Source organism: Mesorhizobium shangrilense, assembly GCF_040537815.1.
GTDB lineage: Bacteria > Pseudomonadota > Alphaproteobacteria > Rhizobiales > Rhizobiaceae > Mesorhizobium > Mesorhizobium shangrilense.
The window spans coordinates 1-55,162 of sequence record NZ_JBEWSZ010000002.1; the positions used below are offsets into that span (position 1 = coordinate 1).

56 protein-coding genes and 1 pseudogene (1 of these 57 cut by a window edge) are annotated in these 55,162 nt (G+C 63.2%); 20 read left to right on the plus strand and 37 right to left on the minus strand.

Annotated features, from left to right (window positions below; all coding sequences use genetic code 11):
* Positions 1-305: 305 nt before the first annotated feature.
* From ABVQ20_RS24650 to ABVQ20_RS24675, 7 genes and pseudogenes are all read right to left on the minus strand, one after another.
* The gene (locus tag ABVQ20_RS24650; protein ID WP_354462272.1) at positions 306-1,103 is read right to left on the minus strand and encodes a hypothetical protein; all 798 of its coding nucleotides are present in this window, start codon (positions 1,101-1,103) and stop codon (positions 306-308) included.
* A gap of 105 nt (positions 1,104-1,208) precedes the next feature.
* Positions 1,209-1,985 carry an ATP-binding cassette domain-containing protein gene (locus ABVQ20_RS24655; RefSeq protein WP_354462273.1) on the minus strand — a complete coding sequence of 259 codons (777 nt, stop codon included), beginning with the start codon at positions 1,983-1,985 and terminating at the stop codon, positions 1,209-1,211.
* Positions 1,982-3,007, minus strand: coding sequence for an ABC transporter ATP-binding protein (locus tag ABVQ20_RS24660; RefSeq protein WP_354462274.1), 1,026 nt, complete (start codon positions 3,005-3,007; stop codon positions 1,982-1,984). The genes ABVQ20_RS24655 and ABVQ20_RS24660 overlap by 4 nt, the downstream gene beginning before the upstream one ends.
* Positions 3,004-3,834, minus strand: a complete 831-nt coding sequence (locus ABVQ20_RS24665; protein ID WP_354462275.1) for an ABC transporter permease — start codon at positions 3,832-3,834, stop codon at positions 3,004-3,006. The genes ABVQ20_RS24660 and ABVQ20_RS24665 overlap by 4 nt, the downstream gene beginning before the upstream one ends.
* Complete coding sequence (locus ABVQ20_RS24670; protein ID WP_354462276.1) at positions 3,831-4,817, minus strand: ABC transporter permease; 987 nt, start codon at positions 4,815-4,817, stop codon at positions 3,831-3,833. The genes ABVQ20_RS24665 and ABVQ20_RS24670 overlap by 4 nt, the downstream gene beginning before the upstream one ends.
* 52 nt (positions 4,818-4,869) lie before the next feature.
* Positions 4,870-5,057, minus strand: a pseudogene (locus ABVQ20_RS40520) (hypothetical protein); the annotation flags it as partial.
* A gap of 38 nt (positions 5,058-5,095) precedes the next feature.
* Positions 5,096-6,706: an ABC transporter substrate-binding protein gene (locus ABVQ20_RS24675; protein ID WP_354462277.1), complete on the minus strand. Its 1,611-nt coding sequence runs from the start codon at positions 6,704-6,706 to the stop codon at positions 5,096-5,098.
* A gap of 366 nt (positions 6,707-7,072) precedes the next feature.
* Here ABVQ20_RS24675 and ABVQ20_RS24680 point away from each other — a divergent pair, with 366 nt between their 5' ends.
* A complete protein-coding gene (locus ABVQ20_RS24680; protein WP_354462278.1) occupies positions 7,073-8,263 on the plus strand; it encodes a M24 family metallopeptidase in 1,191 nt (396 codons plus the stop codon).
* A 178-nt stretch (positions 8,264-8,441) separates the two neighbouring features.
* On the opposite strand, the gene ABVQ20_RS24685 is transcribed toward ABVQ20_RS24680, so the two are convergent.
* From ABVQ20_RS24685 to ABVQ20_RS24695, 3 genes are read right to left on the minus strand one after another with little or no spacing between them, the layout of a single operon-like run.
* On the minus strand, positions 8,442-8,861 hold the full coding sequence (locus ABVQ20_RS24685) for a cupin domain-containing protein (RefSeq protein WP_354462279.1): 420 nt from the start codon (positions 8,859-8,861) through the stop codon (positions 8,442-8,444).
* A gap of 6 nt (positions 8,862-8,867) precedes the next feature.
* Positions 8,868-9,734 (minus strand): phosphoenolpyruvate hydrolase family protein, encoded by an 867-nt coding sequence (locus ABVQ20_RS24690; RefSeq protein ID WP_354462280.1) that lies wholly within the window; start codon positions 9,732-9,734, stop codon positions 8,868-8,870.
* A gap of 10 nt (positions 9,735-9,744) precedes the next feature.
* A complete protein-coding gene (locus ABVQ20_RS24695; protein WP_354462281.1) occupies positions 9,745-10,941 on the minus strand; it encodes a Tm-1-like ATP-binding domain-containing protein in 1,197 nt (398 codons plus the stop codon).
* Positions 10,942-11,242: 301 nt separating this feature from the next.
* On the opposite strand from ABVQ20_RS24695, the gene ABVQ20_RS24700 reads away from it, so the two are divergent.
* Positions 11,243-11,914 carry a TetR/AcrR family transcriptional regulator gene (locus tag ABVQ20_RS24700; protein WP_354462282.1) on the plus strand — a complete coding sequence of 224 codons (672 nt, stop codon included), beginning with the start codon at positions 11,243-11,245 and terminating at the stop codon, positions 11,912-11,914.
* A gap of 3 nt (positions 11,915-11,917) precedes the next feature.
* On the opposite strand, the gene ABVQ20_RS24705 is transcribed toward ABVQ20_RS24700, so the two are convergent.
* Positions 11,918-12,208: a hypothetical protein gene (locus ABVQ20_RS24705; RefSeq protein WP_354462283.1), complete on the minus strand. Its 291-nt coding sequence runs from the start codon at positions 12,206-12,208 to the stop codon at positions 11,918-11,920.
* A 75-nt stretch (positions 12,209-12,283) separates the two neighbouring features.
* Here ABVQ20_RS24705 and ABVQ20_RS24710 point away from each other — a divergent pair, with 75 nt between their 5' ends.
* The 6 genes from ABVQ20_RS24710 to ABVQ20_RS24735 all read left to right on the plus strand — a co-directional run bounded on the left by ABVQ20_RS24710 (position 12,284) and on the right by ABVQ20_RS24735 (position 17,990).
* The gene (locus ABVQ20_RS24710) at positions 12,284-13,600 is read left to right on the plus strand and encodes an ABC transporter substrate-binding protein (protein ID WP_354462284.1); all 1,317 of its coding nucleotides are present in this window, start codon (positions 12,284-12,286) and stop codon (positions 13,598-13,600) included.
* 75 nt (positions 13,601-13,675) lie between these two features.
* Positions 13,676-14,581, plus strand: coding sequence for a carbohydrate ABC transporter permease (locus tag ABVQ20_RS24715; protein WP_354462285.1), 906 nt, complete (start codon positions 13,676-13,678; stop codon positions 14,579-14,581).
* 1 nt (position 14,582) lies between these two features.
* A complete protein-coding gene (locus ABVQ20_RS24720) occupies positions 14,583-15,539 on the plus strand; it encodes a carbohydrate ABC transporter permease (protein WP_354462286.1) in 957 nt (318 codons plus the stop codon).
* Complete coding sequence (locus tag ABVQ20_RS24725; protein WP_354462287.1) at positions 15,536-15,757, plus strand: hypothetical protein; 222 nt, start codon at positions 15,536-15,538, stop codon at positions 15,755-15,757. Before ABVQ20_RS24720 ends, ABVQ20_RS24725 begins: the two co-directional genes overlap by 4 nt.
* The gene (locus ABVQ20_RS24730) at positions 15,754-16,857 is read left to right on the plus strand and encodes an ABC transporter ATP-binding protein (RefSeq protein ID WP_354462288.1); all 1,104 of its coding nucleotides are present in this window, start codon (positions 15,754-15,756) and stop codon (positions 16,855-16,857) included. The genes ABVQ20_RS24725 and ABVQ20_RS24730 overlap by 4 nt, the downstream gene beginning before the upstream one ends.
* A 47-nt stretch (positions 16,858-16,904) precedes the next feature.
* Entirely contained in the window at positions 16,905-17,990 is a 1,086-nt protein-coding gene (locus ABVQ20_RS24735) for an ABC transporter ATP-binding protein (protein WP_354462289.1), read from the plus strand.
* Positions 17,991-18,078: 88 nt separating this feature from the next.
* Here ABVQ20_RS24735 and ABVQ20_RS24740 read toward each other — a convergent pair whose 3' ends face one another.
* Entirely contained in the window at positions 18,079-19,065 is a 987-nt protein-coding gene (locus ABVQ20_RS24740) for an AraC family transcriptional regulator (protein WP_354462290.1), read from the minus strand.
* A 185-nt stretch (positions 19,066-19,250) separates the two neighbouring features.
* On the opposite strand from ABVQ20_RS24740, the gene ABVQ20_RS24745 reads away from it, so the two are divergent.
* Positions 19,251-20,468 carry an MFS transporter gene (locus tag ABVQ20_RS24745; RefSeq protein WP_354462291.1) on the plus strand — a complete coding sequence of 406 codons (1,218 nt, stop codon included), beginning with the start codon at positions 19,251-19,253 and terminating at the stop codon, positions 20,466-20,468.
* 6 nt (positions 20,469-20,474) lie between these two features.
* Here the strand turns inward: ABVQ20_RS24745 and ABVQ20_RS24750 are convergent, their stop codons facing one another.
* The gene (locus tag ABVQ20_RS24750) at positions 20,475-20,822 is read right to left on the minus strand and encodes a GFA family protein (protein WP_354462292.1); all 348 of its coding nucleotides are present in this window, start codon (positions 20,820-20,822) and stop codon (positions 20,475-20,477) included.
* A gap of 152 nt (positions 20,823-20,974) precedes the next feature.
* Here ABVQ20_RS24750 and ABVQ20_RS24755 point away from each other — a divergent pair, with 152 nt between their 5' ends.
* Positions 20,975-22,270 carry an amidase gene (locus tag ABVQ20_RS24755; protein WP_354462293.1) on the plus strand — a complete coding sequence of 432 codons (1,296 nt, stop codon included), beginning with the start codon at positions 20,975-20,977 and terminating at the stop codon, positions 22,268-22,270.
* A 28-nt stretch (positions 22,271-22,298) separates the two neighbouring features.
* Here the strand turns inward: ABVQ20_RS24755 and ABVQ20_RS24760 are convergent, their stop codons facing one another.
* From ABVQ20_RS24760 to ABVQ20_RS24780, 5 genes are all read right to left on the minus strand, one after another.
* Positions 22,299-22,667: a hypothetical protein gene (locus ABVQ20_RS24760; protein WP_354462294.1), complete on the minus strand. Its 369-nt coding sequence runs from the start codon at positions 22,665-22,667 to the stop codon at positions 22,299-22,301.
* Positions 22,668-22,729: 62 nt separating this feature from the next.
* A complete protein-coding gene (locus ABVQ20_RS24765) occupies positions 22,730-23,722 on the minus strand; it encodes a hydroxyacid dehydrogenase (protein WP_354462295.1) in 993 nt (330 codons plus the stop codon).
* A 2-nt stretch (positions 23,723-23,724) separates the two neighbouring features.
* Positions 23,725-24,444, minus strand: a complete 720-nt coding sequence (locus ABVQ20_RS24770) for a FadR/GntR family transcriptional regulator (protein ID WP_354462296.1) — start codon at positions 24,442-24,444, stop codon at positions 23,725-23,727.
* A gap of 2 nt (positions 24,445-24,446) precedes the next feature.
* Positions 24,447-25,616 carry a mandelate racemase/muconate lactonizing enzyme family protein gene (locus tag ABVQ20_RS24775; protein ID WP_354462297.1) on the minus strand — a complete coding sequence of 390 codons (1,170 nt, stop codon included), beginning with the start codon at positions 25,614-25,616 and terminating at the stop codon, positions 24,447-24,449.
* 60 nt (positions 25,617-25,676) lie between these two features.
* On the minus strand, positions 25,677-26,564 hold the full coding sequence (locus ABVQ20_RS24780; RefSeq protein ID WP_352867701.1) for a sugar phosphate isomerase/epimerase family protein: 888 nt from the start codon (positions 26,562-26,564) through the stop codon (positions 25,677-25,679).
* A 391-nt stretch (positions 26,565-26,955) separates the two neighbouring features.
* Between ABVQ20_RS24780 and ABVQ20_RS24785 the strand changes: the two genes are divergently transcribed.
* The 3 genes from ABVQ20_RS24785 (at position 26,956) to ABVQ20_RS24795 (ending at position 30,279) form a co-directional block, all read left to right on the plus strand.
* Complete coding sequence (locus ABVQ20_RS24785) at positions 26,956-28,011, plus strand: sugar phosphate isomerase/epimerase family protein (protein WP_354462298.1); 1,056 nt, start codon at positions 26,956-26,958, stop codon at positions 28,009-28,011.
* Between the two features lie 11 nt (positions 28,012-28,022).
* Positions 28,023-29,210 carry a Gfo/Idh/MocA family protein gene (locus tag ABVQ20_RS24790; protein WP_354462299.1) on the plus strand — a complete coding sequence of 396 codons (1,188 nt, stop codon included), beginning with the start codon at positions 28,023-28,025 and terminating at the stop codon, positions 29,208-29,210.
* A 217-nt stretch (positions 29,211-29,427) separates the two neighbouring features.
* Positions 29,428-30,279 carry a sugar phosphate isomerase/epimerase family protein gene (locus ABVQ20_RS24795; protein WP_354462300.1) on the plus strand — a complete coding sequence of 284 codons (852 nt, stop codon included), beginning with the start codon at positions 29,428-29,430 and terminating at the stop codon, positions 30,277-30,279.
* 301 nt (positions 30,280-30,580) lie between these two features.
* On the opposite strand, the gene phnE (ABVQ20_RS24800) is transcribed toward ABVQ20_RS24795, so the two are convergent.
* The 13 genes from phnE (ABVQ20_RS24800) to phnG all read right to left on the minus strand — a co-directional run bounded on the left by phnE (ABVQ20_RS24800) (position 30,581) and on the right by phnG (position 41,389).
* Positions 30,581-31,948, minus strand: a complete 1,368-nt coding sequence (gene phnE, locus ABVQ20_RS24800; RefSeq protein ID WP_354462301.1) for a phosphonate ABC transporter, permease protein PhnE — start codon at positions 31,946-31,948, stop codon at positions 30,581-30,583.
* 2 nt (positions 31,949-31,950) lie between these two features.
* Positions 31,951-32,907, minus strand: a complete 957-nt coding sequence (gene phnE, locus ABVQ20_RS24805; protein WP_354462302.1) for a phosphonate ABC transporter, permease protein PhnE — start codon at positions 32,905-32,907, stop codon at positions 31,951-31,953.
* Between the two features lie 59 nt (positions 32,908-32,966).
* Complete coding sequence (phnD, locus tag ABVQ20_RS24810; RefSeq protein WP_354462303.1) at positions 32,967-33,875, minus strand: phosphonate ABC transporter substrate-binding protein; 909 nt, start codon at positions 33,873-33,875, stop codon at positions 32,967-32,969.
* A gap of 91 nt (positions 33,876-33,966) precedes the next feature.
* On the minus strand, positions 33,967-34,824 hold the full coding sequence (phnC, locus tag ABVQ20_RS24815; RefSeq protein ID WP_354462304.1) for a phosphonate ABC transporter ATP-binding protein: 858 nt from the start codon (positions 34,822-34,824) through the stop codon (positions 33,967-33,969).
* Positions 34,825-34,936: 112 nt separating this feature from the next.
* Entirely contained in the window at positions 34,937-35,650 is a 714-nt protein-coding gene (locus ABVQ20_RS24820) for a DUF1868 domain-containing protein (RefSeq protein ID WP_354462305.1), read from the minus strand.
* 80 nt (positions 35,651-35,730) lie between these two features.
* Positions 35,731-36,345, minus strand: a complete 615-nt coding sequence (locus ABVQ20_RS24825; protein ID WP_354462306.1) for a DapH/DapD/GlmU-related protein — start codon at positions 36,343-36,345, stop codon at positions 35,731-35,733.
* The gene (phnL, locus tag ABVQ20_RS24830) at positions 36,342-37,049 is read right to left on the minus strand and encodes a phosphonate C-P lyase system protein PhnL (protein WP_354462307.1); all 708 of its coding nucleotides are present in this window, start codon (positions 37,047-37,049) and stop codon (positions 36,342-36,344) included. The genes ABVQ20_RS24825 and phnL overlap by 4 nt, the downstream gene beginning before the upstream one ends.
* A 68-nt stretch (positions 37,050-37,117) precedes the next feature.
* A complete protein-coding gene (phnK, locus tag ABVQ20_RS24835) occupies positions 37,118-37,894 on the minus strand; it encodes a phosphonate C-P lyase system protein PhnK (RefSeq protein ID WP_354462308.1) in 777 nt (258 codons plus the stop codon).
* Positions 37,891-38,790 carry an alpha-D-ribose 1-methylphosphonate 5-phosphate C-P-lyase PhnJ gene (locus tag ABVQ20_RS24840; RefSeq protein WP_354462309.1) on the minus strand — a complete coding sequence of 300 codons (900 nt, stop codon included), beginning with the start codon at positions 38,788-38,790 and terminating at the stop codon, positions 37,891-37,893. The genes phnK and ABVQ20_RS24840 overlap by 4 nt, the downstream gene beginning before the upstream one ends.
* Complete coding sequence (gene fosX, locus ABVQ20_RS24845; protein ID WP_354462310.1) at positions 38,787-39,206, minus strand: FosX/FosE/FosI family fosfomycin resistance hydrolase; 420 nt, start codon at positions 39,204-39,206, stop codon at positions 38,787-38,789. Before fosX ends, ABVQ20_RS24840 begins: the two co-directional genes overlap by 4 nt.
* On the minus strand, positions 39,203-40,315 hold the full coding sequence (locus ABVQ20_RS24850) for a carbon-phosphorus lyase complex subunit (protein WP_354462311.1): 1,113 nt from the start codon (positions 40,313-40,315) through the stop codon (positions 39,203-39,205). The genes fosX and ABVQ20_RS24850 overlap by 4 nt, the downstream gene beginning before the upstream one ends.
* Before the next feature lies 1 nt (position 40,316).
* Positions 40,317-40,928 carry a phosphonate C-P lyase system protein PhnH gene (gene phnH, locus ABVQ20_RS24855; protein ID WP_354462312.1) on the minus strand — a complete coding sequence of 204 codons (612 nt, stop codon included), beginning with the start codon at positions 40,926-40,928 and terminating at the stop codon, positions 40,317-40,319.
* Complete coding sequence (phnG, locus tag ABVQ20_RS24860; protein WP_354462313.1) at positions 40,928-41,389, minus strand: phosphonate C-P lyase system protein PhnG; 462 nt, start codon at positions 41,387-41,389, stop codon at positions 40,928-40,930. The genes phnH and phnG overlap by 1 nt, the downstream gene beginning before the upstream one ends.
* 117 nt (positions 41,390-41,506) lie before the next feature.
* Here phnG and phnF point away from each other — a divergent pair, with 117 nt between their 5' ends.
* Complete coding sequence (phnF, locus tag ABVQ20_RS24865) at positions 41,507-42,256, plus strand: phosphonate metabolism transcriptional regulator PhnF (protein WP_354462314.1); 750 nt, start codon at positions 41,507-41,509, stop codon at positions 42,254-42,256.
* Between the two features lie 161 nt (positions 42,257-42,417).
* Here the strand turns inward: phnF and ABVQ20_RS24870 are convergent, their stop codons facing one another.
* From ABVQ20_RS24870 to ABVQ20_RS24895, 6 genes are all read right to left on the minus strand, one after another.
* On the minus strand, positions 42,418-43,437 hold the full coding sequence (locus ABVQ20_RS24870) for a zinc-binding alcohol dehydrogenase family protein (protein ID WP_354462315.1): 1,020 nt from the start codon (positions 43,435-43,437) through the stop codon (positions 42,418-42,420).
* A 73-nt stretch (positions 43,438-43,510) separates the two neighbouring features.
* The gene (locus tag ABVQ20_RS24875) at positions 43,511-44,479 is read right to left on the minus strand and encodes an ABC transporter permease (RefSeq protein WP_354462316.1); all 969 of its coding nucleotides are present in this window, start codon (positions 44,477-44,479) and stop codon (positions 43,511-43,513) included.
* A complete protein-coding gene (locus tag ABVQ20_RS24880; protein WP_354462317.1) occupies positions 44,476-46,029 on the minus strand; it encodes a sugar ABC transporter ATP-binding protein in 1,554 nt (517 codons plus the stop codon). Before ABVQ20_RS24880 ends, ABVQ20_RS24875 begins: the two co-directional genes overlap by 4 nt.
* A gap of 154 nt (positions 46,030-46,183) precedes the next feature.
* Positions 46,184-47,179, minus strand: a complete 996-nt coding sequence (locus ABVQ20_RS24885) for an ABC transporter substrate-binding protein (protein WP_354462318.1) — start codon at positions 47,177-47,179, stop codon at positions 46,184-46,186.
* 307 nt (positions 47,180-47,486) lie between these two features.
* Positions 47,487-48,485 (minus strand): aldo/keto reductase, encoded by a 999-nt coding sequence (locus tag ABVQ20_RS24890; RefSeq protein WP_354462319.1) that lies wholly within the window; start codon positions 48,483-48,485, stop codon positions 47,487-47,489.
* A 62-nt stretch (positions 48,486-48,547) separates the two neighbouring features.
* Positions 48,548-50,053: a UxaA family hydrolase gene (locus ABVQ20_RS24895; RefSeq protein WP_354462320.1), complete on the minus strand. Its 1,506-nt coding sequence runs from the start codon at positions 50,051-50,053 to the stop codon at positions 48,548-48,550.
* A 270-nt stretch (positions 50,054-50,323) separates the two neighbouring features.
* Here ABVQ20_RS24895 and ABVQ20_RS24900 point away from each other — a divergent pair, with 270 nt between their 5' ends.
* The 6 genes from ABVQ20_RS24900 to gnd form a co-directional block, all read left to right on the plus strand.
* Positions 50,324-51,226, plus strand: coding sequence for a GntR family transcriptional regulator (locus tag ABVQ20_RS24900; protein WP_354462321.1), 903 nt, complete (start codon positions 50,324-50,326; stop codon positions 51,224-51,226).
* 205 nt (positions 51,227-51,431) lie between these two features.
* Positions 51,432-51,788, plus strand: coding sequence for a hypothetical protein (locus tag ABVQ20_RS24905; protein ID WP_354462322.1), 357 nt, complete (start codon positions 51,432-51,434; stop codon positions 51,786-51,788).
* Positions 51,789-51,888: 100 nt separating this feature from the next.
* The gene (locus ABVQ20_RS24910; protein ID WP_354462323.1) at positions 51,889-52,440 is read left to right on the plus strand and encodes a copper chaperone PCu(A)C; all 552 of its coding nucleotides are present in this window, start codon (positions 51,889-51,891) and stop codon (positions 52,438-52,440) included.
* A gap of 54 nt (positions 52,441-52,494) precedes the next feature.
* Positions 52,495-53,016, plus strand: coding sequence for a YcnI family copper-binding membrane protein (locus tag ABVQ20_RS24915; RefSeq protein WP_354462324.1), 522 nt, complete (start codon positions 52,495-52,497; stop codon positions 53,014-53,016).
* Between the two features lie 55 nt (positions 53,017-53,071).
* Positions 53,072-54,709 (plus strand): copper resistance CopC/CopD family protein, encoded by a 1,638-nt coding sequence (locus ABVQ20_RS24920; protein ID WP_354462325.1) that lies wholly within the window; start codon positions 53,072-53,074, stop codon positions 54,707-54,709.
* Positions 54,710-54,837: 128 nt separating this feature from the next.
* Positions 54,838-55,162, plus strand: partial view of an NADP-dependent phosphogluconate dehydrogenase gene (gene gnd, locus ABVQ20_RS24925; RefSeq protein ID WP_354462326.1) — the 5' end (the start) only. Its footprint extends 1,103 nt past the window's final position; the window shows 325 of its 1,428 coding nt (coding positions 1-325); the start codon lies at positions 54,838-54,840; the stop codon falls past the right edge of the window.

Here is a 55,162-nt window from a genome sequence, read left to right on the forward strand (position 1 = left end):
GCTCGTCAGGCTCATAACCTGAAGGTCACAGGTTCAAATCCTGTCCCCGCAACCAAATTCAAAATAGCCCGGTTCAAGCCGGGCTATTTTTGTATCTAGCTTATGGTTGCTGTGTCGAAGCGATAGTGCCCCAAGCCCGCTCAGATCTGGTGCAACTGGCCGGGCGGATAGGACCTCCCCGACCTCATGGCCCAAATTCCTTTTGTCCCGGAATGTGATAATCTCAGCCCTTGAGGAAAGCCGCCGCCATCGTCCGGACAGCCAAAACTGAAGAGTTCGTCCTCGGTGGCGGCGAAGGTTCGAAATCAGGCCGCTTTCTCCTCCGTCAGGCCCGCGGAAGCCAGCCGCGCCAAGGCCTCCAACACGCTGACGCGCCTGTAGGATTCGGTGGCCAGCCCGTTCTCCCTGAGCGCCTCGCGGCGCGCTTCGACAAAGGCGCGCTCCTCCGGAGTGATGTCATGTTCGCGTTTGCGGAGCCAGTCCTGGTAGGACGAATCGAGTTCCTTGACCGGCTTGGCGGCCGTCGAAACCGAAGCCGGTCTGCTGTCGGCGTAGCGAGGCCGCAAGGCGCTGTTGGGATTGTATTCGGTTCGCCTGTCCTTGCCGGCGATGGTCAGGTCGGGATTGGCGACCCGGCCTGAGGGGCTGTAGACAAACGCTGACGCGATCCGGTCAAGCGCCGCATCCACTTCCTTCGGGCGATGCACGACGTCCCTCTGCGGCCGGTCGGGAACAGCCAGCCGGGTGATGCCGCGATCGTTGATGGCATCCAGCACTTCGCGGTGATCGAGCGAGGTGATGACCTCGCGGCGCGCCGGCCAGAAGTCATAGGGCGCATGCGCGCCATAGCCCTTGCCGATATGGAAGGCGTAGATCTCCGGATAGACAGTGAGCGCGGTGCGGCGGCTCGGCTTGATGTCGTAGAAGGCGGTCATGGCGATCTGCAGCAGATGCGTCGCGCCAATGCCACCAAGGGCGTCGTCGATGACAAGCCCAAACCTGTCATGCGCGTTCCAGTCCGGCAGCGCCTGCGCGATCGATGCGGGCTTTCCGTCAATCGTGACGTCGAACATGTCTGCTTTCAGCAACGTCATCACATGCATTTGGGGCATCTCCTTCAACGAGGCGCTCATATCGGATCACGATTCGCGGCGGGTCTATCAAAACAGGCGGCAACTGGCGTGTCACCAGAAGTGTGACAGGACTCGCTATCCGGCCTGCCGGCTCAGTCTTGGCGCCGCTGCCACCAGCGCCCTGCCAACAGTCGATTGCGGGGCGTCGATGACCGTACGGGCGTCGCCGCTTTCGACGATCCTGCCGGCATCGAGGATGACGACGCGATGGGCGACAGCGCGGATCACGCCGAGATCATGCGAAATGAACAGGTAGGCGATGCCTTCCTCGCGCTGCAGGTCGAGCAGCAATTGCAGGATCTGCCCGCGCACCGAAACGTCGAGGGCGGAAACCGCCTCGTCAAGCACGATCAAAGATGGCTTTGTCGCAATGGCGCGGGCAATGGCGACACGCTGGCGCTGGCCGCCGGAGATTTCGTGGATGGCGCGCGCTGCAAGATCGCTCGCCAATCCGACGCGCTCCAGCAGGGCGGCGATGCGGCGCGGGCGCTCGCTGCGCGATGTGATGCCATGGATGCGCAGCGGATCATCCAACACTCGGGCCACGGTGGCGCGCGGATTGAAGGCGGCGAGCGGATCCTGGAACACCATCTGCAGGTGCGCGCGCCGGGCGCGCAACGCGGCGCCGGTCAAGGCCAGGAAATCTCCGCCTTCGAACTCGATGCGGCCTGCATCGGCTTCCACCAGCCGCAGCACCAGCCGAGCGATCGTCGACTTGCCGCTGCCGGAAGGCCCGGCCAACGCCAGCGTCTCGCCGGGTTCGATGTGGAAGCTCACATCGTCCACGGCGGCTACGGTCTTGCCGCCGCGACGATACCGTTTGGCGAGATTGGAAACTGCCAGCAAACTCATGCAGGGGTCTCAAAAGCCCGACGGCCAAGCAGCGGCTCGGCATCGAGGCCGATATGCGCGTCGAGCAGCGCGCGCGTATAGGGCTGGCGTGGCACTTCGACGATCTGCACCGTCGCCCCGCACTCGACCAACTCGCCGTGCCGGAAGACGGCGATGCGTTCCGCAAGCTCCGACGCCAGCGCGATGTCATGGCTGACGAACAGCAGCGTCATGCCGTCCTCCGACACCAACTGTCGGATCAGCGCGACGATCTCGGCCTGAACGATCGTGTCGAGCGCGCTGGTCGCCTCGTCGGCGATGAGCAATTTCGGCCCGGCGGCGATGGCGGCGGCGATTGCCACGCGCTGTTTCTGGCCGCCAGAGAGTTGGTGTGGAAAGGCGCTCATAGCAGAGTCCGGGTCCGGCAGGCGGACGCGCTCGAGCAGGGTTCTGGCTTTCGCGTAGGCCTGCTGCCATGTGAGGCCAAGATGCGTGCGCGCGACTTCGGCGATCTGTTTGCCGACTGTCATCACCGGATTGAGGCTGCCGGACGGGTCCTGGAAGACGAAGCCTATGTCGCGGCCGGCGAGGGGGATGCGGCTCGATTTCGCCGTGGGTTCGAATCGTTCGCGTTCCTTCACGCCCCCCTCTGTCCTGCCGGGCATCTCCCCCACGAGGGGGGAGATTGCGCTGTCATTTCTGCCTTCGCCAATCGCCAGCGTTGTAGATGGAGAGCCGGCGGTCGAACTGCCGATCTCCCTCCTTGTGGGGGAGATGTCCGGCAGGACAGAGGGGGGCGCGAAGGAATGAGGCGATTGGAATTCTGGGCTATGCCAGTCAATCAAGCCTCCAATCCTGGAAGAGGCCGGCAACAGCCCGGCAATAGCCAGCGCCAGCGTGCTCTTGCCCGAGCCGCTTTCGCCGATAATGGCCAGCCGCTCACCCGCGGCAATGTCGAGATTGATGTTCTTCAGCGCCACCACTTCGCTACCGTCGCGGCGGTAGGTCACCGTCAGGTCACGAATTGAAAGGAGCGCGGTCACGATAGGCCTCTCCGGACCGCCGTCGTCTCGACGATGCCTTCACCGGCGAGGTAGACGCCGAGCACCGTCAAGACCAGCGCCACGCCTGGAATGATCGACAGGAACGGCGCTGTGCGCAGCACGGCGCGGCCTTCGGCGATCATGCCGCCCCAGGTTACCAGATTGGGATCGCCCAGGCCGAGAAACGACAGCGCCGCCTCGGTCAGGATCGCGGCGGCGACGATCACCGACGACAGCGCCAGCACCGGCGGCAGCGCATTGGGCAGCACCTCGCGAAAGGCGATCTCCAGCGGATGCATGCCGATGACGCGCGCGCCGGCGACGAAATCGCGCTCGCGAATGGAGAGGACTTCGGCGCGCGCCACGCGCGCCGGGCCGGTCCAGGCGCCCAGCGCGATCGCGGCGACGACAACGCCGAGCGACGGCCCGACGACGCTGACGAAGGCCAGCGCCAGCAGGAAGCTCGGCACGGTCTGGAAAGCGTCGGTGATGCGCATCAGCACCTCGTCGACGAGACCACCGGCAAAGCCGGCCAGCGTGCCGACCACCGCGCCGATGAACAGGGATGCGGCCGCCGCAGCCAGTCCGACCGCCAGCGAGGTGCGGGCGCCGTGGAAGAGTTCAGCCAGTACATTGCGGCCGAGCCGGTCTGTGCCGAACGGCAAGGACCAGTCCTGAAATGGCGGCAGCAGCGCTGGGCCGGCAATGGCTTGCGGATCGCCGGGAAAGACCAGCGACGCCGACAGCGCCATGGCGAAGAGCGCTGCCAGGATGATCGCCCCGGCGATAGCCTCGGGCGTGCGCAGGAAGCGTCGGATCGGGCTCATCCGCTGGCCTCGCTGGCGCCGACGCGCGGGTCGAGGAAGGCGTAGGCGATGTCGACGAGGAGGTTGATGATGACGACAAGGATGGCGCTGACGAGGATGATGCCGAGCAGCAATGGGGTATCTCGCGAGGCCACCGCTTCCTGCGCCAGCCGGCCGAGGCCGGGTACGGAAAAGACGCTTTCGATGACAACACTGCCGCCCAGCATCTGCGCAGACTGAAGCCCGAGCATGGTGACAAGCGGCAACAAGGCGTTGCGCGCGACGTGGGCGAGCACGATGCGGCGGCGCGACAAGCCCTTGGCGCGGGCGGCGAGGACAAAATCCAGCCGCCAGACCTCGGCCATGCCGGCGCGCATCATGCGTAGATAGAGCGCCAGATAGATGAAACCGAGTGCGGACACCGGAAGGACAAGGTGAATGGCGATGTCGGCGGCGCGCGCGAATCCGGTCTTGGACGATGCCAGGCTCTCGATACCGCCGATCGGCAACCAGCGCAGGTCAACGGCAAAGACGACGATCAGCACCAGTCCGAGCCAGAAGCCCGGCACGGCATAGAGTGCCAGAGAGCCGATGGACAGGATGCGGTCGCGGGCACTGCCGGGTTTGGCCCCCGCATAGATGCCGAGCGCCGAGCCGAGGCCAAAAGAGAGCGCGGTGGAACTGGCCATCAGCAGCAGCGTGTTGGGCAGGCGTTCGAGGATCACCTCGCGGATCGGCCGATTGAAGGTGACCGACTGGCCGAGATCGAGATGCAGCAGCGCCCAGAGATAGTTGGCAAGTCGTGTCAGTTCCGACTGGTCGAGACCCCAGCGATGCCGCAGCAATTCGATCATGCCGGCGTCGCCACCCGTCGAGACGATGTAGGCGTCAACAGCGTCGCCGGGCGCGGCTTCGAGCAGCAGGAAGGTGCCGATGACGACGATCAGCAACACGAAGATGCTGCCGACGAGACGGCGGCGCAGGAGGATGAGGGCGCGGTTCATGGCGAGGGGATATTGGCTGTTGTGCTGAACCTTAGGCGCAGCGCTCTACGTCGCCCCCCTCTGTCCTGCCGGACATCTCCCCCACACGGGGGGAGATTGGCAGTTTCGGCTTTCGCTGCAGTTCTGCAGCGCTGGAAATTGGCGACAGCGATCGTGACAGCTAATCTCCCCCCTCGTGGGGGAGATGTCCGGCAGGACAGAGGGGGGCGCGAAGGAACTCTCATCGCCGATGATGAGCATTCGCCCACGCGATGTGCAAGCATCCCGTGAGGATCTTGTTAGCCCGCCAGGTACGTGTCCGCCCAGTTCGACACTGCCCAGCGCGGATTGTTGGCAATGTTGCCCACCGTATCTCGGGCGACGCTGATGAAACTCCATTCGGCGACGTTGATCAGCGGCAGGTCGGCGGCAACCTCTTTCTGGAATTCCTTGTAGAGCTCCGTGCGGGCAGCCGTGTCGAGCGTCTCGGAGGCCTTGGCGATCAGCGCATCGAGCGCATCGTTCTTGTAGCCGCCCTGGTTGGAGAAGGGCACGCCATCGGGAATGCCGCTCTGCACCAGGATGGTGGTCGAGATCGCCGGATCGCCGCGAAACACCGGCGGCCCGACGGCGAGGTCGAAAGCGTGGTCGGTGTAGACAGCCTTGATGTGCGCGGCGGAGTCGTTGTTGACCAGCTGCGCGTCGATGCCGATGGCGGCAAGCGCCTGGCGCAGATAGTCGCCGAACTGCTTGGTTTCGTTGAAATAGGGCGCGGGCAAGAGCTTCAGCGAGAAGCGGTTGCCGTCCGGGCCTTTCTTGTAGCCGGCCTCGTCGAGCAAGGCGTTGGCCTTGGCAACGTCGAAGGCGTAGGTCGGGACATCCGCGGTGTAGAACTGCGGATCGTTCTTCGGCACCGGGCCGGTAGCCGTGGCGGCGTAACCGAGGAACACTGTCTTGACGACGAAATCCTTGTCGATGGTATGTGCAATCGCCTGGCGCACTTTCAGATCGGCCAGTTCCTTGCGCCGATGGTTGATCTCGACGACCAGCTGATAGGTCAGGCCTTCATAGCCCTTGGAGATCACCTTGAGGCCGGGCACCTTGGAGATGCGGTCGAGGTCGGCCAGCGGCACGGCGGAAAAGGCCGCGAGTTGGATCTCCTCGGCCTCGAGCGCGCTTGCCGCCGAGGTCCTGTCCGGCAACACCTGATAGATGATCTCGTTGAGATAGGGCTCGTCCTTGCCCCAATAATCCGTGTTCTTCGTCAGCCGGTAATACTGGCCGGCCTTGTATTCGGCGAATTTGAACGGCCCGGTGCCGATCGGAGCGTTGTTGGCCGGGTTGTCCTCGATCTTGCCGACTTCGTAGATGTGCTTCGGCACCACGCTGCTCAGCGCTGGCAAGGCGTTGCGAATGAGCTGGAACGGTGTCGGCTTGGCGAATTTGAAGACGGCTGTGAGATCATCCGGCGTGTCGACGGCGGCGAGATCCTTGAACACGGTGCGGCCGAGGTTCTGCAGCGGCTTCCAGATCTGCAGCGCCGAGAAGGCGACGTCGGCGGAGGTGAACGGCTTGCCATCATGCCATTTGACGCCTTCGCGCAGCTTGAAGGTGGCCGAGAGCCCATCGGCTGCGCCCTCCCAACTGATGGCGAGGCGCGGGTCGAGCCCGTCCTTGCCGGTGAAGGACGCTTCGGCAAGGGTCTCCACGATCTTGCTGGAAATGAAGAAGACGCCGTTGGAGGCGACGATCGCGGGGTTGAGGTTGCGCGGTTCGGAATCGGCGGCCAGCACGAGACGGCCGCCCTTCTTCGGCGTCTGCGTCCAGCCGAAGGTTGGCATGGCGGTGGAGGCCAGCAGCATGGCTGAACCGCCAAGCACCGTGCGGCGCGAAATCTTGAACTCCGACATTCTCATTCCCCCTCAACCGGCCGCCCTAGGCGACATACCACTCACGAATGATCCCCTTGGGGCCATCCATGTCAAACCGATTATGAACCTTGCTGAGGCTTTCGCCAGAGATGGAATTGGCGCATCCTCACTTGGCTTTGAAATTTTCGTCCGCTGGACCAGTTTAAAGGCCACAGGCCAATTCAGATCTACCTGGTAAGACCAGATTGTCCTGATGTGCAGCGAATGGCGACTTTGTGGCTGGCCGTTGATGCTATTTCGCCCATTTCTGGCTAGACCAGAATGGGCAAAATGGTGCAGATTTGACCACAGACAGGAGATCGCGGCAGAACAGCCAGCGATCCCAGGCAATTCAGGGAGAGAGAGATGAACATTGCTCCAGGCAAGAATGCCGCCAGCACTATCCCGTTCGACCAGGCAAGGGTCGACCGGCTGATGGAGGAGGCCGGCATCGATGTGCTGCTTGCCACCTCCAAGCACAACACGCAGTATTTGCTGGGCGGCTACAAGTTCATCTTCTTCGCCGCCATGGATGCGATTGGCCACAGCCGCTACCTGCCGATCGTCGTCTACGAAAAAGGCGGGCCGGACCATGCCGCCTATATCGGCAACCGCATGGAGGGCGGCGAGCACCAGAACAACCCGTTCTGGACGCCGACGCTGCATGCCGCCTGCTGGGGCACACTCGACGCCGCCAATCTCGCTGTCGAGCATCTGCGGAAGATAGGCAAGACCGGCGCCCGCATCGGCATCGAGCCGGGCTTCCTGCCATCGGACGCCTATACGCTGATCCGCAAGGCATTGCCCGACGCCAAGCTGATCGACGCCACCGACATGCTGGAGCGCATGCGTGCCATCAAGACCGACGCGGAGCTGGAGAAGCTGCGCGTAGCCTCCGAGTTGATCACCGATTCCATGCTGGCGACCATTGCCTGGGCGCGCGAAGGCACGACCAAGACCGACATCATCGAGCAGTTGCGGCGTGAGGAAACCAATCGCGGCGTGCATTTCGAATATTGCCTGCTGACCCTGGGAGCCAGCCACAACCGCGCCGCCTCGCCGCAGGCGTGGAAGCAAGGCGAGGTGCTGTCCATCGATTCCGGTGGCAATTATCACGGCTATATCGGCGACCTCTGCCGGATGGGCATCCTGGGCGAGCCGGATGCTGAGCTCGAGGATTTGCTGGCCGAGGTCGAGACGGTGCAGCAGGCGGCCTTTTCCAAGGTCAAGCCAGGCACGCTGGGCGGCGACATGATCTCTCACGCCGAGGGCGTTCTGAAGAAATCCAAGGTCGCTGCCTATACGGATTTCTTCGCCCACGGCATGGGGCTGATCACGCATGAGGCGCCGTTCCTGATGACCAATCATCCGGTCACCTATGAAGGCACCTATGCGGCCAAGCCGCTGGAAAAGAACATGGTGCTGTCGGTCGAGACGACGATGCTTCACCCGACGCGGGGGTTTATCAAGCTGGAGGATACGGTTGCGGTAACCGAGGCAGGTTATGTGATGTTCGGTGATAGGGGTCGTGGGTGGAACAGGGGTGGGGTTCTATAAAGACGAAGGCTGGCGCTGCCCCTCATCCGGCTGCCGCCACCTTCTCCCCGTAGAACGGGGAGAAGAGAGCAGTTGCGGCGCTGCCGATTAGCGAAACCGTCGGTGACAGCGTCTTTCTCCCCGTTCTACGGGGAGAAATGTCCGGCAGGACAATGAGGGGCGGCGCTGGCCTAGAGAGCTATTCCCCACCCGCCGGGATCAGCCTGAAATCCGGCAACTCCCGCAAGCCCAGTTCCGGCCCGGCCGGCGAATAGACGACGAAGAGCTGCATCGGCCCATCACCGGTGTTCAGCGTCGAGTGAAACCGGCTTTCCGGCACGTAGACGGTGCAGCCGGGGCCGACCTTCTCGACCACCGGATTGCCCTTCTCATCCTCGACCATCTGCTCGCCATGGCCCGAGATGACGAAGATGATTTCCTCGGCGCCCGGATGATTGTGGCGCGTGTGGCCCTTGCCTGAGGGCAGGTCGACGACGCCGCCGGAAAAGCGGGTTGCGCCATTCACTTCCGGAGCCACCGTCAGCGACAGCTTGCCCCAGTCGAAGCCGAAGGCGCTGACGTCCTTCGGATAGACAAACACCTTGCTCCTGTCGGTCATCTCTCATCATCCCTTCTTTTTCTTGGCCACGGTCTTCTGATCGCGCAGCGTGACGGCCTTGAAATCCGCTGTCTGCCTGGCGATCGCGGCTTCCGCCGGCAGCCGCTCCATCGAGCTCGCGCCATAAAAACCGTGCAGGCCCTTGCAGCGGTCGAGAATGTAGCGGGCGTCGTCGGGCATCGAGATCGGCCCGCCATGGCAAAGCAGGATGACGTCCTTGCGCACCGAGCGCGCGGCATTGGCGATGGCGTCGATCTCGACGACGCAGTCGTCCAGCGACTTGGCTGACGTCGCGCCGATCGAGCCGCCGGTGGTCACGCCCATATGGGCGACCACGATGTCGGCGCCGGCTTTCGTCATGGCGCGGGCTTCATCGGGGTTGAACACATAGGGCGTGGTCAACAGGTCGAGCTTGTGCGCCTCGGCGATCATGTCGACCTCGAGCCCAAAACCCATGCCGGTCTCCTCGAAGCTCTGTCGCATGTTGCCGTCGAACAAGCCGATGGTCGGAAAGTTCTGCACGCCGGAAAAGCCCATCGTCTTCAGCTCGGCCAAAAGCAGCGGCATGATGACGAAGGGATCGGTGCCGTTGACGCCGGCTAGCACGGGCGTGTGTCTGACCACCGGCAGCACCTCGTAGGCCATTTCCTTGACGATCTCGTTGGCATTGCCATAGGCGAGCAGGCCGGCGGCCGAGCCGCGACCCGCCATGCGATAGCGGCCGGAATTGTAGATGATGATGAGGTCGATGCCGCCGGCCTCCTCGGCCTTGGCCGACAGGCCAGTGCCGGCGCCGCCGCCGACGATTGGCACGCCCTTGTCGATCATTCCCCTGAACTTCTTCAGTATGTCCTTGCGCGGTATGGCTGGCATGTCTGGGATCTCACTGTCTGGCGATGTCGAGAAAGGCTGATGTCGCAGCCTCGGCGAATTCGGGGTCGTTGATGTGCAGGGGCAGGCGGGTCACGCGCCGAGTGGCGTTTGGCTTGATCGTTCGCTCGATGGCGTCGAACAGAACGGCGTCCGCCAGCGGATCGAAGAAGGCGCCGCCTTCGATGTCGAGCGCCGAAACGCCTTTTTCCGGGATCAGGACATGCACGGGGCCTTTGCAGAGGGCGAGCCTGATGCCGATCCATTCGCCAATCATGCGGCATTCGTCCGCAGTGGTGCGCATCAGCGTGACGTTGGGATTGTGCTCGTAGAACAGCCGGCCACGATAGCGTTCCGGAATGGTCGAGGGCGCCCAGAAATTGACCATGTCGAGGGCGCCGACCGAGCCGACATAGGGCAGGCGGGTGCGGGCGATGGCGCCGAAACGGTCCTCTGTCGCCGGCAGCACGCCTCCCAACAGCAGGTCGCAGACCTCGGTCGTGGTGATGTCGATGATGCCGGACAAGAGGCCGCTGTCGGCCAGTTTCTCCATGCTGCGGCCACCTGTGCCGGTGGCGTGGAAGACCATGCCGTCATAGGTGTCGCGCAATTGGTCGGCGATAGCGGTCACGCAAGGCGTGGTAACGCCGAACATGGTGAGACCGATGGACGGCTTGCCGTCGGGTGGCGGCGCTGGCCTGGCCGCCATGCCCGATATCGCCTGGGCGGCATTGTGCAGCACGACACGGGACAACCGGTTCAGTCCGGCCATGTCGGTGACCGAAGGCATCATGATGATGTCGGAGACGTCGACATAAGGCGCGGTGTCGCCGGAGGCGAGCGTCGAGACCATGATCTTGGGCAGGCCGAGCGGCAGCGCGCGCATACCCGACGTGATGATCGAGGTGCCACCGCCGCCGCCAATGCCGATAGTGCCTGCGATGTCGTTTCGCGATTGGACGAAGCGGCTGAAGGCGATACCCATCGCCGCGACCGAGGTGCCGCGATCATTGCCGCCGAGCACGGCGTTGGCGCCTTCGGGATGATGGCTGGCAATTTCCTTGGCGGGGATGTCGACCGGGACCGTTGCGTCGCGTGTTCCGACATCGACGCGGGAAACAGCAGCGCCGGTGGCGGCGATCGCATCGGCCAGGAAGGCGAGTTCCTCGCCCTTGGTGTCGGCGGTGCCTACCGCATAGACCCGCTTCATGAGAGCGCTCCCCTGGTGGCAGGCTCGGTGGCACTGTCTAGAACTTGAGAACTGAGTGCCCTACGGCGCCCCCCTCTGTCCTGCCGGACATCTCCCCCACGGGTGGGGAGATCGGCTGGGATCAAGCTCGGTGCCTCTTCTGCGACGCTGGTGATTGGCGAAATCGGCGATGCCAGCCAATCTCCCCCCAAGTGGGGGGGATGTCCGGCAGGACAGAGGGGGGCGCCGTAGAGGGTCAACGTAGCCACTCCTACAAAAGGGCTGCCATTGCAAATTTTTGAGACGCGCGTATCGTATTGATATGAGCATCTCACGTCAACAAGCCGCAGTCACGGATGATGCCGAGCGTGGTCCCCGCGCGCGGACAAAACGGCTGATGCTGGAGACGGCGACGAGGCTGATGCAGGCCGGCGCCACGCCTTCGGTCAGCGAGGTTGCCGAGGCGGCGGAAGTCTCGCGCGCCACGGCCTATCGCTACTTCCCCAGCCAGGCGGCTCTTGTGCAGGCGGTGGTCGACGAGGGGCTAGGGCCGATCCTAACCTGGCAATCCAGTTCGACCGATCCCGAGCGCCGGGTCGCCGAACTGTTTGATACCGCCATGCCGCGCATCGAGGCCTTCGAGGCGACGTTCAAGGCGGCGCTGAAGCTTTCCCTCGACCAATGGGCCCGGCGCCAGGCAGGCACGCTGGGCGCGGAGCCTGCGTTCACGCGCGGCCACCGCATCGCATTGCTGAAGGACGCGATCGCGCCACTCAAGGACAGGTTGCCGTCATCCGAATTCAGCCGCCTGGCGCAGGCGCTGTCGCTGATCTTCGGCGTCGAAGTGCTCATTGTGCTGAAGGACATCTGGGGCCTGGACAGTCGCGAGACGATGTCCGTCGCCCAATGGGCGGCTGGCGCGCTGGTGCGTGGAGCCATGGAGGAATCGGCGCGCGAAGGCGAGAGGCCTGAGTCGTCGAAAGGCATGAAATAACATCTATCTGGTTCGACCAGATTTTCGACCAGATTTCCACGCCGGCACCTGACGATAGCTGCAATGCGGCGGCCAGGGCAAGGCTTCCCTGTATCGATCAGTAAGAAAATTAAAGGAAAACAGCGCGATGCTGCAAGATTTGCGCTGGTTGGCGTGATGGCCCAGCTCAAGAAAGCGCTTGACGTCTACCTCGAATTGGTAATACCAGATTAGAAAAGAAAAAGGGATCGAAAGTAAAAAACTGCGATCCATTTCCGGACGGGCGAGGAGGCCCAAACCGGAAAGCGCGATCATGGGAGGAACTACCAGGGCCGGCTCCGTTGCCGGCTCTCTCGACACGGTAGAATGCGCACAAGGGAGGAAATGATTATGCGCAAGTTTGTGACCAGCTTGCTTGCTGGTATCGGCTTAACGCTTGCCTGCGGAACGTCCGTCTACGCGCAGGACAAGGAACTCACCATCTTCTGGGCGGAATGGGATCCGGCCAATTATCTTCAGGAACTCGTCAACGACTACACGGCCGAGACTGGTGTCAAGGTCACGATCGAGACCACGCCCTGGCCCGATTTCCAGACCAAGACATTCGCCGAGCTGAACGCTCACGGCGATGCGTACGATCTGATCGTTGGTGACTCCCAGTGGTTGGGGGTGGGCTCTGAGCAGGGGCACTGGGTCGATCTCACGGACTTCTTCAACAAACATAAACTCAAGGACGTGTTCCTGCCGGCAACCCTCGCTTATGGCGAGTATCCGCTGAAGAGCAACAAGTTCTGGGCGATTCCGCTCGAAGGCGACGTTAACGGCTGGTCCTACCGCAAAGACTGGTTCGAGGATCCTACCGAGAAAGCGAACTTCAAGGCCAAATACGGCTACGAGCTCAGCGTGCCGAAGGACCAGAAGGCGCTTCACGATATTGCCGAGTTCTTCACTCGACCAGACAAGAACCGCTACGGCGTCGCCCTCTATACCGACAATTCCTACGACGCGGTGGCCATGGGAACCGAGCAGACCATCTTCGCCTACGGCGGCAGTCTCGGCGAATATGACACTTACAAAATCAACGGCGTCGTGAATTCGAAGGAGTCGATCGCCGGTCTGCAAGCCTATCACGACCTCTTCAAGTTCACCCCGCCCGGCTGGAACAAATCCTTCTTCCTCGAGAACAATCAGGCGATTACCTCTGGGCTGGCGGCGATGAGCATGAACTTCTTCGCCTTTTTCCCTGCCCTCGCAAACCCGGCCACCAATCCGCACGCCGCGAATACGGGGTTCTTTGCCAATCCTCCCGGCCCGACCGGCGTCCATGTCGCCGCGCTGGGTGGGCAGGGCATTTCGGTCGTCTCCTATTCCAAGAAACAGGAGGAGGCGATGAAGTTCCTCGAATGGTTCGTCAAGGATGAGACCCAGCTGAAGTGGGCGAAACTCGGCGGCTATACCTGTTCGAAGGCGGTGCTCGAATCCGCGGAGTTCCAGAACGCCACGCCTTACAACAAGGCCTTCTATGACTCGATGAAGATCGTCAGGGACTTCTGGACGCCGCCGGAATATGCCGAGTTGCTGACCCAGTTCAATGACAACGTCTATCCCTACGTCGTCAACAACAAGGGGACGGCCGAGGAGGCCATGAACGGCGTCATCAAGGATTGGACCGCGACCTTCAAGAAGTACAACCGCCCAGTTCACTAGGTCCATGTGCTCGTTTCGAGGGGAGGCGGGAGCCTTCTCTCGAAACCCGTTCTGAGGGGATTTCTGGAGGAAGTTTTGGCAGTTTCGGTTCTGAATACACTGGACCCGCGGTCGCGTGCGGCCGCGCGCGGTTGGAGCGATCTCACCATCCGCAATGTTTTCATTATTCCGACGGTCCTGTTTCTGATCGTCTTCAACATTTTCCCGTTGATTTATTCACTAGGCTATTCGTTCACCGACTTCGCGGCGAACCGCAACGTGCCGTGGAGTTTCGTGGGTCTGCAAAACTACCGCGAGCTGCTTGCCGACCAGCGCATCTGGACCAACTTCGTCATCACCGCCAAATACGTGATTGTCTCGGTTGGCGGACAGATGATCATCGGGTTTGGGATCGCGCTCCTGCTCAATCGCGATTTCCCCTTCAAGGGGGTGGTCACGACCTTGTTGCTGTTGCCGATGATGCTCTCGGCCGCGGTCGTGGGGTTGTTTTGGCAGCTCCTCTACAGCCCGTCCTGGGGGCCGATAAACTACATCCTCGGTCTGCGCAGCTTCGGCCTGTTGTCGGATGCCGACACTGCCCTCTACGCGGTGGCGATCACCGATATCTGGATGTGGTCGCCCTTCGTCATGCTGCTTTCGCTCGCCGGCCTCTCGGCAGTGCCGAAGCATCTCTACGAGGCCGCCGCGATCGACCGTGCCAGCAGTTGGTACACCTTCACTCGCATCACGCTGCCGCTGGTCGCGCCAATCTTGATGATCGCCCTCATCTTCCGGACCATGGAAGCCTTCAAGACGTTTGATCTTGCCTACGTCCTGAGCGTTCAGCCAACGACCGAACTGATTGCGATCAAGCTTTACCGTCTCGCCTTCCAGCAGTGGGATACCGGCAGGTCGTCAGCGCTGGCTTACATCGTGCTGATCATGGTGCTGGCCATAACCAACATCTACGTGAAGTACCTCAACAAGGTGAAGGAGCGCTGAGATGGCCGCAGTTCGCACCAGCGGCGAGATAGCGTTCAACCGTATCGCCATTGTCGCGGTCCTGGTCGTGATGGTTATCTTTCTCGCGCCGATCTACTGGATAGCCTCGACCGCTTTCAAACCACGCGCACTCGCCACCACAGTGCCGCCGACCGTACTGTTCCAGCCGGAGCTAACACCATTCGTCAAGCTGTTCACCAAGCGCGTGCAGCAGACCAAACCGGTCGACCCCGAGACCTACGCCGCGGCACCGTGGTGGGAGAAGGCGGTTTACGATGGCGGCGAGCGCATCTTGAAAGTCGGCGACAGCCCGCAATTGTCGCCATACCCCGATCGTTTTGCGAACAGCCTGATCATCGCTATCAGCAGCACGCTGTTTGCCGTCGGCATGGGCACGCTCACGGCCTACGGTTTCTCTCGCTTCAAGGTGAAGGGTGAAGCGGACCTGCTCTTCTTCATCCTGTCGACGCGTATGTTGCCACCCGTGGTGGTCGCGATACCGATGTACCTGATGTATCGCGCTGTCGGGCTGAATGACACGCATATCGGCCTGATCATCCTCTACACGGCCTTCAACCTATCCTTCTCCGTCTGGCTGATGAAGGGCTTCATCGACGAGATTCCCAAGGAGTATGAAGAGGCCGCGCTCGTCGACGGCTACACGCGCATGCAGGCCTTCTTCAAGATCGTGTTGCCCGAGGCCGCCACCGGCATCGCCGCTACTGCTGTCTTCTGCTTCATCACGGCGTGGAACGAATATGCCTTCGCGCTGATCATGACCAATCGCCGCGCCCAGACCGCGCCGCCCTTCATTCCCAGCCAGGTCGGCTCAGGCCTTACCGATTGGACAGTGATAGCTGCCGGAACCTTCCTGTTCCTGCTGCCGGTCGCGATCTTCACCTTCCTGCTCCGCAACCATCTTTTGCGCGGCATGTCCTTTGGAGCGATCCGCAAATGAGCTTTCGCGCCATCAACCAGAAATATCTCGAGCCCGGCAGCCAGGTGCTGATGGTGCTGGGTATCATCGCGCTCTGCCAGCCCTGGAGCATGCTGCTGCACAGCTACGGCCTGACCATCATCCTCATCGGCCTGATCGGCTTCAACGTCACCTCGAAGATCGCGCCGGAGGAAAGTGCGGCCACCGGCCAGGTGCGAAATCCGGGAGCACAGCATTGACCCAGATAGAACTCCGGGGCGTGCAGAAATTCTTTGGCGCCGTCCAGGTCATCAAGGACCTCAACCTGAGGATCGCCGACAATGAGTTCATCGTGCTGCTCGGCCAGTCCGGCTGCGGCAAGACGACGACGCTCAGGGCCATCGCCGGGCTGGAGACGATCGACGAGGGCGATATCCTCATCGACGGCAAGCCGGTGCAGCACCTGAAGGCCGCTGCCCGCGACATTGCCATGGTCTTCCAGTCGTTCTCGCTCTACCCGCATATGAGCGTCTACCAGAACATCGCCTTTCCGCTGAAGGCGACGCGCAAGAGCCGGGCCGAGATCGACCAGGAAGTGCGCTCGGTCGCCAAGACGCTGCAGATCACCGAGCTGCTTGCCAAGAAGCCCTCGGCGCTTTCTGGCGGCGACATGCAGCGCGTGGCCATCGGCCGGGCGCTGGTGCGGCGGCCAAAGGCGATGCTGATGGACGAGCCAATCGGCGCGCTCGACGCCAAGCTGCGCGAGGAGATGCGGGCCGAGATCAAGCGGCTGCATATCAAGCAGGGCTCGACCACCATCTACGTCACGCACGACCAGATAGAGGCGATGAGCCTCGCCGACCGCATCGTCGTCATGCATGAGGGCGTGCTGCAGCAGATCGGTACGCCCGATGAGGTCTATTCGCGCCCGGCCAATCTGTTCGTCGCGCAGTTTGTCGGCAGCCCGGTCATGAACGTCGCCGACGCGGCGGTGGCTGAGAAGGCTTCCTCCGCCTCGGTCACCGTGGGCGGTGCCGCCGCCGGTTTCGAATTCCCGCGCGCGCTGCTGTCGAAGCTCAACGGCCATGCCGGCGGCAAGCTCGCGCTCGGCATCCGGCCCGAGGGCGTCCTCCTACGGCGTGATGCGAGCGAAGGGTTCATGGCCGTCGAGACGCAGATCGTCGAGCCGCTCGGGTCGTTCGATATCGTCGACCTCAAGGTCGGGTCCAAGACGCTGCGCGCGCGCACCAGGAGCGGTTTCATCTCCGGCCCCGGCGAGAAGGTTTTTGCCAGGATCGATCCGACGCAAGCGCATTTCTTCGACACCGCAAGTGGCAAGTCACTTGGTGTGAAACTGTGATGGCGTTTTGCAGCATTTTCCAACGCCGAGCGGAGGCGCGCTGAGTCATGGCCCATATCCAGCTCAAGAACATTTCGAAAAAATTCGGCAACCACACGGCGCTGACCGGGCTCAACCTCGACATTGCCGATGGCGAGTTCTTCGTCCTGCTGGGCGAGACCGGCGCCGGCAAGACCACCACATTGCGCCTCATCGCTGGCCTGGAAAAGCCGACGGAAGGCCAGGTGTTCATCGACGGCGTCGATGTCGCCGACTGGAGTGCGGCCGAGCGCGACGTGGCGCTGGTGCTGCAACAGTACTCGCTCTATCCGCGCTATACGGTGCGTGAAAACCTCGAATTCCCGCTGAAGCCGAAAATCCGCCGGCTACCAGACTCCGAGATCAAGGATCGCGTCGACCGCGCCGCCCGTACGCTGCGCATCGAGCATCTGCTCGACCGCAAGACCGACCGGCTGTCAGGCGGCGAGATGCAGCGCGTCTCGATCGGGCGCGCCATCGTGCGCAAGCCGCGCGTGTTCCTGATGGACGAGCCGTTGTCGGCGTTGGATGCCAAGTTGCGCGAGGCGCTGCGCACCGAGTTGAAGAACCTGCAGATCCAGCTCGGCGCCACCTTCCTGTTCGTCACCCACGACCAGATCGAGGCGATGTCCATGGGCGACAAGGTCGGCGTGCTCAACCATGGCCGCATCGTCCAGACCGGCACGCCGCACGAGATCTACAACAATCCGCGCGACACCTATGTGGCGAGCTTCGTCGGCTCGCCGCCGATGAACCTCATCGACGGCAAGCTTGTGAACGGCCGCGCGGTGATGACGCCGATGAATTTCGAGCTGCCGCTATCGGGGGGAGCCAAGGCGAGTGTGGCGACCGACGGTCGCCCACTCGTCTTCGGCATCCGACCGGAGGATGTCTATCTCGAGAGCGGTGCGCCGGTAGAGGCGCGCGTCCACGATGTCGAGAACCATGGCGTCGAGAAGATCCTGACCTTGCGCGTCGGCGACACGACGCTACGCGCCACGGTGCCGGCGAGGACCGACGTGGCGATCGAGCAGCCCGTGCGCTTTGCCTGGAACCCCGACAAGGTGGTGCTGTTCGACAAGGGCAGCGGCATCAGTCTGCGTCACGCCGGGTGAAGCGGACCGCTTCAGTCCTTGTTTCTATGCATGTCGTTATCCCAGAACCGCTATGCACCTTTGGGCGACATGCACGAGCCGTATCGACTCAATTGGCGTGCCGGATATCGGCCTGTTCCTCGGCGCGGAGGTGGCTGGGCGCCGAGCCGATGACCCGCTTGAAGGCACGGCTGAAGGCGGCATCCGATTCATAGCCGAGACGTGCGGCAACGACGGAAATCTTCATCCGGTCGCGAACCAGCCATTGCCGCGCCTGATGCATCCTGACCTGCGTGACATATCTTGCCGGCGTTTCGCCGACGATGGTGGCGAAACGCTCGGCAAAGCCCGAGCGCGAGGCGCCCATCATCCGGGCCAGGGATTCGACCGTCCAATCGTGGTCCGGCTCGAGATGGATGGCGGCCAGCACGCGCCCGATCTCGCGGTCCCGCACCGCCGCGATCCAGCCCGACGCGTCGCCACAGCCACGTTCGACCCATGAGCGGATGACGGTGGCGGCAAGCACATCGGCAAGCCGCGCCAGAATGCCGCCGGAGCCGACACGCTCCATCGTCACTTCGCGTGCCATCGAGTCCAGCAGATGCGGAATGCCCGGCTCATAGGCTTCCAGTTCATGTGTACGCATGACATCCGGCATCATGCCGAGCAGGGGATGCAGGCCATCGAGGTTGAAATACATGCTGGCGCAGAACAGCAGCGTTCCCGGCTGGCAATTCTTGTCGCACATCTCCGCATTCGACGTGCAGTAAACGTCCTTGCAGACCTCTTCGCGCTGGTAACTGTGAATTGGCCAGGCCTGCGCTCCGGGTTCGCTGGCGAGCACATGGGCAGCGCCTCGCGGCAGCAGCAATGCATCCCCCGCATTGAGCTCCACCCATTCGTCGGACGGCTGCTTCAGCCAGCAGCCCTTGCGGCCGATGAAGTGAAACCGGGCGGCGGGATGGGCGGGGAACTGGATGCCCCAGGGCTCCTTCAGTTCGCAGCGGCCATACTCGACGCCATCGAGACGCAAGCCGCGCAATATGTCCGTTAGCGGATCACCAGTGACAGGAATTTTGGACGAACGGTCAAACATAATGGGGTTTCTAGCATGGAAACTCCAGCGGGTCACTCCCTATGTTGCAGTGCAGCCAAATGCTGCGGTGCAAATAAGCTGGAAGCCGGACAATACTGCCAAGTCGTGATGGCAAGGCACGTAACGGGGGGAAACCTCGACCGGTCATTTCCCATGTGGCGCTGCGAACAGACCGGAGACTGACCATGGCCGACCCCTCTACAGGCGTCATCGACGCCACACTTCTGAACCCCGAAGACTCCGATGAGCGAGCCGAGCCGGCATGGGGTGCCGTGGTCTCGCTTGCGCTCGGCGTATTTGGCCTGGTGACGGCGGAATTCCTGCCCGCCAGCCTGCTGACGCCGATGGCGCGCGATCTCGGCGTCAGCGAAGGCGTGGCCGGACAAGCGGTGACGGCGACCGCGATCGTCGCTGCGATCGCAGCGCCGACCATGGCGATCATGACCAGGCGCATGGACCGCAGGCTGGTGATGTGGATGCTGACTGTGTTCCTGATCCTGTCCAACCTTCTGGCCACTTTTGCCTCATCGCTCACCGTGCTTCTGCTTGCCCGCGTCGTGCTCGGCGTAGCACTGGGTGGCTTCTGGGCGATGTCGGCGGCGATGGCGCTACGTCTGGTGCCGATGCGGCTGATGCCGCGTGCCATGTCGATCATCCTGACCGGCGTTTCATTGGCCACCGTCACCGCCGCTCCTGTCGGCGCCTATGTCGGCGACATCTGGGGCTGGCGCACGGCCTTCATGATGGCGACAGTCGTCGCCGCGCTGGCGCTGCTGGTGCAGGTGGCCACCATTCCGAAGTTGCGGCCTATCGGTGTGGCGAGCTTCCGCACTTTGCTCGAGGTGCTGGAGCGGCCGTCGATCAGGGTAGCGTTGCTGGTGGTGCTGCTGGTTGCTTCGGGACATTTTGCCGGCTTCACCTATGTGCGCCCGTTCCTGGAAAAGGTTCCCGCGTTTGATATCCAGACAATCTCGCTGGTGCTGCTTGCCTACGGCATCGGCGGGTTCTTCGGTAACCTTGCCGGTGGCTTCATGGCCGAACGCAGCTTGAAGACAGCCGTGGCGCTGGCGCCGTTGCTGATCGGGCTGGCAGCCGCCTCGTTGCTGGTGCTGGGTGCTTCGCCGCTGGTATCGGCAGCGGCGGTTGCTGTCTGGGGCTTCGCTTTCGGCGCGGTGCCGGTCGGGCTGCAGACCTGGCTGGTGCGGGAGGCGCCGGACCAGGCCGAAAGCGCCGGCGGGCTGATGGTCGCGACCTTCCAGGTGGCGATTGCAATGGGCGCCGTCTTTGGCGGGTTGCTCGTCGATCATGCCGGTGTGGCCAGCGCCTTCGCCTATTGTGGAGCGGCGACGTTGCTGGCGGCCCTGACGGTCTTCTTCCTCGGCCCGAAGCGGGTCGACAGTTGAGGGGTATCAGGCCGAACGGCCGTCGAAGTCGACAACCGGCATGGCGGCAAGGTCCAGCCCCTCAACGCAATGAAGATTGATATAGGCATTTCTGTCATTCCCTTCGCCAACATCCTCGGCGAAGGGATGAATGCCGCAAGTGCGGCAGAACCGGTGTGCGATAACGTGGCTGCCGAAGGTGTAGCTGCCGAGATCATCACCCCAGGCCAGGACAAGCAGCGCCTTGTGGGGCACGGCTGACAGCAGCGCGCCCTTGCGCGAACAGATCGAGCAATTGCATCGCAGAGCACTGGCGAATTCGCCTTTGACCTCGAACGCAACCTTGCCGCAGTGGCAGCTGCCTTTGTAAAGCATCAGAATCTTCCTATTGCTGGCAGGCGCAAAGGCACGCCGGCCTACCGGCTGCGTTAAGTCATTGTTTTTCCGTAATTCCGGACGGAAACCGCTACACACTTTTCCTGGAATTGCTTTAAAGACGTTGTATCCTGGCTGAGTCCGATACCGACATGCAATCAATCCGCGACCGTCTCGAAATCATCCTGTCACGTCTTGCCAATCGCGTGGCCGATGAGAAAGTCTATACGAAGCTTTACGCCGAAGCGGCGCGGGCCGCGGCTGATGCCAGCGATGCCCGCAACCGAGCCGGCGTGACGCTCGGACCGCTCGACGGCACCATTGTCTCGATCAAGGATCTGTTCGATGTCGCCGGCGAGGCGACCACGGCCGGCTCGCTGATGCTCAGAACCGCCGCGCCCGCCCAGTGCGACGCCGCCATCGTAAGCCGGCTACGGCAGGCCGGCGCGGTCATCATCGGCAAGACCAACATGACAGAATTCGCCTTCACCGCCATCGGCGACAACCAGCACTGCGGCACGCCCGGCAACGCCGCCGATGCCAGCCGTATTCCCGGCGGTTCCTCCTCGGGTGCAGGCGTATCCGTCGGCGAGGGGACGAGCGAAATATCGATCGGTTCCGATACTGGCGGCTCGATACGCATTCCGGCGTCACTGAATGGCGTCGTCGGCTTCAAGCCGACGGCGCGGCGCGTGCCGCTGATTGGCGCGTTCCCATTGTCTGGCACGTTGGACTCCATCGGGCCGCTTGCCCGAACCGTCGCCCAATGCGCTGCCGCCGATGCGGTGATGGCCGGCGAGATGCCGGCCGCGCTGGCGTCGATCGCCCTTTCGGGGCTTCGCATTGGCATTCCGCGTGGCGTGCTTTTCGAAAACACTGAAAGCGAGGTTGCGGCGGCGTTCGCGCACTGTCTCGGCAAGATCGAACAGGCCGGCGCCGGGGTCTCGGACCTCTCGATCGACGATCTGATCGCTGATCTGAGAGCAGTCACCAAGCGTGGCTCCATCGCCGCGATGGAAGGGGCCGAAGTTCATGCCGACTGGCTGGCGGCCGGCGCTTCAGTGCCGGTGGACCCGCATGTCAGCGGACCTTTGTCGAGGGCGGCAATGCTGCCGGCTCCCGTCTACATCCGGGCACTTCGCCGCCGTACCACGCTGGCCGCCGCCATGGACGAGCGGCTGTCATCCATCGATGTGCTGGCCTTGCCGACGACGCCGGTCACCGCGCCGACCATTGTTTCGATGGCCGAGGATGTGGAACTGCGCGACCACATTGAAGGCCTGCTGTTGCGCAACACGCAGGTCGCCAACCAGTTCGACCTCTGCGCGATATCGCTGCCGATGCCGGGAACGGCGCTGCCCGCCGGCCTTATGCTGGTGGCGCGCAATGGCGGGGATCACAAGCTGCTGCGGATTGCGGCGGAAGTCGAGGCTTTGCTCGGTCGCTGACGAGCGGCTGTCCGTGGAAGGCCGAGCTTCAGTGCGCCGAGCAGTGGCTGCGTTCGCTGTCCCGGGCGGCGCGCTCGATGCCGGTCGCGATCAGCCAGGGCTGGGTGGATTGCTTGCCGTTGAGCGTCTCGGGGCGGTTCTCGATGGAGCCGGCAACAACGACCTTGCCGGCGTAAAGCTTGTCCGAAAGATTGAGCGCCTTGTCTTCTTGCGGCAAGCCGGCGATGTCGATCGACACGCCCTTGATGATCTTGCCGGTGGTGAGGTCGAGCGCGCTGTTCGACGGGCAGGGCGCCGCCACGCAGCGCAAGCCATTGTCGCAGAACACGTAGCCATCCCGCCCATCGGCAAAGGCCTGTACCGTTGTTGCGCAGACGCCGACGGCCAAGAGAATCATTGCAGCGATTTTCGACATGGGCGGTAAGGTCGCCAACGAATTCGGGAAAATTGAGGCGTCCGTTACTCGGTCTCAGGAAACCGCCGCTGGTAGTGCCCAAGCACTTCGGGATTGCGCAAGTTGACTGGCAGCTTGCCTGCCAGCACGAGCAGGGCTTCGCCCGCCGCGCCGACGCCCATGCGCATCATCGATTCCTCGGTAATGCCAGCCATGTGCGGGGTGATGATGACATTGTCGAAGCCGAAATAAGGGTGGCCGAGTGGCAGCGGCTGGGTCGAAAACACATCGAGCGCTGCACCGCCGATGCGGCCCCTGCGCAAGGCCTCGATCAGCGCGTCGTCGTCCACGACAGGGCCGCGCGAGACGTTGATCAGCAAGGCATTCGGTTTCATGCGGGCGATGCGTTCGCGGCTGATCAGGCCGCGCGTCTCCGGCGTCAGCGGGCAGCACAAAACGATGATGTCGCTCTGCTCGACCAGCGCGTCGATCGACAGGAAGCCGACCTTGTCCGGCGCCGGCTGCATGCTGCGCGTCGTCGCCACCACGTTGAGGTCGAAACCATGGGCGGCGATATGGCCGACCGCCTGCCCGACGGCGCCGAGCCCGACGATGCCGATCGTCTTGCCGGCAAGCTCGCTGTTGGAATTGGCGTGCTCGCGGCCGGCGAGCCAGCCTTTTGCGCGCAAATCACGGTCGACCATGCGGAACTGCCGAAGCAGGGCCAGGGCCGCGAACATCACGTGCTCGGCCACCGATCGCGCATTGACCGCCGGCACGTTGGCAACCAGCACGCCGGCCGCGGTCGCTGCTTCCATCGGGATCATGTCGAGCCCGGCGCCATGGCGGATCGCCGCTCTCAGCTTCCAGGCACTCTCGAAAAGTTGTGGTGGCAGGTGGGCGCGCACGATGACGATGTCGGCGTCCTTCGCCTCACTGGTCAGGGTGCCGGCATCGAGCGCCGACGCAATGACAAGCTGACCGGCGCCGGCCAGCATGGCGGATGCGTGCGGGTGCAGGGGGTGGGTCGACAAGATCCTGGCTACGGTCTGGCCCACGGTCAGGCCTTCTCGAGCGCCGGGCTCGCAGGCGCAGCCGCCTTGCCGCCCTCGATCAGGCCCTTCCAATAGCTCTCGGCACCCTGCAGATGCGCGCTCATCAGCGCCTGGGCGAGGTTGCCATCGCGGCGCAGCAGCGCCTCATAGATCTGGATATGCTCGGCATGTGAACGCACGCTGCGTTCGGGATCGTTGAAATAGACGGGCAGGCGCTGTTCGCCCATCATGTAGTAGACACTGCAGACATTGTGAAAGACGCTGTTCTTGGTTGCCCGCACGATCTCGAGGTGAAACTCGCGGTCTTCCTTGGCCAGGCCTTCGCCAGCCGCGATGCGGTCTTCGGACGCCTTCAGGATTTCGCGCAGCCGCTCGAAATTCTCCTCGGTGGCACGCGAGCAGGCAAGTTCGGCCGCCTTGATCTCATGGATCTTGCGCAGCTCGACCGTCTCATAGATCTGGATCGGATCGAGCGGCAGGCCAGCCCGCGCGAACAAGGCCATCGCCTCGACGCTGGCCTGCTTGGTGTCGATGTAGATGCCGGACTTGGCCCGGCGCTCGACGATGCGCATGGCTTCGAGGATGGCCAGCGTTTCACGGATCTGGCCGCGGCTGACGCCGAAATGCTCAGCCAGCTCACGTTCCGACGGCGTGCGGCCCGTCTCCTTGTCCGAGTGGGAAAACAGATAGGCGGCAAGTTCCGCGAGAAGGTTTTTTTCTTTCATTGTCACCCGCGTTGCGCGTGCTCCTCCAGGAATCGCTCGGAGACGGTGAATCCCAATCCGGGCTTTTCAGGGACGGCTATCATACCGTCCCTTGCTTCGACAGTCTCTTCAACAAGATCGTGAATCATCGGGTTGGCGCCGAGCGAATATTCGACGGTAAAACTCGCCGGCGATGCGGCGCAGATATGAAGTCCGGCAAAGAAGCAGGGCGCTCCCGCCCAAAGATGCGGTGCAAAACGCAGGTTGAAGGCGCTGGCGATGGTGCCGATCTTCATCGCCTCGCTGATGCCGCCGCAGAAGGCCGGATCGGGCTGGAAGATATCGGCAGCCTTGAGCACGGCCAGATCCCGGAAAGCGTAGCGCGTGGCCTCGCTTTCACCGGTTGCGATCGGAACGGCGCCGGAGGCGCGGACTTCGGCCATGCCCGGCTTGTCGTCGGCGATGATCGGCTCCTCGAACCATGCAAGGTCGAGATCGCCAACGAGATGGATGAAGCGTTTGGCTTCGGCCACCGTGTAGGTGCCATGGGCGTCGACCATCAGCTCGACATCGGGACCGAGCGCCTGCCGCGCGGCGCGCACACGCGCGGCGGAAACATGCGGTGCTCCGTCCATAGCGCCGACCCGCATCTTCAGCGCCTGGAAGCCGCCTTTGGCGATATAGGATTTCAGCTGCTCGCCAATGGCGTCGGCTGCTGCCCAGCCGCCGGATGCATAGGCGGGCATGCGGTCGAGTTTGCGGCCGCCGAGCAGCCGCCAGACCGGGACTCCCAAGGATTTGCCCAGGATGTCCCAAAGCGCAATGTCGACGGCGCTGATGGCGGCAACGCTCATGCCGCGCCGTGCCAGTTGCGGCATAGCGTGGCCGGCACGCGCCGCGCTGTCGTGGCGCACGCCGTTGTAGAGCATCTCCCAGATCACGCCGATGTCGGCGGGATCGCGGCCGATCAGCTGCGGCCCGACCTCGTGGTTCAGCATGTGGACGAGGGCGCCATAGCTGCCGGCGCTGCCGGCGGCATTCTTGCCTTCGCCCCAGCCGACCAGCCCATCGTCGGTCTCGATGCGCAGGATGGCGGCGTCGAAGGTCGTGACCTGCCCGAAGTCGCTGCGGTGTTGCTGTGCCGCTTCGATCGGTATGCGGACCCACCAGGCTTGGACGGTCTTGATGCGCATGTTCTTCCCCGGCCCGGCCGCTGGCTTGGCGGAAGGGCGCATTTCCTATCGTTGAACAGACTACTTGATCAGCGGCAGCAGCGTTTCGGCGGTGATGCGCATCTGGTCGGTGTAGAATTTCTCGGTCAGCACGCTGGAGCCGTGATCCTGGATGAACTTCAGCTGTTCGGGCGAGATGTCGACCGGGTGGCGCTCGACCATGTCGGGATAGGGCGCGGCCGGCGTGCGGTCGACCGGGGCGACGAACTCGTTGGTCAGCGCGCCGTCATAACCGACCTCCCGCAGGGTCGCGACGATCTTCGGCCAGTCGATCTGGCCAAGGCCGGCGGCGAAGCGGTTGTTGTCGGCGACGTGGAAGTCGAACAGGCGCTTGCCGACCTGGCGGATCGCGTCATGGACGTTAAACTCTTCCATGTGGATATGGTAGGCATCGAGGCAGACGCCGCATTCAGGGCTGACCGCATCGGCCAGCGCCAGCGCCTGGGCGCCTCTGTTGAACAGGTAGGTCTCGAAGCGGTTCAGCGGTTCGACGGCGATCTTGACGCCGACCTTCTTGGCGTGCGTGAAGCATTCGCGGGTCGCGTCGACAACCCACTTCCATTCCTCTTCCTCGGTGCCGTCCGGCACCACCTTGCCGACGGTGGCGGGCACCAGCGTGATGATCTCGCCGTCGAGCTCGCTGACCATCGTCAGCACGTCCTTGACATATTGCACGGAGCGCTCGCGCTGACCCTGGTTCCTGGCGGCAAGATTGCGCTCGCCCAGCATCAACGTCACCGCGCCCCAGCAGCGGATGCCATGCTCCTTGAGCAGCGCCCGCGTCTCCTTGGTCTTGTATTGCTCGGGCTCGCCGGAGATCTCGATCGACTCATAGCCGAATTTCTTGATGCGCTTGAGCGTCGTCTCCAATGGTTCCGCGCGCATCCAGTTGTGCGTCGAAAGATGCATGGTCAGTCCTTCCCAATTCGTCTTTAACGGTTCGCCTGCAACATGCGCTGCCGAAGACAACGCACGGTTCCTCCCCAACGCGTTCCAGCTCTTTTTTAACAAACTGGTTCGACCAATTGGGCCTCTTTTGAGGTCTAGCGTAATTTTACCGGAACGGCAAGAACCGCAGGGCGACAACTTTTCATGTGGTTTAGCTGTTTGATTATATTGACGTATATGGTCGATTTTCGATGGTGCTCGGTCTTGCGCCGCCGGGTTCGGTGGCTTGACCAAAGTCCCATATTTGGTAATACCAGAATGACGATAGGTGCATGCGCATGATTGGAAAGACAAAGAGGCTGGCTCTGCGTTCAATCGGCGCTATGGTTGGTCCGAGAAGGGGAGGATGAAAATGCCGTCGACGATGAAGGGGCCTGGACTTTTCCTGGCGCAGTTCGCGGGCGATGCCGCGCCGTTCAATTCGCTGCCGTCGATCACCAAATGGGCGGCAGGCCTGGGCTACAAGGGCGTGCAGATCCCGACCTGGGATGCCAGACTGTTCGACCTCAAGAAGGCGGCGTCTTCCAAGACCTATTGCGACGAGGTGAAGGGCATCTGCGCCGAGGCGGGGGTCGAGATTACCGAATTGTCGACGCATCTGCAGGGACAATTGGTGGCGGTGCATCCGGCCTATGACGCACAGTTCGACGGCTTCGCGCCGTTTTCGGTGCACAACAATCCGAAGGCCCGGCAGAAATGGGCGGTCGAACAGATGAAATTCGGCGCCAAGGCGTCGCGCAATCTCGGGCTGAACGCCTCGGTGACTTTCTCCGGCGCGCTGGCCTTCCCCTACCTTTATCCGTGGCCGCAGCGGCCGGCCGGGCTGATCGAGGAGGCATTCGCGGAACTCGGCAAACGCTGGAAGCCGATCCTCGACGTCTATGAGGACAATGGCGTCGATGTCGGCTACGAAATCCATCCCGGCGAGGACGTGTTCGACGGCGCGACTTTCGAGATGTTCCTCGATGCGGTTGGCGGCCACAAGCGCTGCAACATCAACTATGATCCGTCGCACTTCCTGCTGCAGCAGCTCGACTATCTCGAATTCATCGACATCTATCACGAGCGCATCAAGGCGTTTCACGTCAAGGACGCCGAGTTCAACCCGACCGGGCGGCAAGGCGTCTATTCCGGCTACCAGGGCTGGATCAACCGCGCCGGCCGCTTCCGTTCGCTCGGCGACGGTCAGGTGGATTTCGGCGGCATCTTCTCCAAGCTCACCCAATACGGCTATGATTCCTGGGCAGTGCTGGAATGGGAGTGCTGCCTGAAGCATCCGGAGGATGGTGCGGCCGAAGGCGCGCCGTTCATCCAGCACCACATCATCCGGGTCACGGAAAAGGCATTCGATGATTTCGCCGGCGGCGCCACCGATAAAAAGGTGCTGCGGGCCATGATGGGAATCTAACGGAGAAGAAAATGGTTGGCGCATCGAAGTCGGAAACGGGAGGCGGCCCGATCCGCTACGGCATGGTCGGCGGCGGGCAGGGCGCCTTCATCGGTGCAGTGCACCGGATCGCGGCGCGCATGGACAATGATTTCGTGCTGGTTGCCGGCGCGCTGTCATACGATCCGGACCGCGCCAAGGCCTCGGCCGCCGAACTCGGGCTCGATCCGGACCGTAGCTACGCCTCCTATGCCGAGATGGCCAAGGCCGAAGCCAAGCGACCCGACGGCATCGAGGCGGTGGCGATCGTCACGCCCAACAATGTGCATGTGCCGGCTGCCAAGGCGTTCTTGGAGGCCGGCATCCACGTCATCTGCGACAAGCCGCTGGCAACGACGCTGGCCGAGGCGAAGAAGCTGGCGGCGATCGTCGAGAAGACCGGCAGGGTTTTCGTGCTCACCCACAATTACACCGCCTATCCGATGATCAGGCAGGCGCGCGAGATGGTGGCCAAGGGCGTGCTTGGCGACATCCGCATCGTGCAGTCGGAGTACCCGCAGGACTGGCTGACCGAAGACCTTGCCGCCACCGGCCAGAAGCAGGCGTCATGGCGCGCCGACCCGAAACAGGCGGGTGCGGGCGGCGCGCTCGGCGACATCGGCACGCATGCCTACAACCTCGCCCGCTTCGTTTCCGGGCTGGAGCTGGATTCATTGTCGGCCGATCTTGATGCCTTCGTGCCGGGGCGGCAGCTCGACGACAATGTCAACGTCATGCTGCGCTTCAAGGCGCCCGGCAAAGCGCATCCGGCCAAGGGCATGATCTGGGCAAGCCAGGTGGCGCCTGGCCACGAGAACGGACTGAAGCTGCGCATCTACGGCTCGAAGGGTGGGCTGGAATGGGTGCAGGCCGATCCGAACTATCTCTGGTACACGCCGTTCGGCCAACCGAAGCAGCTGATCACCCGCAACGGCGCCGGATCGCTGCCGGTGGCGGGCCGTGTCAGCCGCGTGCCTTCAGGCCATCCGGAGGGCTATCTCGAAGGTTTCGCCAACATCTACCAGGAAGCAGCACGCGCCATCCGCGCGGCGCGCAAGAAGGGCGGCAAGCCTGGCAAGGATGTCGTCTTCCCGACCATCGAGGACGGGGTCGAGGGCATGGCCTTCATCGAGGCCTGCGTGAAGTCGTCGAAGAAGAATGGGGCGTGGACGAAGCTTTAATCGCGTGGCGGGTTAGTCCCCCTCACCCGGATTGCCAACCGAATTGCAAAGGCAATTCGGGGCAATCCGACCTCTCCCGGGGGAGAGGAGATTGTCGGCGCCGGCGTGGACCTCTTCTCCCCGCTGGGGAGAAGGTGGCCGCGAAGCGGTCTGATGAGGGGGCCTATGGCGAAGCCGGGAGAGGAAACAACCGGCCATAAAAAAGGGAGGGGGATCAATGAAAATCGGCATGTGCATGTTCTTGTGGACCACCGCTGTGTCGAAGACACACGAGCCCCTGCTGCGTGACATCAAGGCGACGGGTTTTGACGGTGTCGAGATACCGATCTTCACCGGCACGCCGGACGACTACAGGAAGCTCGGCGACCTGCTCGATCGCATCGGGCTGGAACGCACGGCCGTTTCAGCGATGGGCGATCCCTCGATGAACCTGATCTCGACTGATGCCGCGACGCGCAAGGCTGGCGTCGACTACATGAAATGGGCGGTCGACTGCGCCGATGCGCTGGGCGCCAGGACGCTGAGCGGACCACTGCATTCGACGCTCGGCGCCTTTTCCGGCACCGGGCCTACGGCCGCCGAGAAGAAGCGCTCGGTCGCCTCGCAGCGCGCCATCGGCGACCATGCCGGCAAGCGGAATGTCACCATCGGGCTCGAGGCGCTCAATCGCTTCGAGTGCTATCTGGTCAACACGATGGAGGACCTGTCGGAACATATCGATGTCATCGACCGGCCGCACATCAAGGCGATGTACGACACCTTCCATGCCAATATCGAGGAGGCCGACCCGGTCGGCGCCTATACGAAACATTGCGGCAATGTCGTGCATATCCACATATCGGAAAACGATCGTGGGGTGCCGGGGCGCGGCAACATTCCGTGGCAGGAGACGTTTTCCGCTATCCGCAAGAGCGGCTATGATGACTGGCTGACGATCGAGGCGTTCGGGCGGTCGCTGAAGGATCTGGCGGCCGCGACGAAGGTGTGGCGTGATTTTTCCGAGACGCCGGAAGCTGTTTATCGGGAGGGTTACAAGCATATCAAGAACGGGTGGAGGAAGGCGGTTTAGGCGCCCTGCGCCTGGTCCATTTCTATTTGCGTTCGCGGCGGTTGCCAGGTGGTTCCCCCACTCCGTCTCGGCTTCGCCGAGCCACCTCTCCCCCCTCCAGAGGGAGAGGAAAGGGAGCCTGGTGGCTAGACTAGGGAGAGGAGGAAAGCCTCGGTCTGGGAGGACAGGCGCCGGCTCGGACAGCCTGGTGCCTTTCCTCTACCCCGTCGATCGGGGGAGAGGTGTCGAGCGAAGCTCGACGGAGTGGGGGTCGACCCTTTGGCGCCGGGCGAGACGATGCTTACGCTTCTGCGTCACAAGGCTACCCCTGCTCGGCCTGCATCCTGTTGTAATCGTGGATCGTCCGGCTGAGCCGGCGGCGCAGGAAGCTGGAGATGTTGTCGAAGATGAAGACGACAAGCAGGATCAGCAGCACCATGTAGAAGACATTGGCCCAGTTGGAATTGGTGCGCATGGCTTCCCACAGTTTCAGGCCGATGCCGCCGGCGCCGACAGCGCCGATGATGGTGGCGCCGCGGGTGTTGGATTCCCACTGGTAGAGCGTCTGGCTGATGAACACCGGGATCACTTCCGGCAAGACGCCATAGCGCTGCACCAGGAGGCCGTTGGCGCCGGTCGACAGCACGCCTTCGCGCGGCTTGTCGTCGATGTTCTCCAGCGCCTCGGAATAGGTTTTGCCGAGCGTACCGATCTCGGTGAAGAAGATCGCGGCACTGCCGGCCAGCGGGCCCGGCCCGAAGGCGCGGGTGAAGAACAGCGCCCAGATCAGCATGTCGACCGAGCGCATGAAGTCGAAGAAGCGCTTGAGGACCTGGCTCAGCAGTCCGCTGGGCGTGATGTTGCGGGCGGCGAAGAAGGCAAGCGGGAAGGCGACGATGCCGCCGAGCAGCGTGCCGAGAAACGCCATGACGACTGTCTGCAGGAGTTTCGTCCAGACATCGCCATGCTGCCATTGGCCATTGTACCAGATATTGTTGGCGGCCAGCGCGAGATTGGACGTTCCCGGCTTGAGCTCCGGTCCGGAGACGATCAGCGAGATCACCTCGCTCGGCGATTTTTCGAAGAATGGCGAGCGTGGGTCGAAGACGAAATTCGCCCAGCCGAGGAAGCGCTTGCGGACCTTGACGCGATCGGCCGCGACGCGGACCTCGCCGACAAAGCCCATGTCGGCGACGACCTCCTCGTCATGCGCGGTGATCCAGGCCGGAATAGCACCGGACACCACCGGCTTGCCCGATATCATCGATACCTGAACCGTCTGGCCGTTGGCGATGATCGTGGCTACGGTCTTGGTGAAGGTAACGGATTTGGCCGGACCGTTGACCAGGACCGTGATCGAGCCGTCGGCGTTGGTCTTCACCCAGTCCGGGTGAGGGTCCGCACCGAGCACCGAAAAGCGCGGATATTTGGGCTCAATCTGTGGCGTGTCGAGCGGGAAGGTCGGCTGCACGTCGTAGCTGATCCATTGGGTCAGGAAAAGCGGCAGGCGCTCCCAGTGCGATTCACGCATGACCTGCGGCAGGTTGAAGAACCACACGGCATAGACGAAATAGAGAAGCGTGCCGACAAACAGCAGCAGCGGGCCGAAACGCTTGTGCAGCGGCCGCTGAAACACTTGCGGGTAGCGTTCCTCGATCGACAGGATTTGGTCGGCGGTCATGACAGCCATAATCACGCACCCATCATAAAGGCCTGCTCGCCGGCCAGCTTGCGGCGCAGCCAGGCGGAGAACTGGTCGATCAGGAAGATGGTCGTGAACAGGAGCAGCACCAGCGCCAGCGTCTTGGCGCCGAAGCCGCGCGAGATGGAGAGCTTCAGTTCCTCGCCGATGCCGCCGCCGCCGACGGCGCCGATGATGGTGGAGGCGCGAACGTTGATCTCGATCCGCAGCAGCGTGTAGGACATGAAATTGGGCAGTACCTGCGGCAGGTCGGCGAAGCGCACGCGCTCGAACCAGTTGGCGCCGACGGCCGTCAGGCCCTCCTCGGCGCGCATGTCGATGTTCTCGTTGATCTCGTAGAACAGCTTGCCCAATGCGCCGATCGAATGCAGGCCAATGGCGATGATGGCCGCGATCGGGCCGATCGAGACGATGGCCGCGAACAGGCCGGCAATGACAATCTCGGGAAAGGCGCGCAACAATTCCATGAGGCGCTTGACGACGTGCCGCAGCACCGGGTGTGGCGTCAGATTGCGCGCGGCGATGAAGGAGAATGGCACAGCAAAGACGAAGCCGATGAAGGTCGAGACCAACGCCACGTTCAATGTGGTCAGCATCAGCTCGAAATATTCAGGCACATAGAATCCACCCCAGACATAGGCGCGGCCGAGCGGGAAATTGTATTCCTGGGTGCCATTGTCGTGGGGGGACGCGATGTCGAACATGGCCCGCCAGACATCGTTCCAGTCCTTGGGAATAAGCCAGCTAAGGAAATCGAATATATGCGGCAGCCGATCGAAAAAGTGGCCGGCATTGGCTTCGTCGGCGAACCACATGGTTGCGCACAGGGCGACGAGCAGCAGGCCGACGCCCATCGCCGTATAGAGCCGGCGCAAGGAGGTCTGGCGGCGCCAGGCGTCGGCAGCCTGGTGCGTTGCGTCTGAATGAACTGTCACGGAGAGGGTCATGATCGGAGATGCAAGAAGGGCGGCGCTGGAGGTGTCGCCGCCCTTCCTGGTTTCTGCCGTTAGCCGCCGATCGCGGCCTTACGAGCTTCAACGATGACGTTGTAGAAGTCCGCCTTCACCGGAACGTAGCCGGTAAAGTCGCCGCCTTCGACGCCTTCGAAGCAAGCCTTGTCCTTCTTGGGCAGGCTGGTGAAGAAGTCGGTGAGCTTGGCGGTCATCTCGGCGCCGATCGCGGTGCGCACGACCAGCGGGCCGTTCGGGATCAGGCCGGAGCGCCAGACTTCGACGAAGTCGTTGGGGTCGACGGCGCCCTTGGCGGCGACCTTGTGGAAGGTGCCGGAAGTGAAGCCGTCCTTGAAGTTGCCGATGCCGGAGGAATCGTCCACCGCCACGTCGACCTTGCCGTCACGCACGGCCAGGATGTTGTTCTCGTGGCCGCCGTTGAACTGGGTCGAGGCGAAGAAGGCCTCGTTCGATGCGCCGGTGTCCTTCGGAATCTGGGTCAGCGGGATCAGGTAGCCAGAGGTCGAATCCGGGTCGGCATAGCCGAGCTTCTTGCCCTTGGCCGACTTGATGTCGGTGATGCCCGAGGATTTGAGCGCCAGGCCGATCGAATAGTAACCGGTGGCACCATCGGTCTGCTGGGTGGTGAGGATCGGGGTGACGGCCTTCGGATCCTTGATATAGACGCTGGCATAGCCGGAGGCGCCCAGTTCGGCGAAATCGAGCGTGCCGCCAAGCAGGCCCTGGATGACGCCATCATAGTCGGCGGCCGGGAACAGCGAAACCTTTTCGAAGCCGAATTCGGCCTTCAGGTGATCGGCAAGGCACTGGTAGTTGCGCAGGCGGTCGGTTTCGTTCTCACCGCCGAGGATGCCGACGCGGAATTCCTTCATATCGGCGGCGTGAGCCGCGCTGGTCGCCATGGCGAGCACCGAAACGGCGCTGAAAACCATCTTCCTGAACATTGATGTCTCTCCTATAGGTGCCGGCCCCGCGCCGGCAGCGTTCTTGATTTTGACAGGTGCCCTTGACGCGGGCTGGCGATCCAGGCCGCTCTCAGTATCCCGGGAATGCGGGTTCGAGCGGTCCGGCGGATGCGGCGATCTTTTGCTTGAAGGCAACGCTGGTGGAGGTGATGGCCTCCGAGATTTCGGCGCCATTGCTGTCGGCGCCATAGACGAGATGCACGGCCTCGCGGTCGAGCTCTTCCGGCGGGCCGTCGAAGACGACCTTGCCGGCGGCCATGCCGATGATGCGGTTGCAATAGGTGCGGGCCGTATCCAGCGTGTGCAGGTTGGTGACGACGGTGATGCCTTCGCGCAGATTGATGTCCTGCAGCGAGTCCATCACCACCTTGGCGTTGAGCGGGTCGAGCGAGGCGATCGGCTCGTCGGCGAGGATCATCTTCGGCTGCTGCATCATGGCGCGGGCGATGGCGACGCGCTGCTGCTGGCCGCCCGACAATGTGCCTGCGGGCTGGAGCGCGGTGCGGGCGATGTCGAGCCGCTCGAGGGCAGCGACCGCCTCGGCGCATTCAGCACGGGAGAACATGCCGAAAAGATTGGTCATGGTCGAGCGGTGGTTCAGCCTGCCGAGCAGCACATTGGTCAGCACGTCGAGGCGCGGCACCAGGTTGAACTGCTGGAAGATCATCGCGCAGTCGCGCTGCCAGCGCCTGAGCGGCGAACCGCGCAATTGCGAGACCTCGGCGCCGTCAAAAAAAATCGACCCCTGGCTGGGATCGATGAGACGGTTGATCATGCGAAGAAGGGTCGACTTGCCAGCACCCGAACGGCCGATGATACCGACCATCTGACCCTGCGGGATCGAGATGTTGATATCGCTGACGGCGGTATTCTTGCCAAATCGTCGGCTGACACCGCGAATTTCAAGCGTGGCAGAGGTTGCTGACATGAGCAAATTCCAGTCCGGGGCATAATGATCGTCTGGTTCTCGCCTAGCGCAGCCACATGAACCTGCCATGTCGCCAGCATGTCAGTTTTGTTACGCTCCACAGACGTGGGGGTTACTGCTGGAGGACCAGAAGTTCCTCGAAATGCTTCATGTCCTTGAAACCGCAGAATGCCGGGGCTCGCAATTCGATGACCGGCGCCTCGTTGGCAAACAGTGAAAGGCAATCGTCGAACAGGGCCTGCCACTCAACTGTCCTGTCATCCGCAAGACGCTCGATCTGATAAGCGAATGTGATGTGGAAGACGTAGGTGTCATGATCGGGATGCCGGTATCCAAACGGCACCGCCAGCGCATCTCGCCAGGCCCGCATGATGCGAACGTCATCTTCCGTCGCGCCGGCAACGGTGAGGCCGGTCGGCACGACCTCGACCACCTTTATGTTGAACGGGCCGAGGCCTTCAAAGCCTTTCAGGCGTTCCATATAGAGGCGGGTCATCGCGTCGATGCTGGTCTCGAGCGGCACGTCGTGCGGCCAGTAGGGCAAGCGGCGGCGATATTCGATGATGCCCTGGAACAGCGTCATGTGCAGGCTGGAGACGGGCGTGAAGGCCAGACGATCAGCATCGGGCATTGCCAGCATCCGGTCGCGCACTGCAAGCACCACGGCTTCGGACGGCGAACCTTTGACCAGATGGCTGACGACCGTGTTGCCGGGTTCGACCAGGAAATTGCCTGACGTATCGTAGCGCGTACCGAGATGCACTGGAACGGTCGGATTGGAGCCGGCAAAGAATCCGGCGAGTGACGGCTTGATTGGGGTAGGCATGGCGATCTCCAAGGGAAGATCGCCTCCTGTCCGAGTCATGTGTCAGGGGTGTGAAAGACAGGAACTACGGCCGCCGACGGTCAACCGTATTTTTCAAGAAAGGCTTCCGCCGACAGCTCGCGAAAATCGTCGAGCGATGCGCGCAACCGGGCATGGTCCCAATCCCACCAGGCCAATGCCTGGTAGCGTTCGGCCGTGCGGCGATCGAAGCGCTCGCGGATCGGCCTGGCCGGCACGCCTGCGACGATGGTATAAGGGGCAACATCCCTCGATACGACGGCACCGGCACCGACCGCGGCACCATCGCCGACGGTGACACCGGGCAGGATGGTCGAACCGTGGCCAAGCCAGGTGTCGTGGCCGATTGTAACGCGCTTGGCGCGGCGCTGGGCGAAGAACTCGCTCTCATGCTCGGCGTCGTCCCAATAGTCGGAGGCGCGGTAGGTGAAATGATGCATGGTCGGCCGCCAGGTCGGGTGATTGGTGGCGTTCATGCGCACGGCTGCCGCGATGTTGGAGAACTTGCCGATGGTGGTGCACCAGACCGAGCAATCCTGCATCATGTAGGAATAGTCACCGAGTTCGCTCTCCGAAACCCGGCTGCGGTCGGCGATCTCGGTCCAGCGGCCAAGCGTCGAGTTTTCCACCTGTGCCGTGGGATGGATCAGCGGCGTTTCCGAAAGCTTCCGGGTCATGCGGCGATCTTCGCGGCGCCAAAAGCGGTGACGTCGATGATGCGGTCGGCAACCGCCTCGCGCACGTCATGATCATGGAAAATGCCGAGCAGGGCGATGCCCGCCGCCTTCTTGGCCGCAATCAGCGCGATCACCACCTCGCGGTTCGTGGCGTCGAGCGACGCGGTCGGCTCGTCGAGCAGCAGGATCGGGTGCTCGGTGATGAAGCCGCGCGCGATGTTGACGCGTTGCTGTTCGCCGCCCGAGAACGTCGCCGGCGGCAGCGCCCACAGCTTCTCCGGCAGGTTGAGCTGCGCCAGCAAGGCACGCGCCTTTTCGCGCGCCGCCTCGCGTTCCTCGCCGCGCTCGACCAGCGGCTCGGCGACGACGTCAAGCGCCGAAACGCGCGGCACGGTGCGCAGGAACTGGCTGACATAGCCGATCGTTTGCCGGCGTACCGCAAGCACGGTGCGCGGGCTAGCGGTGGCGAGATCGATCAGGCCGCCTTCGTGGTGGATGATGATCTGGCCCTCATCGACGGCATAATTGCCGTAGAGCATCTTCAGGATCGAGCTCTTGCCGGCGCCGGATGGGCCGCCGAGCACCGTGCATTCGCCAGCCCTGATCGAGAACGACACACCGGCGACGACAGGCAGTTTGATGCCGTCGCGCAGATGCATGGTGAAGCTCTTGGCGACGTCGGAAACAACGAGAGGCGTCGGCATGTCAGTGTCCTTTGTTTTGCCGCATGATCCGGTCCGAAAACCGGCTTCCACTTTTCGGGATCATGCGGTCAGACCTGCAAAATCGAGGAAACGAGCAACTGCGTGTAGGGCGCGCGGGGATCGTCGAGCACGCGGTCCGTGAGGCCGCTTTCGACGACGCGGCCGTCCTTCATCACCATCATGCGCTGCGACAGAAGCCGGGCCACGGCGAGGTCGTGGGTAACGACGATGGCCGCGAGGCCGAGATCGGTGACCAGGCCGCGCAGCAGGTCGAGCAAGCGCGCCTGCACCGAGACATCAAGGCCGCCGGTAGGCTCGTCCATGAACACCAGCCGGGGGCCGGTCACCAGATTGCGGGCGATCTGCAGGCGCTGGCGCATGCCGCCGGAAAAGGCGCGCGGCTCGTCATCGATGCGATCCTCGTCGATCTCGACGCGCGACAGCCAGTCGACGGCGGTGGCGCGGATCTTGCCGTAGTGACGGTCGCCGACCGCCATCAGCCGCTCGCCGACATTGGCGCCGGCCGACACCGTCATGCGCAGGCCATCAGCTGGATTCTGGTGTACGAAGCCCCAGTCGGTGCGCATCAGGAAGCGCCGTTCGGCTTCGCTCATGCGGTAAAGCTCGCGGAATTGGCCGTCACGCATGCGGTAGCTGGCGGTGCCGGAACTCGGCAGCAGCCGCGTCGACAGGCAGTTGAGCAGCGTCGTCTTGCCGGAACCGGATTCGCCGACGATGGCCAGGACCTCGCCCGGCCACAGGTCGAAGGTGACGTTCTCGCAGCCGACGCGCGAGCCGTAGAATTTGGAGAGCGCCGAGACGCGCAGCAGCGGTTCGTCGGTCATTGTGCCGCCTCCATTTTTCCTGCGGCAAGATGGGTTTCGGGCGCAAGATGGCCGCGATGGCCGTCCGCCCGGCGCTTCTCGCAGTGGTCAGTGTCGGAGCAGACGAACATGTGGCCGCCCTTGTCGTCCAGGATGACCTCATCGAGATAGACATTCTCGGCCGCGCACAGTGCGCAGGGCTGGTCGAAAGTCTGCACCTCGAACGGATGATCCTCGAAGTCGAGGCTGACGACGTCGGTGAAGGGCGGCAGCGCGTAGATGCGCTTCTCGCGACCGGCGCCGAACAGCTGCAGGGCCGGTGATTGATGCATCTTGGGATTGTCGAATTTCGGCGTCGGCGAAGGATCCATCACATAGCGGCCCTCGACCTTGACCGGATAGGCATAGGTGGTGGCGATGCGGCCGTGCCTGGCGATGTCCTCGTAGAGCTTCACATGCATCAGGCCGTATTCCTCCAGCGCGTGCATCTTCCGTGTTTCGGTCTCACGCGGTTCGAGGAAGCGTAGCGGTTCGGGGATCGGCACCTGGTAGACCAGCACTTGTCCGGCGCTCAGTGGGTATTCCGGGACACGGTGGCGGGTCTGGATGATGGTGGCGCTGGCCGTGTCGGTGGTGACGGCGACATTGGCCACCTTCTTGAAGAAGGCGCGGATGGAGACGGCATTGGTGGTGTCGTCGGCGCCCTGGTCGATGACCTTCAGCACATCGTCGGGGCCGATGATGGAGGCGGTGACCTGCACGCCGCCGGTTCCCCAGCCATAGGGCATCGGCATTTCGCGCGAGGCGAACGGCACCTGGTAGCCGGGGATGGCGATGCCCTTGAGGATGGCCCGGCGGATCATCCGCTTGGTCTGCTCGTCGAGATAGGCGAAGTTGTAGGTGGCGATGTCGGTCATGATGCGACCTCAAGTCCCTTGGCGTAGCGCTTCAGCCGCTCGTTGAGCGTCCCGGTGTGCAGTTCGAACATGTGGTTGTCGTCGTCGTAGAAATAGATCGACCTGCCTTCACCCTCGACGCGTGGGCGCGGCGGGCGCATGTCGAGCCCAAGCTTGGCAACGCGCTCTGCATAGCCGTCGAAATCGGCGTCATCGATCTTGAAGGCAATGTGGTTGTAGCTGCGCTCCGCCAGCGCCTCGCCTTCCATGATGGCGACCCAGATGTCGCCGATCAGGAAGAACTTTTCGCGCGAAAGCGAGAACTGCTCGGCGTCGCTGGCATAGACCTCGCGGGCTTCGAATATGCCTTCCAGGATCGCGGTCATCCGCTCGAGGTCGCGGACGATGAAGGTCATGTGGGAAAGGCCTTCGATCATTCCGCGGCCTCCCGCTTCTCTTCGACCTTCGCGGGATTTTCGCGGGCGTCGTATTCGGCGCGCATGCGCCGCACGAGGTCGAGCTCGGCCTGGAAGTCGACATAGTGCGGCAGTTTCAGATGCTCGACGAAGCCGGTCGCCTGTACATTGTCGGAGTGCGAGATGACGAACTCCTCGTCCTGCGCGGCGGCGACGACATCCTCGCCGAGTTCGGTCGCACGAAGAGCGCGGTCGCACAGCGCCATGGCCATCGCCTTGCGCTCGCTCTGGCCGAAGACCAGGCCGTAACCGCGCGTGAATTGCGGCGGCGCCTTGGCCGAACCCTTGAACTGGTTGACCATCTGGCATTCGGTGACACGCACCGTGCCGAGCGGCACCGCGAAGGGCAGTTCGGGCACGTCGAGTTCCAGCTCGACCTCGCCGATGCGGATCTCGCCGACAAAGGGGTGGTTGCGTGCATAGCCGCGCTGGGTGGAATAGCCGAGCGCCAAGAGGAAACCCTCGTCGCCGCGTGACAGCGCCTGCAGGCGAATGTCGCGCGCCATCGGGAATTCAAGTGGTTCGCGGGTGATGTCGCCGGGAACATGATCCTTCGGCATGTCGCCATCCGGCTCGATCAGGCCTTCGCGGGCAAGGATCGCCGAGACGCGTGGCATGGCTTCCGCCTCACTGGTGCGCCGCTGCGGCTCGGCGACGTCGCCGCCAGCGGCAAGCTCGGGGTCGAGCAGCCGATGCGTGTAGTCGAAGGTCGGGCCGAGAAGCTGGCCGCCGGGCAGGTCCTTGTAGGTCGCCGACACACGACGCTCGACCTGCATCGCTGTCGTGTCGATGGCCTTGGTGTAGCCGAAACGCGGCAGCGTGGTGCGATAGGCACGAACCAGGAAGATCGCCTCGATCAGGTCGCCGCGCGCCTGGACGATGGCGAGTGCGGCCAGTTCACGGTCGTAGAGCGAACCTTCGCTCATCACCCGGTCGACGCCGAGCGCCAGCTGCTCGACGATCTGGTCGAGGCGAAGTGCGGGCACCGAACGGTCGCCGCGCCGGCGATCGGCAAGCAAGCTGTGGGCGTTGGCGATTGCGGCTTCGCCGCCTTTTACCGCGACATACATCTTACGCCTCCATCGTCTTGATGCGCGTGGTGCGCGGCAGGCAGGCAATGCTGTCCGCAGTGGCAAGGATGATGTCGATGCCGCGCGGAAAGCGATGGTTGTTCTGTTTCCATTGCTCGACGAAGTGGCGCGGCATCTGCGCCGGCGCGATCGTCGCCGTCGTTTCGATGCCGGGTCCCTGCAGCAGGAGAGGCGTGCCCGAAGCAAGATCGCTTACCTGGAGGATCAGCGTCGTGGAGCGGTCGGGATATTCCTGCGTGCCTTGCGAAAAGCCGTCGAGCGCCATCATTTCACAAGGGGAGGTGATCACGGCGAAATGGGCGTCGGCCGGCGTGTTGGCCAGCGGCGCGCCGGAATGGAACCCAAGCCAGGATTTCACCGTCATGGAAGCTTGCAAAGCAGGGTCGAGCCAGATCGGCGTATCATTGTCGCACAGCGCCAGAGCGATGGCGCCGGCCGTCGCCCATAGTGGCGCCGGTGGGCGGGCAAGGGCCGGCAGCTTCTGCACGGTGCCCGGCCGCGCCATCGCCTCCATCACGCTGCGAAAGACCGTCTGGGCATTGAACACGGGATCGGCGAAGCCGCCCTCGATTGCCTGGGCCGTGATGTCCATCAGTCTTCTCCGCGTACCATGGTGAAGAAATCCACCTTCGTTGCCGCCGTCTCGGCGCGTCTTTGTTCGCGCGCCCTGGCCAGTCCCTGCTGCAAAGGGACGATGATCCTGGTCTCGACCTCGCGGCGTCGGGCAGGGTCCTGCCATAGCGCGTCGGCGATGGCCGCGAGCTTTGCCTTCTGCTTGTCACGGCCGAGCGCGTAGCAATGGCCAACCTGTCCGGATGGAAGCCGGACTGTGGCCCGCGTCACCGTTGCCTCGCCGACATTGAACGGCGCGCCGCCGCCGCCGATCCGGCCGCGCACGGTGACCAGTCCGGTTTCGGGACCGCGCAGCAGCTCGGCTTGCGAAGGCAGGCCGGACTCGTTCCACAGGCGAACGATGTCGTCGCCGCTGGATTGCGCCAGGGTTGCCATGGCGGCCTTGCGCTCAGCCTGATCGCGCGCTTCCTGTCCTCGCATCGAACCTTCCTTCTGATTTCAATTTGTCTAGTGATATAGACAACTATACAAATTATACCTATTATCTACCGCGAGTCCATGACGGGTGGATGACAGGGGTGACAGGGGGGGCGGGGTATGGTCGGACAGGACAAGGTCAACAGTATCGAGCGGCGCAGCGGGGTCTCACTGTGGCGGCAGATCGCCGACAGGATCCTGCAGTCGATCGCGGCAGGGGATTTCGCGGAGAATGCCGCGCTGCCGCCCGAAGTGGCGCTGGCCGAGCGCTACGGCGTCAACCGCCACACGGTGCGCAGCGCCATAGCGGCATTGGTGCAGGAAGGGGTGCTGAGGGCCGAGCAGGGACGCGGCACATTCGTACTGTCTCGCAAGCGCCTTTCCTATCCGATCGGCGCGCGGACGCGCTTCTCGACAGGCCTGCAGGGGCAGACATCCGAGCGCCATATCGTCCTGCTTGCCTCATCGGTAGAGCCGGCCAGCCAGCGCGTCGCCGAGGGCCTTGGCCTTGCCAGGGGGGCTGAGGTGATACGCCTGGAGACACGCGGCGAGGCTGACGGTCGGCCTGTATCGCGCGCTGCCGGCTGGTTCGATGCCAGGCGCTTTGCCGGCATCGACAAGGCAATGGCGCAGACGGGATCTATCACCGCATCGCTGGCCCGCTTCGGCATAGACGATTATCTCAGGCAATCGACGGTGCTGTCGGCGCGGCATGCCGATGCGGCCGACCTCGCCGACCTCGACCTGCAGCCGGGCGCCATCGTGCTGGTCACGGTGGCCGTCAATGTCACGCCGGACGGCCAGCCGATCCAGTTTTCGGAGTCGCGTTTCCCGGCTGAGCGGGTCGAGTTGAAGTTGTCGGCGCTGTAGGGAGCGCCGGCCTTGTACGAGACCGTGATTTATCTGACTCACGCTGATATCAGACCAGCCCGGTCGTGCTTACTTTTCAGCGGCTCGGCGGAGCCGAGACGGAGTGGGGGTCGACCTGCGCGGGGTGTTGTCAATTCGGGCCGGGTTCACCGCCTGCCGTGTTATGACCCCACCTCGATCACAGCCTTGATCAGGCCGGACTTCTCATGGGCCCAGCGGGCGAGATAGCGTGGCGTGCCGGGAAGCCTGGTGCGGTGGGTTACGAGCTTTTCCAGGGGAACCGCGCCGTTGCGAATCGAGGCGGCGACGTGGTCGAAGTCGGCGCGCAAGGCATTGCGGCTGCCGATCAGCGTCATCTCGCGCTTGTGGAATTCCGGGTCGGAGAAGCTGATGTCGTCCTTGACGACGCTGACCAGTACCAGCGTTCCGCCATGCGCGACATGGGCGAAGGCCGACTGCACCGACTGGGTGTTGCCGGTGGCGTCGAACACCACGTCGAACCCTTCACCGTCGGTCGCTTCCTTGACAAGATCGGGCACGGCGCCGCGTGACCCATCGAGGGTGGGGAAGCCGAGTTCGGCGCCGGCGAAGGCAAGCCTTTCCGTGCTCATGTCGAGCAGCGTCACATCCAGGCCAGCGATGCGGGCGAAGATGGCCGTGCCGAGCCCGATCGGGCCTGCGCCGATGACCAGGGTGCGCGCGCCAGGTTCCGCCCGCGCGCGTCGCACGGCATGCGCGCCGATGGCCAGGAATTCGACGGCGGCGGCATCGGCGAGCGACAGGCCGTTGGCAGGATAGAGGTTCTGCTGGGGCACGAGGATTTCTTCGCACATGGCGCCGTCGCGATGGACGCCGAGCACCTCGATGCTGACGCAGCAATTCGGCTTGTCTTTCCGGCAGGCGATGCATGTGCCGCAGGACAGATAGGGGTTGATGACGACCGGCTCGCCCAGGGCAAGCCCGACACCCTCGCCAATCTCTATAACGGTTCCCGACACTTCGTGGCCCATGACGCGTGGATAGGCGAGGAACGGGTGCTTGCCTTCGAAGATGTGGTAGTCCGTGCCGCAAATGCCGACATGGCTGACCGCGACCAGCGCCCAGCCGGGGGGGGGTGCGCCGGGCGCGGGACGATCTTCCAGGACGAGATCGCCGGGCGAGCGGCAGACGACAGCTTTCATGCTTCAATCCAGTTGGTTCGCGACGCCGCCGGCCCTTCGGCCATGCCAGGCCGGCGGCTATGTCCGTTGCAGATTACTTGCTGCCGCGGCGACGCAGCCCGTCAAAGTAAACAATGATGATGATCAACGCGCCGGTGATGACACGCTGCCAGAAGGCGTTGACGTTGAGCAGATTGGCGCCGTTGTTGATGGTCGCCAGGATGAACGCGCCGAGCAGCGGCCCATGCACGGAGCCGACCGCGCCGAACAGCGAAGTGCCGCCGATGACCGACGATGCGATCGCCTGCAATTCCCAGCCCTCGGCCTGGGTTGGGTTGCCGATGCCGATGCGCGAAGCCAGCAGCACGCCGACGAACGCCGCGCAGAGACCCGACAGCGTGTAGGCCATGAAGATGGTGCGCTGGACGTTGACGCCGGACAGGCGCGAGGCCTCGGCATTCGAGCCGACCGAGAACAGGTACCGGCCCCATCGGCTGTGATGCAGGAAGACATAGGCGGGTATGCCGACCAGAAGGACCATCCAGAACAGATTGGGAATGCCGAGGAAGGAATTGCGCGAGAATTCCTGGAAGGCGTCGTTGTTGATCGAGATTGAATTGCCGTTGGTTATCAAAAGGCCGATGCCGCGCAGCGAAGTCAGCGTCGCCAGCGTGATGATGAAGGGCGGCAAGCCCATCTTGACGATGCCGAAGCCGTGAAACAGGCCGATGGCGACGCCGACCAGCAAGGTGAGCAGGACGGCGAGCAGGACCGGCACGCCGGCATTGATCAGCATCGCCACGATGACGGTGGTGAAGCCGACCACGGCGCCGACGGAAAGGTCGATGCCGCCGGTGATGATGACGAAGGTCTGTCCGACCGCAAGGATCGCGATCATCGAACCCTGACGCAGCAGGTTCGAGATGTTGTTGGCCGACGCAAAGCTTGATGTGGACAGCGACAGGATGACCCACAGCAGCACCAGCAGGGCCAGAAGCGTCAGCCCGAACAGGGCGTTGTAGTTGCGCTTCGATTTTTCGGCAGGAATCGCCTCGGTGCTCATGTCTGTCCTCCCAGCTTTTCTTGTTTCTCGGCGAGCGCCTGTGTGAGAATTTCCTCGTGATCGGCGGTGCGGAACCCGTGCGTGGCCACCAGCTTGCCGCGCCGGAACACGTGCAGCGTGTCGGCGAGTTCGTAGACCTCCGGCAGGTAGGACGAGATCAGGATGATGCCTGCGCCCTTCGACAGCAGCGCGCTGAACAGGCGGTAGATTTCCGCCTTGGTGCCGACATCGACGCCGACCGTCGGCTCGTCGAAGATGAACAGCCTGGCGCCGTGGGCCAGCCACTTGCCGATGACGATCTTCTGCTGGTTGCCGCCCGACAGGCTGGAGGCCAAAGCGCTGCGTGTCGGCGTCTTGATCCTGAGATCGGCGATCTGGCGGTCCGCCTCGGCCTTTTCCTTCACGTTGGAAATCAGCAGATTGTTCGAGATGCGCTTGTAGATCGGCAAATTGAGGTTGAGGCCAACCGGCAGGTTGAGGCACAGGCCCTGGTCGCGGCGGCTTTCCGGCGCAAGTGCCATGCCGAGCTTGATGGCGTCATGCTCGGAGTTGACCTGGACCGGCTTGCCGTCCCAGAAAATCTGGCCGGCCGATTTGCGGTGGCGGCCATAGACCGTGGTCACGAACTCGCTGCGCCCGGCGCCGATCAGCCCGTAAAGGCCGACGATCTCGCCGGCGCGAACGGTCATGGACACGTTCTCGAAGCCCTTGCCGGAGAGGTTCCTGGCTTCCAGGATCGCCGCGCCCGGCGTGAAATGCTCCTTGTGGTAGATTTGCTCGATGGAGCGGTTGATCATCATCCTGACCAGTTCCGCGTCGTTGGTCTCGGCGATGTTCCTGGTGCCGACCAGCGTGCCGTCGCGCAGCACCGAGACACGGTCGGCAAGCTCGAACACTTCCTCCATGCGATGACTGATGTAGATGATGGTGACCCCTTCGCCCTTCAGCCGGCGGATCAGCGTGAACAACTGATCGGCTTCCTTGCGGGTCAGGTAGGCGGTCGGCTCATCGAAGATCAGGAACTTGGTGCCGCGCACGGTGGCGCGGGCGGCGGCAATCAGCTGCTGCTGGCCGATGGTCAGATCGCCAAGCGTGACATGCGCCGGCAGGTCGAAGCCGAGATCGTCGATGATCTTCTGTGCTTCCCTGACCATGGACCGCTGCTGCAGGATGCCGAAGCGGGAACTCTCCTCGCCAAGGAACATGTTGGCGGCGACCGTCAGGTGGCGGCAGAGCACGACCTCCTGATGCACCGCGTTGATGCCCAGCGCCATCGCCTCATGCGGCGTGGCGAGCGCCGTCGGCTTGCCTTCCCAGATGAGATCACCGGAGGTACGCGGCATGACGCCGGTGAGAAGCTTGATGAGTGTCGATTTGCCGGCGCCGTTCTCGCCGACGATGGCGTGGATTTCACCCGCCTTGAAGGCGAGGTCCACAGGCTTCAGCGCATGGGTGCCGGGATAGCGCTTTTCCAAACCGCGCAGTTCAAGGATCGTCCTGCCGGGCTCCAGCACGGGGGCCGGGTGCGTTTCCTGCGCCGTTGACGTCATGACAATCCTCCCAGATTGGTCTCACGATTGGCACGCGGCGAGGCTGTGACACGCCCGCTGGAGCAGCCTAGCCCAAGCCGGCGGATTTCCAAGCGACTTATGCCTGATGTTTCCGGGGCGGCGAGGCCCCGGAAACTGTTGTGCGTGCCGATGCTCAGTTGAGCTTCGGGTTGAGCAGCGCGTCGATCTTCGGCTCCTTCATGTTGGCCTTGGTCACCAGATTGGCGCCGGTGTCGACATTGGCCTCGACCTTCTCGCCCTTGGAGGCGGCAAGCGCGGTCTTGATGCCGTCATAGCCCATGCGGTACGGATCCTGGACGACGAGGCCGGAAATGACACCGTCATTCAAGAACTTGATCAGCTTCTCGTCGCTGTCGAAGCCGATCAGCGCCAGCTTGCCGGCAAGTTTGTTCTCGGCCACGGCCTGGCCGACGCCCTGCGCCATGATCAGGTTGGACGCGAAGATGCCCTTGAGATCGGGGTTGGCGGTGATCAGGTCGGTGGCGATGTTGAGGCCGGTCGTGGCCTGGCCGTCGGCATATTTGTCGGCGACCAGCGTGAGGCCGGGATATTTTGCCTTGAGCTCTTCCTTGAAGCCCTGGGCGCGCTGTTCGAGCGAGCCGGCGCCGGGAAGTGCCGTGATTAGCGCAACCTTGCCTTCGACCTTGCCACCATTGGCAGCACCGATGGCCGCGGCGAGACCGTCAGCGGCGACGCGTCCGCCCTGGACGTTGTCGGTGGTCAGGAACGAGGTGAAGGCCTTGGAGTCGGCGCCGGAGTCGATGCCGATGACCTTGACCTTGGTGGCTGCCTCATCGATCGGCTTGCCGAGTGCCTTGAATTCCGTCGGCGAGATGACGACGGCGGCCGGGTTGCCGGCAACCGCGTTTTCAAGGATCGAGATCTGGCCGTTGACGTCGGTTTCAGCCTGCGCACCGAGTTCCGGAACGTTGACGCCGAGGTCCTTGCCGGCCTTGCGGGCGCCGGCCAGGACGATCTGCCAGTAGAAGGACGTGGTGTCCTTGACGATGATCGGAATGGTCACGTCCGCCGCCGAAGCCGGGGCTGAGTGCATCACGCCGGCAAGCATGGAGGCGGCCGCGAGGGCCACGAATGCGCGGCGGTTGAGAATGCTGGTGACGAATTTCATAGGTTTCCTCCCTAAGTCGCCCGGTGAACGTTACGGAAGCTCTATTCGGATAGGCGTGGCCCAAACAGAACTTTATCAATAAAAAACATTTACCGCATTTTGATAGTGCATCGGTTCGGGCGATGCAAGCGGTGTTTCACATCGCCTCCGGCCGCTGAACTGTCGTTGCCGCTTCATCGACACCCGAAGGGCTTCCGTATCCGTTCTGAGGAGGCATGGAATATTAATTCCACGCTTCAGTCAATATGGAACATACGTTCTTCTCATATTTGTGAAGCCGTCTCCCGGGTGGATCGACCCGTCCAAATCAGGCCAGATGCTGCACGACCGTGTAAGGATCGTATTTTGCGAACTCCGTTTGCGGGATCTCGACGTCAAGCAGTTCGAGGTTGCGCGCCAGATTGGCGGCCTTCGCCGTGCCCGTCAGCACGGTGGCGACAACGGGGTTGCGCAGCGGGAACTGGAACGCGGCCGCCGCAAGCGGATAACCGCCATCGCCGGCGATCTTCTCCATCGTGTCGACCCGGTGCAGGATGTCATCGGTAGCCGGCAAATAGTCGAAATGCGCGCCAGCCATCGGTCCCGTCGCGAGAATGCCGGAGTTGAAGACGCCGCCGATGATCAGCGAGGTCTGTCGTTCGCGGCACAGCGGCAGCAACTCTGCTTCCGCGCTGCGGTCCAGCAGCGAGTAGCGGCTGGCCAAGAGTATGCAATCGAGCGGCGCCCTTCGCATCACGTCGAGGCAGATCCGCACCTCGTTGACGCCCAGCCCATAGGCCGAGATGGTGCCGGACGACTTCAGTTCCTCCAGCGCCTTCAGTCCGCCATCCATCAACTGGCGAAAGTGCAGCTTGGCCTTCTCGATGCCGTGCGTGTAGGTGCCGATGTCATGGACGTACAGTATATCGATCTTGTTGAGGCCGAGCCGTGCATAGCTGAAATCGACCGAGCGCATGATGCCGTCGTAGGAGTAGTCGTAGTCGACGGCAAAGGGGAGCGGATCGACATAGGAGTGATCGGGAACCTGGTCCTCGGGAACGGGCCGGAACAGGCGGCCGACCTTGGTGGAAAGCACATAGGAATCGCGCGGCTTGTAGCGCAGGAAATCGCCGAAACGCCGTTCGGAGAGGCCGAAGCCGTAGAAAGGCGCGGTGTCGAAATAGCGCAAGCCCGCGTCCCAGGCGCCCTGCAGCGTTTCCATCGCCGCCTCGCGCGGACAGGCTCGGTAGAGACCACCGAGCGCGGCGCCACCAAAACTGACTTCGGTGACCTCGAGCGCCGTCCTGCCGATGCGGCGTTTCTGCATGCGAGCCTCCCGTCCCCGGCCGCTGTCCGGCCTGTCACAATCTTTGTCGTCGTCAGTCGGAACTAGAGCGTGGCTCCGAGGTGCCAAGGCACGAACTCATTGTCGCCGTAGCCGAAATCCTCGCTCTTGGTCTTGCGGCCGGAAGCCGTCTCGACGATGAGCTCGAAGATCTCGCGGCCCATGCCGGCGATGGTCTTTTCGCCGGAGGCGATGACGCCGCAGTTCACGTCCATGTCCTCTTCCATGGTGTGGTACATGGTCGAATTGCTGGCGACCTTGATCGACGGCGTTGGCCGGCAGCCGAAGCAGGAGCCGCGACCTGTGGTGAAGACGATGACGTTGGCGCCGCCGGCGACCTGGCCGGTCGCCGAAACCGGGTCGTAGCCGGGCGTGTCCATGAACACCAGGCCGTGGCCGGTGACCTTCTCGGCATAGCCGAACACGCCGTTGAGCGGGGTCTGGCCGCCCTTGGCCACCGCGCCTAGAGATTTCTCCAGGATGGTGGTCAGGCCGCCGCGCTTGTTGCCGGGCGAGGGGTTGTTGTCGATCGACGCGCCGTGCTTGGCGACATGGTCCTCCCACCATTTGACGAAGCCGTCGAGCTTCTGCGCGATCTCCGGCGTTGCGGCGCGATAGGCGAGCAGATGCTCGGCGCCATAGATTTCCGTCGTTTCCGAGAGGATGCCGATGCCGCCGGCATCGGCGAGAATGTCGACGGCCGCGCCCAGCGCCGGGTTGGCGGTGATGCCGGACATGCCGTCGGAGCCGCCGCATTGCAGGCCGACGACGATCTCGCTGACCGGGATCGGCTCGCGCTTGTACTGGCCGACCTCCTCGGCGATCTCGGCCAGAACGCCCATGGCCTTCTCGACCGATTTGCGTGAACCGCCGGCGTCCTGGATGTTGAAATGGCGCTTTCCGGCTGCCGCGCCCTTCTGGCCGTAGAGGGTGAGCTGGTTCACTTCGCATCCCAGCCCGACCATCAGCACGCCGCCGAAATTGGGATGGCGTGTATAGCCGGCGAGCGTGCGATGCAGAACCATCATGCCGTCGCCGGTGCCGCTCATGCCGCAGCCCTGGCCGTGGACGATCGGGACAAAGCCGTCGATGCCTGGATATTTCGGCAGCAATGTGCGGTTGGCCTGATCGGCGATGGCGTGGCAGACCGTGGCCGAGCAATTGACGCTGGCGATGATGCCGATGAAATTGCGCGTGCCTGCCCGGCCGTCGGCGCGGCGGTAACCCATGAAGGTACGGGCGCGGTCGGCCTCGGTCGCGTGCACGGCCTCGGTCGGCGGCACCACCGGTAAACGTCCGGACTCGAAGACCAGATTGTGCGAATGGACGTGTTCGCCGGGCGCGATATCCTGCGTGGCGCGGCCGATCGCCTGCGCGTATTTCACTACCGCGGCGCCGGCGGCGATGGGCTTGATCGCCACCTTGTGGCCAGGCTCGATGAGTGCCGTGGCAACCGCGCCGCCGGGCAGCACCGTTCCGATCTCGATGCGCCCATTGGCAACGGCGACATTGTCGGTGGGAGACAGAAGAATGCTGTTCGAGGCGTTCACGGGCGGTTTCCTGGGTAATCCTGGGACGCGCGGTCGGATTGACACGCGCCTGTTAAGAGGTAATGTCTTTTATCGTGAAAAAACATTTTTGCGTCAATTGTTTTTTCAAGGGAGCGCTGCGCATCCATGTGGATGCGCGAGGGATCAGGCACTGGGCCTGCGCCTGAGCCGAAAAGCGATTTTGCTTTTCTGGGTCATGCGCTAGGAGCATCCGCAATATCGCGCTTCAAACCGGCCGCCGCAAGCGCCCGGAGCGCAACGGGGCAGGGGATGTCGAAGAGCAACAACGTTTACAAGGACGCCTACAATCGCTGCCTGCGGCTGCTGGACGAAACCCGCAACCTGCCTTCGGAGCCGGAGCTGGGCACGCTGCTTGGCGTTAGCCGCACCACGGTGCGCACCATTCTTGCGCGCATGGAGGAGACGGGCCTGATCGCCTGGAACAAGCGCGCCAAGACGGTGCTGCGTGAGCCGCGTCCTGACGACTTCTTTCCCGAGGAAGAGACCGATTCGCTGGCTGAGATCATCGAGCGCAGTTTTATGCGGCGCCTGCTGGCCAGCGGCGCCGAGGCCGGCATGCAGATCAACGAGTTGGAGCTGGCGCGCGAAATAGGTGTCGGCACCACCAGCGTGCGCGAATTCCTGATCCGCTTTTCCCGCTTCGGCCTGATCGAGAAGCGGCGCAACAGCCATTGGGTGCTGAAGGGTTTTACACGTGCCTTCGCGCTGGAACTGACCGAGATCCGCGAGATGTTCGAACTGCGCTCGGCGGCCGCCTTCGCCGCCTTGCCGCAGGACAGTCCGGTATGGGCCGATCTCGACAGGCTGGAAGACGAGCATCGCCTTCTGGCGCGCGAGATCGCCACCCGCTTCAACGAATTCTCGGAGCTGGACGAGCGCTTTCACCGGCTGATCCACCGCGCGTCGCACAACCGTTTCATCGTCGATTTCTACGATGTGATCGCCATGATCTTCCACTACCACTACCAGTGGAACAAGGCGCAGGAGCGTGAGCGCAACGAGGTGGCTGTGACCGAGCATCTGGCCTATATCGCGGCGCTGAAGTCACGCGATCTCGGCAAAGTCGACGCCGCCTGCCGCAAGCACCTGAAGTCGGCGCGCCAGACGCTCTTGACGTCGATTCCAGAGGCCGGCAGCCGGCCAAGGCCCTGAAGCGCGTGTGACGCGCTTCAGGTTTTGCTCCAAGCATGTCGTTATCCCAAAACCGCTGCGCACTTTTGGGCGACATGCTGCAATCGCGCCGCGTTGCCGCAGCGATGATTTGGCGATTTTCCGATTGTTGCGCCCGTGATAGGGGTATTTTCCGTGGTTGCTTGAAGAGGCGGTTGGGTTGAACATCCGAGGGAGACGGCGGAGCATGCCGGTCGCGCTTATCGCGGCCTATCTGCTGCTGCTCCAGTCGGTGCTCGGCGCGTTTGCCTTCGGCGCCGGGCCAAGTGCCGCGCCGCTCGACGCCTTCGGCAACATCATCTGCACCCATGAGGGGGCAGCCGAACTCCCCGTCGGCGATCAGCACCCAGCGCATATGCCGGCATGCTGCATGCTTGGCTGCAGCATGGTTTCGCAGGCCCACGCGCCGCCGCCTGAGGGCGGCATTGCGCTGGCCAGCCTCTCCTTCGAGGCGGTCGCCTTCGTATTCCCGGCGCTTGTCCATCTCGACTTCGCGCGCGAGCGCTCGCCGTCGAACCCGCGCGCTCCGCCGGTCCCGGCCTGAGCCCGTTCGTCCCGTGGAACCTTTCGCGGGACCCTGCATCCAACAATCGAAACCATTCGCGACCGATCATCGGCGCGATCCCGTATTCATGGAGTTACCCATGTCCCATTCTTACAAGGCAGCCGCGCATGCGTTCGTGTCCGGCCGCGGCGGCGCTTTCCTGCGCAGTTTCGAAGAGCGTCTCGGCATCACCGTTTTCGTTCTCGCCCTCCTGTTCGTCAGCGCCCAGGGTGTGCTGGCGCACGGGTTCAAGGTCGGTGATCTCGAGATCGGGCATCCGTGGTCGCGCGCCACGCCTGCCGGCGCCAAGGTGGCCGGCGGCTATTTCACCATCACCAACACCGGCAGCACGCCGGATCGGCTCCTGTCGATTTCCTCCGACATCTCGGACAAGGCGGAACTGCATGAGATGTCGGTCAAGGATGGCGTCATGACCATGCGACCGGTTGCCGAAGGCCTGGAAATCCCGGCCGGCGGCAAGGTCGCGCTGGCGCCCGGCGGCTATCACCTGATGTTCATAGGCCTGAAGCGGCAGCCGAAGCAGGGCGAAAAATTTTCGGCCACGCTGACCTTCGAGAAGGCCGGCGCTGTGACGGTCGACTTCGCCGTCGAAGGCATGGGCGAGAAGGGCGGCATGGATCACGCCGACTAAGCGGCACTCGACTGATCCTGCCACATCAGCAAATTTGAATTCAGAGGGACCATCATGAACAAATATTCTCTGGCGGCCGGTGCGCTGCTCGTGCTCGGCACGAACGCTGCCTTCGCCCACATCACGCTTGAAACCCAGGAAGCGGCGGTCGGCTCGACCTACAAGGCAGTCCTGCGCGTTCCGCATGGTTGCGACGGCAAGGCGACGACCGCCGTGCGCGTGCAGATCCCGGAAGGGGTGATCGCGGTGAAGCCGATGCCGAAGCCCGGCTGGACGCTGCAGACCAAGAAGGGCAAATACGACAAATCCTATCAGCTCTATGGTCAGGCGGTGACCGACGGCGTCAAGGAAATCGACTGGAGCGGCGGCAATCTGCCCGACGAATTCTACGACGAGTTCGTCTTCCGTGGCACACTGACGGCGGACCTGCCTGTCGGCCAGAAACTCTATTTCCCGGTGGTGCAGGAATGCGACGGTGGCGCCACCGATCGCTGGATCGAAATCCCGGCGGCCGGACAGGATGAGGATGCGCTGGAGACCCCGGCGCCCGGCATCAAGCTCCTGCCCAAGAAATGATCTTGCGCGGCGCGCTTCAGTCAACGGAGCGCGCCGCCGGTTTTTCGGTGATGACATGAACGCGGCATCCTTCCTGCAAAAGACCCGCACGATCGGCAGTAGCGCTGGTCGGTTGGCCGTCGGCGTGCTGTTCGCGGTTCTGTTGCTTGCGGCGGTAATGCTGCCGGGCCGGGCTTCCGCTCACGCGGCGCTGATCGCGACCGAGCCGGCAGATGGCGCCGTGCTGGCGCAAAGCCCCGCGCAATTCTCTCTGACCTTCAGCGAGCCCGTGTCGCCGCTGGTGTTGACCCTGGTCAAGCCCGACGGCACACCGGTTGCACTGACTGCCTTCCGCCTCACCGACCAGACCATCGAGATCGACAACCCGCAAACGCTGGGGCGCGGCACGCATGTCCTGAGCTGGCGGGTGATTTCCACCGATGGTCACCCGATCGGCGGCTCGGTTTTGTTTTCCGTCGGCGCGGCCTCCGAGCCGCCCGCCGTGTCCGAAGCCGTCGACTGGGGGCTCCGATCTGCGATCTGGACCGGCAAGGTCTTTCTCTACATCGGGCTTTTCCTAGGCGTCGGCGGCGCCTTCGCGCTTGCCTGGCTGGCCGGCGCCGGGCGCTCGGGCCAGCGTTTCGTCATTGCCGCCATCCTGTGCGGGCTGGTCGCGGCACCCCTGTCGCTCGGGCTTCAGGGGCTGGATGCGCTTGGCGCGCCATTCGCCCGGCTGGCGCAGCCGATCATCTGGCGGACCGCGCTTGGAACCAGTTTCGGCTCGACGGTACTGATCGCGCTGATGGCGCTAGGGCTCGGCTTGTTGTCGTTGGTCACGCCGCGCCTGATTGCCAAACTGCTTGCCTTGGCTGGACTGGCCGGTGTCGGAGTTGCTCTCGCCGCCAGCGGACATGCAAGTGCCGCCGAACCGCAATGGCTGACGCGGCCGATGGTGTTCCTGCATGGCATCGGTATTGCCTTCTGGGCTGGAGCGCTGGCGCCGCTTGGCCTGGCACTAATGCGAAGGCGGGCAGAGGCGGGAGCTTTCCTGCACCGGTTTTCGCTGATTATCCTGCCGGTCGTGGCCGTGCTGGCGGCGGCCGGCATCGTGCTGGCCGTCATCCAGGTGCAGACGCCCTCGGCGCTGGTCGACACCGCCTATGGCCGGTTGCTGCTGATCAAGCTGGCGCTGCTGCTCTGCCTTTTCGCGCTCGCTGCTTTCAACCGCTGGAGGCTTACCGGCCCGGCTGAAGCGGGAGACGCAAAAGCGCAAGGAGGTCTTGCCCGCTCGACCGGCGTCGAAATGCTGATCGTGCTGGCTATCTTCGGCATTGCCGCCGGTTGGCGCTTCACGCCGCCGCCGCGCGCGCTGGCGATCGCGGCGGCGCAGCCGGCATCGGTGCATATCCATACGCTGAAGGCGATGGCCGATCTCAGCATCACGCCCGGCCATGCCGGGCCGGTTGCGGCCTCGATCGTCATCATGACCGGCGATTTCGGACCGCTCGACGCCAAGGAGGTGACGCTGGTGCTGTCGAAACCCGATTCCGGCATCGAGCCGCTCAAGCGGCCGGCGACAAAGCCCGGCGACGGCAGCTGGCGCGTCGACAATCTTGTGATCCCGGTGCCGGGCCGATGGACGGCGCGAGTCGACATTCTGGTCTCGGACTTCGAGATCGTGAAGATCGAGGCGCCCATCGACATCAGGCCGTGATGCTCTATATCGCCCGCCTACGGCGCGGCGGTTGACGCAGGCACGAAGGCCCGTCAATCATCGCGGGGAAATGGCATCGCCCCAATCACGGGCTTCGACAAACAAGATCCGAAAGCAGGGAAGAAACGATGGAAAAAGCCGAAATCGGCCTGATCGGCCTTGGCACGATGGGTTCCAACCTGGCGCTCAACATCGCGGAGCACGGGCACCGCATCGCCGTCTTCAACCGCACCAGGGCACGCACCGACGCTTTCGTCGAGAATGCCGGCGCGCTGAAGAACATGGTGGTTCCGTGCTACAGCCTTGAAGAACTCGCCGCCGCGATCCGGCCGCCGCGCCCGATCATCATCATGGTGCTGGCCGGCAAGCCGGTCGACGAGCAGATCGAAGCCTTGCGCGGTGTACTGTCGGCCAATGATATCGTCATCGACGCCGGCAATGCCAATTTCCGCG

Bases quoted from the DNA above. Each gene is read 5' to 3' on its own strand.
- ABVQ20_RS24650 (WP_354462272.1), bottom strand. From the start codon at position 1,103: ATGCATGTGATGACGTTGCTGAAAGCAGACATGTTCGACGTCACGATT.
- ABVQ20_RS24655 (WP_354462273.1), bottom strand. From the start codon at position 1,985: ATGAGTTTGCTGGCAGTTTCCAATCTCGCCAAACGGTATCGTCGCGGC.
- ABVQ20_RS24665 (WP_354462275.1), bottom strand. From the start codon at position 3,834: ATGAGCCCGATCCGACGCTTCCTGCGCACGCCCGAGGCTATCGCCGGG.
- ABVQ20_RS24670 (WP_354462276.1), bottom strand. From the start codon at position 4,817: ATGAACCGCGCCCTCATCCTCCTGCGCCGCCGTCTCGTCGGCAGCATC.
- ABVQ20_RS24675 (WP_354462277.1), bottom strand. From the start codon at position 6,706: ATGTCGGAGTTCAAGATTTCGCGCCGCACGGTGCTTGGCGGTTCAGCC.
- ABVQ20_RS24680 (WP_354462278.1), top strand. From the start codon at position 7,073: ATGAACATTGCTCCAGGCAAGAATGCCGCCAGCACTATCCCGTTCGAC.
- ABVQ20_RS24685 (WP_354462279.1), bottom strand. From the start codon at position 8,861: ATGACCGACAGGAGCAAGGTGTTTGTCTATCCGAAGGACGTCAGCGCC.
- ABVQ20_RS24690 (WP_354462280.1), bottom strand. From the start codon at position 9,734: ATGCCAGCCATACCGCGCAAGGACATACTGAAGAAGTTCAGGGGAATG.
- ABVQ20_RS24695 (WP_354462281.1), bottom strand. From the start codon at position 10,941: ATGAAGCGGGTCTATGCGGTAGGCACCGCCGACACCAAGGGCGAGGAA.
- ABVQ20_RS24700 (WP_354462282.1), top strand. From the start codon at position 11,243: ATGAGCATCTCACGTCAACAAGCCGCAGTCACGGATGATGCCGAGCGT.
- ABVQ20_RS24705 (WP_354462283.1), bottom strand. From the start codon at position 12,208: ATGATCGCGCTTTCCGGTTTGGGCCTCCTCGCCCGTCCGGAAATGGAT.
- ABVQ20_RS24710 (WP_354462284.1), top strand. From the start codon at position 12,284: ATGCGCAAGTTTGTGACCAGCTTGCTTGCTGGTATCGGCTTAACGCTT.
- ABVQ20_RS24720 (WP_354462286.1), top strand. From the start codon at position 14,583: ATGGCCGCAGTTCGCACCAGCGGCGAGATAGCGTTCAACCGTATCGCC.
- ABVQ20_RS24725 (WP_354462287.1), top strand. From the start codon at position 15,536: ATGAGCTTTCGCGCCATCAACCAGAAATATCTCGAGCCCGGCAGCCAG.
- ABVQ20_RS24735 (WP_354462289.1), top strand. From the start codon at position 16,905: ATGGCCCATATCCAGCTCAAGAACATTTCGAAAAAATTCGGCAACCAC.
- ABVQ20_RS24740 (WP_354462290.1), bottom strand. From the start codon at position 19,065: ATGTTTGACCGTTCGTCCAAAATTCCTGTCACTGGTGATCCGCTAACG.
- ABVQ20_RS24745 (WP_354462291.1), top strand. From the start codon at position 19,251: ATGGCCGACCCCTCTACAGGCGTCATCGACGCCACACTTCTGAACCCC.
- ABVQ20_RS24750 (WP_354462292.1), bottom strand. From the start codon at position 20,822: ATGCTTTACAAAGGCAGCTGCCACTGCGGCAAGGTTGCGTTCGAGGTC.
- ABVQ20_RS24755 (WP_354462293.1), top strand. From the start codon at position 20,975: ATGCAATCAATCCGCGACCGTCTCGAAATCATCCTGTCACGTCTTGCC.
- ABVQ20_RS24760 (WP_354462294.1), bottom strand. From the start codon at position 22,667: ATGATTCTCTTGGCCGTCGGCGTCTGCGCAACAACGGTACAGGCCTTT.
- ABVQ20_RS24770 (WP_354462296.1), bottom strand. From the start codon at position 24,444: ATGAAAGAAAAAAACCTTCTCGCGGAACTTGCCGCCTATCTGTTTTCC.
- ABVQ20_RS24775 (WP_354462297.1), bottom strand. From the start codon at position 25,616: ATGCGCATCAAGACCGTCCAAGCCTGGTGGGTCCGCATACCGATCGAA.
- ABVQ20_RS24780 (WP_352867701.1), bottom strand. From the start codon at position 26,564: ATGCATCTTTCGACGCACAACTGGATGCGCGCGGAACCATTGGAGACG.
- ABVQ20_RS24785 (WP_354462298.1), top strand. From the start codon at position 26,956: ATGCCGTCGACGATGAAGGGGCCTGGACTTTTCCTGGCGCAGTTCGCG.
- ABVQ20_RS24790 (WP_354462299.1), top strand. From the start codon at position 28,023: ATGGTTGGCGCATCGAAGTCGGAAACGGGAGGCGGCCCGATCCGCTAC.
- ABVQ20_RS24795 (WP_354462300.1), top strand. From the start codon at position 29,428: ATGAAAATCGGCATGTGCATGTTCTTGTGGACCACCGCTGTGTCGAAG.
- phnE (WP_354462301.1), bottom strand. From the start codon at position 31,948: ATGGCTGTCATGACCGCCGACCAAATCCTGTCGATCGAGGAACGCTAC.
- phnE (WP_354462302.1), bottom strand. From the start codon at position 32,907: ATGACCCTCTCCGTGACAGTTCATTCAGACGCAACGCACCAGGCTGCC.
- phnD (WP_354462303.1), bottom strand. From the start codon at position 33,875: ATGTTCAGGAAGATGGTTTTCAGCGCCGTTTCGGTGCTCGCCATGGCG.
- phnC (WP_354462304.1), bottom strand. From the start codon at position 34,824: ATGTCAGCAACCTCTGCCACGCTTGAAATTCGCGGTGTCAGCCGACGA.
- ABVQ20_RS24820 (WP_354462305.1), bottom strand. From the start codon at position 35,650: ATGCCTACCCCAATCAAGCCGTCACTCGCCGGATTCTTTGCCGGCTCC.
- ABVQ20_RS24825 (WP_354462306.1), bottom strand. From the start codon at position 36,345: ATGACCCGGAAGCTTTCGGAAACGCCGCTGATCCATCCCACGGCACAG.
- phnL (WP_354462307.1), bottom strand. From the start codon at position 37,049: ATGCCGACGCCTCTCGTTGTTTCCGACGTCGCCAAGAGCTTCACCATG.
- phnK (WP_354462308.1), bottom strand. From the start codon at position 37,894: ATGACCGACGAACCGCTGCTGCGCGTCTCGGCGCTCTCCAAATTCTAC.
- ABVQ20_RS24840 (WP_354462309.1), bottom strand. From the start codon at position 38,790: ATGACCGACATCGCCACCTACAACTTCGCCTATCTCGACGAGCAGACC.
- fosX (WP_354462310.1), bottom strand. From the start codon at position 39,206: ATGATCGAAGGCCTTTCCCACATGACCTTCATCGTCCGCGACCTCGAG.
- ABVQ20_RS24850 (WP_354462311.1), bottom strand. From the start codon at position 40,315: ATGTATGTCGCGGTAAAAGGCGGCGAAGCCGCAATCGCCAACGCCCAC.
- phnH (WP_354462312.1), bottom strand. From the start codon at position 40,928: ATGGACATCACGGCCCAGGCAATCGAGGGCGGCTTCGCCGATCCCGTG.
- phnG (WP_354462313.1), bottom strand. From the start codon at position 41,389: ATGCGAGGACAGGAAGCGCGCGATCAGGCTGAGCGCAAGGCCGCCATG.
- phnF (WP_354462314.1), top strand. From the start codon at position 41,507: ATGGTCGGACAGGACAAGGTCAACAGTATCGAGCGGCGCAGCGGGGTC.
- ABVQ20_RS24870 (WP_354462315.1), bottom strand. From the start codon at position 43,437: ATGAAAGCTGTCGTCTGCCGCTCGCCCGGCGATCTCGTCCTGGAAGAT.
- ABVQ20_RS24875 (WP_354462316.1), bottom strand. From the start codon at position 44,479: ATGAGCACCGAGGCGATTCCTGCCGAAAAATCGAAGCGCAACTACAAC.
- ABVQ20_RS24880 (WP_354462317.1), bottom strand. From the start codon at position 46,029: ATGACGTCAACGGCGCAGGAAACGCACCCGGCCCCCGTGCTGGAGCCC.
- ABVQ20_RS24885 (WP_354462318.1), bottom strand. From the start codon at position 47,179: ATGAAATTCGTCACCAGCATTCTCAACCGCCGCGCATTCGTGGCCCTC.
- ABVQ20_RS24890 (WP_354462319.1), bottom strand. From the start codon at position 48,485: ATGCAGAAACGCCGCATCGGCAGGACGGCGCTCGAGGTCACCGAAGTC.
- ABVQ20_RS24900 (WP_354462321.1), top strand. From the start codon at position 50,324: ATGTCGAAGAGCAACAACGTTTACAAGGACGCCTACAATCGCTGCCTG.
- ABVQ20_RS24905 (WP_354462322.1), top strand. From the start codon at position 51,432: ATGCCGGTCGCGCTTATCGCGGCCTATCTGCTGCTGCTCCAGTCGGTG.
- ABVQ20_RS24910 (WP_354462323.1), top strand. From the start codon at position 51,889: ATGTCCCATTCTTACAAGGCAGCCGCGCATGCGTTCGTGTCCGGCCGC.
- ABVQ20_RS24915 (WP_354462324.1), top strand. From the start codon at position 52,495: ATGAACAAATATTCTCTGGCGGCCGGTGCGCTGCTCGTGCTCGGCACG.
- ABVQ20_RS24920 (WP_354462325.1), top strand. From the start codon at position 53,072: ATGAACGCGGCATCCTTCCTGCAAAAGACCCGCACGATCGGCAGTAGC.